Raw genomic sequence first — 57671 nt, 5'->3', positions numbered from 1 at the left:
AACGGGCTTTTATATAAAGGGCTGTTTTCATATCTGTCTTGTATCTTTGTTTGTTGTGGAATTTAACCTCAATGGCTATTTTTTCTGAACCGCTTGTTGCAAATACATCCACTTCGTGTGATGCGCAGCGACCAGAGATTACTTCCCCCACTTTAGTTTTGTAACCACGCATATTGAACAACTCAGCAACAAAACGCTCAAAAGGAAAACCTGTCGGACCAAAATGAAGCAGTGCTCTTTTTAATGAATATCTCATGGCATTTTTTTTGTTGTGTGTTTTAAGAAAAGAGAACACCCTGCGATATATCTCATCCGTTCTTATGCTACCCCTCAGATATTTTTCTATATGCTCTACTGCTTTGTTTGAGACATCCATCGTTGCGCCAGAACGGATGATTGATTCCTGTAATTTTTTCTTGTCAAATGTTTCAATTGAACCATCAACTTTGATTATATTGCCCTTGTCGTGCTTGTTCATATATTCTTATTATATCTCACACAAGTGCAAGTGGCACAGATATGGGTTGATTGTGTAGGTGGTTATTATTTTCTTCTGATTATCATCACTTAATTTCAATATGAGGATATTGCTCTTTGAGTTTATTAAATTCTTCATCACTCATATGTTGGCTAACAAATAGTCTTTCTAAATCATTAGGAGGTGGTGGAAATTCTTCTGCACTTGGGAGACCCTTGAGTTCAAGCCACACCACCCTCTCAGGCATATTCAACCCTTCTGGGTTTGTGAGACTGTTGAGATGAAGATGCTTCACACCCTCAGGTATCTTCAACCCTTCTGCAGTTGTGAGACCGTTGAGATAAAGATGCTTCACACCCTCAGGTATCTTCAACCCTTCTGCAGTTGTGAGACCGTTGAGATCAAGTACCCCCACGCCCTCAGGTATCTTCAACCCTTCTGCAGTTTTGAGACCGTCAAGAGAAAGACTCCTCACACCCTCAGGTATATTCAACCCTTCTGCAGTTTTGAGACCGTCAAGAGAAAGACTCCTCACACCCTCAGGTATATTCAACCCTTCTGGACTTGTGAGACTGTTGAGATGAAGTATGTTCACACCCTCAGGTAATGGTGGAATGTCTTTTATATTTGTGATTGAAAGATAGATTGCGTATCTACCCCCAACAATAATTGGAAATTTAGTTCCGCCGTTTCTTTTTAGTTTTGCTAAATCTCCAATTGTTAAATCCCCAAGGTGATGCGTGCATTTACCAGATAGGGCTTCTTCTCTCGAAGTGCTTATTTGATCCTTTGTAACACCAAAGATATATGCAACATCTTCTCTTTTATCCCTTCCTCTCAGTATTTCCTTTACCCTTGGGTCAGGATTTCCTCTAAAGTTGTGTATCTTGCCATCAATTTCATATAGAAAGCGTAGGTCTTCTTTTGATATTGATAGTGGGCTGTTGTGGATCTCTGTAATCCGTTTCATGTCCTCCGCTACCTTGTTGTATCTCTCCGCTTCTTGTGGGTATTCCTCAAGTTTCTCTTTGAGGACGGGGAATATGTATTCATCCAGTGTTTGCCCCTTTTCTATTCCAGATATTTCTTTTATTCTTTCTCCATCAAATGCTATCGTCAATCTTGGAACAGTAGGGTCTCCTCTTTTATCATTGGAATAATAGATAAGGGCATCTCCATCTCTTAGATATCTATGACGCTGTTCATTAGAATCTTCCAGACACCAGCCAGTGTGATGTCCTTGAAGTGAATCAAACATTTCTTGTTGTTGTTTTTTTGTAAATCTTCTCCACTTACCATCAATCACCTCAAGGTGCTCAGCACCTCTGTTTCTTTTCAATATCTCCATCCTTCTGATGTATGCCTTTACAAAGTTTTTGTTCTCTAAGTATGTTCTAAATTCCTCATCTTCTGTTTCTATGTCCTTACCTTCCACTATCTTATTGAAATGCTCATATATTCCCGCAAGGGCTTGTTTGTTTAATGTTAGGAATGGTTTTGCTGTGTATTTTGTTCTTTTGTAGAATTGCTTCTCATTTACTTTGTATTCACCCACACGCAACACATTCTTTAGGGCAAGGAACTTAAACCAAAGGGGATATGCGTCTGTCTCATGTGATGCAAAATACTCTATCCAATTGTAGAGACTATCCTCTTGGTCTCCTATCACCCTTTCTGCATATTCTTTCTTCAATCTTGGAATCTCACTCTCTGCTATATCTTCCCCCCTATCCCTTTTTCTATTTATGTGACTCCCAAATGCTCTGGATATATTCTCCTCCTTTATGATATTGTCCCTCTTCACCATCCTCCATATTGCTTCTATTCCTTTTTTCCTCTCTCGTTCACCCTTCCTCTGCAACACTTCTGCGTAGCGACTTAGAAATACCCCAATCACATCCTTTGGCTTTTCTATCTTTTCATCCTCTCCTATCCACCTCTTTGCCATCTTCTCCTCCCTCCTCGCAGGTCCTCCCATCGTTTTATGTATGTTTGGGTTGTTGCTTCTCAAAAAGTCTATGCCTTTATTCTCTTTCATATGTTCTTATTATATCTTATGTAAGATATAACATTGTTTTATATTTGTTATTGTGCCTATTAGTCTTGAGTGATATGGAGACTGGGATATTGCTTTTTGAGGATGTTGAGATGCTTATCACTCATATCCCTGCTAACTGAAAACTTCTTCAAATAACTAGGAAGTGGTGGAAGACCTTTGGTGGTTTTGATACCCAAATAAAGTTCTTCTAAACTTTCGGGAAATGGTGGAAGCCCCTCCAAAGTTGCAAGTTTGAGGAGAGAAAGTGTTTTTAATTTCTTAGGAAATTCTGGAAGCCCCTTTATTTCTAAGAGATTATCAAGATAAAGTGCTTCCAAATCCTCGGGAAACTCTTTAAGTTCTTCATTAAATTCTGTAAGTTGTCTAGCACTTATGAGTCCTCTAAGGTCAAGACCTCCTTTTATGACGGTTGGAAATTTGCCTATTCCTTTCTCTTTCATTTCTATAAAACCTTCCGCTAAAACTTCTAAATCTCCAATGTGATGTGTGTGTACACCAAAATGAAAGCCTTTTTCTGATAAACTTAATTGGTCTGGATTAATACCAAGTATTCGCGCAACACCTTCCCTTTCTTTACGGAGGAAATTAAGTTCTTCATGTTTTAGTGGTAACCGCGGACTGTCAAGTATTTCCCTAATACGTTTCTCATTGCCCTCAGATTCTTTTCCAAAGCCACCTATTTTTTCTCTATTTTCCATATATCTTTATTATATCTCACCAACCAGAGTTTTGTCAATTTCACCACCCCCTAAAACTACTTCTTTTTTATCATCATAAATAACCAAAGATTGACCTGCTGTGTAAAGCGTAGAAGCACTTTTGTCTACCGCCTGTGCTGTGGTTGCCGCTACTTCCTGCAAGACCGCGTTCACCAACAAGCCTCTATGTCTTGATCTTACAAATACATTTTTATTTTTTGGTAGGGTTTCAGATATCCAATTAACATTTCTCAAAAAAACTGTTGCTCCGTTTCTTACAAGCGCAAATTTATCATTTGAAACCACAATTTTATTATTAGAAAAATCTTTTTCCACTACAAAATAAGGTTCGGTCTTTGGTGATTTGTTTTTTATATCAAACCCATGCCTCTGACCCAAAGAGTAAAAGAAAGATCCACTATGACTTCCTATTGTATTCCCCTTCTCATCAACAACATCACCGCTCTTTTTTTCTATGTATTTTTCCAAAAACTCTCTCATTTGTATATCTCCCAGAAAACATATTCCTTGGCTGTCTTTTCTGTCTGCGTTGGGAAGACCTATTTTATTTGCTATTTTTCTTACCTCTTCTTTTCTGTATTTGCCTAATGGGAAAATTGTCTTTTCAAGTATTTTTTGATTAAGAGTCCATAAAAAATATGTCTGATCTTTTTTCTCATCAGTTGGGCGTGCCAACAAAACCGATTCCTTTGAGATTGTCCTTGCATAATGACCGGTTGCTATTTTGTCAGCGCCTTCTTTCAGAGCATGCTCAAGGAAAAAACCGAACTTTATGAATTTGTTACACAACACATCAGGGTTTGGCGTTTCCCCTCTTTTGTATTGTTCCAAAAAATTATCAACTACTTTTTTCTTATATTCCTCAGAACAATCCAAACTTACAAAAGGAATTTTTAGAAAGGCTGCTACTTTTAGCGCTTCACTTCTGTCCTCCTGCCACGGACACAAAAGACCATCTGGCTGCCAGCCACGGATAAAAACGCAAACAACATCATAGCCCTTTTCACAAAGCAGGTGCGCAGACACAGCAGAGTCAACACCACCTGAAAGACCGACAAATACAGTTTCTTTTGCTTTTGCTTCAGTCATTATTCTTTTTTGAACGCAAACTTTTTATTGACATGCTCCTCGTGGGTTCTGCTGTAGTGTGTCTTTCCGTTCCTATCTGCAATGAAATACAAGTACTCGCTTTTCTTTGGTGTGAGTGCCGCCCTTATGGACTCAATCCCTGGATTTCCAATCGGTGTTGGTGGTAGGCCGCGATTTGTGTATGTGTTGTATGGATGGTCTTTCCTTAAATCTTCAAGTGTGAGTGTGTAACTATTTTTTCCGTTTACATAAGAAAAGGCAACATCAACCTGAAGCGGTATGTTTAACTCAATTCTTTTCCATAGTATTCCTGAGATATAAAATCGTTCATCTCTATCAGCAGACTCAAGCTCTATAATTGATGCCATTTTTATTATGTCTTCCATTGATTTGCCAGATGACACAAACAACTGAGAAAGCGGTGCGACTTGGTTTTGGAATTCAGCGTTCATTATTTTTACTATTTCCCTCACAGTCAAGTTGAAAGGAAGTATGTATGTATCGGGATATAAATAACCTTCATAACCTCTTGCTTCCAATATAAATTCCTCTGGGGTTATGTGGGGAAATGTTTCTGACACAACATCTGCCATACTAAATATAGAAGATCCTTCTATGGTGCGCAGACGGACTGTTGGGGTGTTGTAAGAACCTCTTGTAAGACGCTTGAATGCTTCAAGGACAGAGATGGGTCCTGAAAAATGATATTCTCCGGCAAGGACCTCATCTGAGTTGCCTGTTGCGGTTAAAACTATTTTCAGAGCCTTGCTTGATCGGATAAGATTATTTTCTTTCAGATTGTGTGCTATGTCTTCTGTTGACATGCCTTCCTTAACAAAAACAACTGCTCCATCACCTTCTGGGTTGGTGAAAAGTGTATGCCACGCGAAAAAGGCGACAAGTATGAGTATTAGTACTGTAAGGGATTTTTTGATCATACGGGTAGATTGGAAGGGGCTTGTTTTTTCTTTGAAAGAACGCGAGGCATCGTTGGTGTGCTTATGTGCGAACCTATCGGATGTATGAGAGTTGCAAGGGATTCACTGCTCATCACACTTATGTATCGTTCTGGTATTGATAATATAGGGTAGAAATAAGTTCTATCACAATAAAGTCTATACAAGAGTTTTGACATATCTTGGGCAACTGTTCCCTTTGGATAAAGCCCAATAAGTTCTACAAAAGGTCCCCAAGAATAATTACCTATCGTGTGTCCGCCCATAGGGGAGAAAAAATTATATTTTGGTTGTTTGAAAGATTTTAGCAGAGATACCAACTCAACTATATTTGTAGCGTTGAAAGATTCCTCACCTTTTGTGAAATAAAGCGTTCTTATACCAACATCAAACTGCGGTTTGGAAGCGTTGCGTGTTATGTTATCAACCAACTCTCTTTCAAACTTGCCTATATCTTCTTTTGATTCTTCGGAACCCTTTTTCTTGCCTTTTACTCCATCCAACACTTCCTTTACTTCTTTTTTATGACTATAGTGACCGAAAAAACCTTTTTGTATACTATTTTTCTTGTGTGCTCTGATAAGAAACTGAACCCACATATGCTCATTTACACCCAAAGTTCCCATCGCCTCAATCATAGGAGCCATTGGATCAACAAGGTCGCCTGTTTCGGTTCCCAATCTCTGCGCACGGATGGAAATACTGGTCTTGCCTGAGTGTATGTTGTAGTCCAAATATGTTCTAAGAGGTAGCGCCCTTTTTTCTTTAAGTTTATGCATACACCCCCACATCCTATCTTTTTTATGATTAAATGTCATTTCTTCCACATAATCATTGACCTCTTCTATCTGGATTTCGGGATAATAGGAGTATATTGAGGTTCTGACATTATGACAGTGAAAGTTTGGAATTCTGATAAACATCCTTATCTGACCCTCTGCAGATATAATCTCAAAAGACCATGTCGGTCTTACCTTTCCAAGCCATATCGTGTGACTCCAGTTTGTTTCGTTCAGTGTGAGATTCAATCTGTTGAGTATTATATCCATCGCCTCTGGCGACCTCTCAATAGTTGCTGGCATCTTTAACTCAAGAAGTCTGTAGTCCTGTTTTGATATAAAAGCAGCTTGCAAATAATTCAACCTTATGCGATGCGCCTCTGCAATCAAAGCTATGAGCACACACGCCATCGTAAAATAAGGAAAAAGGAATACCCCTGAGACAGAAAGTATCTCAGCAATCTCTAGCGGAACATCAGAATATATCAAAACTGCCCACGAGATGAGGACAACAAAATAAAAAAGGACGATAAACTCAGTTGCTCTTGCGATCATTACAGTTATTATAACTTATCTGACACAAAAAAGTTATTTTTTTGCACTTGATCGGGCTACGGTATATAAACCCTTACTGTTCTTTGTGAAATTCTTTTTATTGTAGAGACTGTTTATCACCGTGGACTCCTTGACTTCCCTCTCTTCTGTGACATTTTTCACTATATCCTCTTTTGACATTGGACCTCTTTCTTTCAAAAGACGGGTTATCACCTCACGAACAACGCCAGGCTTGTAACCGTGCTCTTCCAGACCATACATACCACGCCCAATAAGGACAAACTTGTTGGACTTTATAAGTTCATTATGACAAGTACTATCCTCAATTGAACAATTAAGGACTTTTTTTATCCTTCCGGCAATCTGACGAAAATGCAAAGGCTGTTTCTCAAGACGGAGGACAAGATATGCCCTGTGTGCTGTATTAGCAAGGCGTATTTCATTTGCATCTGAAAGACCCCATTCATTGATAGGGTTGGAATCTAATTTTTTAGAAATCATAATCCAGTTACGAGCATAATTTTTATCTTTCTTAGAATAGGACAAAACCTTGTTGTCCATACACTCGTGAAATCTATTCAAAAAGGACCTTTCATCCAACACATCATTTCTCCCAAGTGAGTCATGAAGTGCATGTAATGACTCTTCTACGCAATCAACAAAATCTCCTTTTGTTGTCACATACCATCTATCTTCAAAATGATTGTTCGCACCTCTGAAACCAATGTCATCAGAAAACTGAAGTAAAAACATTATGCTGTTGTCTAATTGTTTGTTTCCTCCTATTTTATCAATAAGTGTATTGTTGCTGAGAACAACCCCGTTGCTCTCAATGAAAGTTCTTATCAAGTTTATAGGTCTGTGTATGTCTACATTGTTTTTTGCACGGCTTAGAGATTTAAGTGCCTGTGCTTCAATCTGTCTTATTCTTTCACGGGTAAGACCCTTGTTTGTTCCAAGGGATTGCAATGTTACTTTTTTACCACGACTGTTAAGACCGTAACGCATATCTACGATTTCTCTTTCGCGGTTACTAAGGACATCCAAAGCAAGTAAATCTCTGGTCGCCTTCAAAACAGCGTTTTCTATGTTTGCATATTTGCTCATTGTTTGTTTCCCGACCCTTTTAATATAATACCAAAAAACAAAAATAAAGTAAAGTCCCTATTTCGCCCCATATTATATGTCAATTGATGGTATTGACAATATCTATTAATTATATTAGTATGCTTTTAAGAGCACTTGCTTTTGCTCGAAAGTTCTTTCTTTTTGATCCCTACAAAATCAGGAGGTGATACTATGGGGAAAAACCAAAATCCCTTTGAAAAAAGGGTCAACGAACTCACGAAAGAAGTCCAGTGGATGAAGGAAGAAATCCGACAGGTTAATGAAACCTTGGCGAACTTTCGGGGTGAGTTGGACAAACTCGTCACGACCATGCGTGCTAATCGTGATGTTGGCGAGAATGCTTTCCACCGTAAGCTTGAGGAAGAAGCGAAGAAAAAAATAGTCGCTGCCCTTAAGCAAACCAAGTGGGATGTTGCAAAAACGGCAAAGTTGGTGGGTTTGTCTCGTCGTTCGTTGGAATGGCGCATGAGAAAACTCAAATTGGCGTAACATCTCTCATGAAGAAATTTACGGCAACTGGATAGTTGCCAATCTCATATAGGACGCACAGGAAGTGCGTCCTATTATTTTTATTTCTATAATTAGTCCTATAAAGGTAGAAAGATGATTGTTATTCTTTTGGCTACCATTTAGTAGCGTTTAATGGAAAGAGGATAAGGATATTGCTTTCTGAGTTTATTAACTTCTTCATCACTCATATGGTAGCTAACAGTTAGTGTTTCTAAATACTTAGGAAGTGGTGGAAGTCCTTCTGCACTTGCGAGATCTTTGAGAGAAAGCCAACAAACACTCTCAGGTATCTTCAACCCTTCTGCAGTTTTGAGACCGTCGAGAGAAAGAACCCTCACACCCTCAGGTATATTCAACCCTTCTGCAGTTTTGAGACCGTCGAGATAAAGCGTCCTCACACTCTCAGGTATATTCAACCCTTCTGCAGTTTTGAGACCGTTGAGAGAAAGCCAATAAACACTCTCAGGTATCTTCAACCCTTCTGGGTTTGTGAGACCGTTGAGAGAAAGAGTCTTCACGCCCTCAGGTATTTTCAACCCTTCTGCAGTTTTGAGACTCTTGAGTTGAAGATGCACCACACCCTCAGGTATATTCAACCCTTCTGCATTTGTGAGACCGTCGAGTTCAAGACGATCCACACCCTCAGGTAATGGCGGAATGCCTTTTATATCTGTGATTGAAAGATCAATTTCGTATTCACCCTCAACAACAATTGGAAATTTAGTTCCGCCGTTTCTTTTTAGTTCTGCTAATTCTTTATCTTCAATTAATAAATTCCCAAGGTGATACACGCATTTACCAGATAGGGCTTCTTCTTCCGAAGTGCTTATTTGATCCTTTGGAACACCAAAGATATATGCAACATCTTCTATTTTATCTCTTCCTCTCAGTATTTCTTCTATCATCTCTTCACCTCCTAAGAAGTTGTGTATCTTGCCATCAATTTCATATAGAAAGCGTAGGTCTTCTTTTGATATTGATAGTGGGCTGTTGTGGATCTCTGTAACCCGTTTCATGTCCTCCGCTGCCTTGTTGTATCTCTCCGCTTCTTGTGGGTATTCCTCAAGCTTTTCTTTGAGGACAGGGAATATGTATTCATCTAATGTTTGCCCCTCTTCTATCCCGCTTATCTCGCGTATACCTTTCCCTCTAAACGCTATCGTCAATCTTGGGATAGTGGGGTCTCCTCTTTTATCATTGGAATAGTAGATAAGGGCATCTCCATTGTCTAAGTACCCTTCGCAAGTATTGATAGAACCTTCTAAACACCAGCCAGTGTGATGTCCTTGAAGTGAATCAAACATTTCTTTTTCTTGTCCTTTTGTAAATCTTCTCCACTTACCATCAATCACCTCAAGATGCTCAGCACCTCTGTTTCTTTTCAATATCTCCATCCTTCTGATGTATGCCTTTACAAAGTTTTTGTTCTCTAAGTATGTTCTAAATTCCTCATCTTCTGTTTCTATGTCCTTACCTTCCACTATCTTATTGAAATGCTCATATATTCCCGCAAGGGCTTGTTTGTTTAATGTTAGGAATGGTTTTGCTGTGTATTTTGTTCTTTTGTAGAATTGCTTCTCATTTACTTTGTATTCACCCACACGCAACACATTCTTTAGGGCAAGGAACTTAAACCAAAGGGGATATGCGTCTGTCTCATGTGATGCAAAATACTCTATCCAATTGTAGAGACTATCCTCTTGGTCTCCTATCACCCTTTCTGCATATTCTTTCTTCAGTCTTGGAATCTCACTCTTTGTTATGTCCTCACCCCATGATATGTCCTTACCCCTATCTCTTTCTATTTTTAGATGATTATTAAATGCCTTAGATATATTCTCCTCTTTTATGATATGGTTTCTCTTCACCATCCTCCATATCGCCTCTACCCCTCTTTCCCTCTTTTGTTCGTCCTCCCTTTGCAACACTTGTGCATAACGATCCAGAAATACCTTAATAATTTCTTCTGGCTTGTCTATCTTTTCACCAGTCCTTACCTCCTCCCTTTTTGCAGGTCCTCTAATCTTTTTGAATAAATGTTGGTCGGCACCTCCCAAGAATTCTGCACCCATCTTGTTTTCTTTCATATATTCTTATTATACCTCACACAACTAATAATATTGCTCTCTATTTGGCATTGTGTGTATTACACTTGTATGATTTCAACATTAGGATATCGCTTTCTGATTTCACTACCAATCTCTAGAGACATATTACGCGGAAGAACAAGAGATTTCAAACTCTTAGGAAGTGATAGAGGTCCTTCTATATGTAACACTCTACGGAGATCAAGTTTTTTCAGACTATTAGGAAATTGTTGGAGTTGTGAAAAATCCAGTGAAGGTAAGCCAAGATAAAGCTCTTCCAAACCCTCAGGAAGCAATGGAAATCCTCCTTTTGTTTCTACAATACCGTTAAGTTTAAGTTTTTTCAGACTCTTGGGAAATGATTTAATTCCTTTTAGATTTCTGAGATAATTAAGATCAAGTTCTTTCAAACCCTTAGGAAGTGGCGGAAGTCCTTCTGCACTTGGGAGGTTGCCAAGATTAAGTATTTCCATATTCTCAGGAAATGGCAAAAGACCTTCTGTGGTTGTGATATTTTGAAAGTCAATATCTCCTTTTATAATTGTTGGAAATTCGGTCACTCCATTTTTTTGCAGTTTTTTTAAATCTTCATCAGAAAGTTTTATTACATTACCAAAGTGATATGTGCTTTTGCCAGAAACAAACTCGCTTTTGGTGAAACTTACTTGATCCTTTGGAACATCAAAGATGTATGCAATATCTTCCCTTTTGTCTCTATGCTTTAGAATTTCATACGCTCTTATGTCTTTTTTGCCTTTGAAATCGTATATTTTGTCACCAGTCTTATAAAGAAATAGCAAGTCTTCTTTTGATATTGAAAATTGGTTATCATAAATTCTTGCAAGGCGTTCTATGTTCTTTACTGTTTCGCCACGATTCATCTTTTTTAGTTCTATCATTCTATCGTATGCTTGAGCAAACTTATTTCTAGATATGTAAGTCTGGAGGTAAAAATCACCTATTCTTCTATTTTTATTACCCTGCTTCTGATTGTTGAAATGCTCATATACACTATCAAGGGCTTGTTTGTTTAGAGAAAGAAACGGTTCTGCTGTGTATTTTGTTCTTTTTTTGAATTCTTTCTTATCTATTTTATATTCACTAGTTTCACAGAACACATCTAAATCAAGATAATCTCTTTTCTTACGGTCTCTTCCTATGATTCTAGATACATTGTGCGTCTTCTGAGTTATTTTATGAGCACCAGTATTCAACACACCTCTTAGGGCAAAGCTCTTAAACCAAATGGGGTAAACATTTGACTCCTGTGATATAAAATACTTCATCCAAGCAGAAAGACTTTCCTCTTGCTCTTTTCTTTTTCTTTCTGCATACACTTTCTTCAATCCTGGAATATGGCTATGTTGTATATTCTCACCCCTGTCTATCCTTCTCTTCAGATGACTCTCAAATGCTTCGTATATGTTTTCTTCTTTTATGACAATATCCCTCTTCACCATCCTCCAGATTTTTCCCATTTCTTCTTTCCTTTGTTTTTCATCACTTATTTCTAATGTTTTATCATAACAATCCATAATTTTGTCTGTTTTCTCTGCCATCTCAATCACAAGTACATCGCCCATCTCCCATGGTTTATTTTTCTCTATATTCCTTATATTCCTTGCAGATTTTTTTCCAAAGCCACCTATTTCACTCATGTTTTCCATACATCTTTATTATATCTCACACAAGTGCAAGTAGCGCAGATATGGGTTGATTGTGTGTGGGATTGACGTATTTTTCAATACCAAAAACGCTTAATTTTAATATGAGGATATTACTCTTCGAGTTTATCAGATTCTTCATCACTCATACCTGCACCAAATGATAGGTCTTTCAAATCCCTAGGAAGTATAGGCGCTTCTGCACTTGTGAGACCTTTGAGTTCAAGATACACCACACTCTCAGGTATTTTCAACCCTACTATACTTGTGAGACCTTTGAGTTCAAGCCACTCCACGCCCTCAGGTATATTCAACCCTTCTGCGGTTGTGAGACCGTTGAGATAAAGTTTCCACACACCCTCAGGTATCTTAAGCCCTTCTGCAGTTTTGAGACCGTTGAGATAAAGATCCACCACACTCTCAGGTATCTTAAGCCCTTCTGCAGTTTTGAGACCGTTGAGATAAAGATCCACCACACTCTCAGGTATCACCAATCCTTCTGGGTTTGTAAGACCGTCGAGAGAAAGATACTTCACACCCTCAGGTATATTCAACCCTTCTGCATTTGTGAGACCGTTGAGTTCAAGATGATCCACACCCTCGGGTATCTTCAGCCCTTCTGCGGTTGTGAGACCGTTGAGAGAAAGACTCTTCACACCCCAAGGTAACGGCTGAATATCCTTTATATTTGTGATTGAAAGATTAATCTTTTTGTATATACCTCCAATAACAATTGGAAATTTGGTTACTCCATTTTTTTTCATTGTTTCCAAATCTTCATCTTTCATTTCTATATTGACAACCAACTTATATTTGTTAAATTTAGGTGTAAGGTAATGTGTGTATTTACCAGAAAAAAATTCTTCTTTTGGGATGCCCCCTTCATCGTTTAAGATACATATTTGATCCTTTGCACTACCAAATATGTATGCAATATCTTCTCTTGCATCTCTTCCTCTCAGTATTTCCTTTACCCTTGGGTCAGTTCCTCCTCTGAAGTTGTGTATCTTGCCATCAATTTCATATAGAAAGCGTAGGTCTTCTTTTGATATTGATAGTGGGCTGTTGTGGATCTCTGTAACCCGTTTCATGTCCTCCGCTGCCTTGTTGTATCTCTCCGCTTCTTGTGGGTATTCCTCAAGCTTTTCTTTGAGGACAGGGAATATGTATTCATCTAATGTTTGCCCCTCTTCTATCCCGCTTATCTCGCGTATACCTTTCCCTCTAAACGCTATCGTCAATCTTGGGATAGTGGGGTCTCCTCTTTTATCATTGGAATAGTAGATAAGGGCATCTCCATTGTCTAAGTACCCTTCGCAAGTATTGATAGAACCTTCTAAACACCAGCCAGTGTGATGTCCTTGAAGTGAATCAAACATTTCTTTTTCTTGTCCTTTTGTAAATCTTCTCCACTTACCATCAATCACCTCAAGATGCTCAGCACCTCTGTTTCTTTTCAATATCTCCATCCTTCTGATGTATGCCTTTACAAAGTTTTTGTTCTCTAAGTATGTTCTAAATTCCTCATCTTCTGTTTCTATGTCCTTACCTTCCACTATCTTATTGAAATGCTCATATATTCCCGCAAGGGCTTGTTTGTTTAATGTTAGGAATGGTTTTGCTGTGTATTTTGTTCTTTTGTAGAATTGCTTCTCATTTACTTTGTATTCACCCACACGCAACACATTCTTTAGGGCAAGGAACTTAAACCAAAGGGGATATGCGTCTGTCTCATGTGATGCAAAATACTCTATCCAATTGTAGAGACTATCCTCTTGGTCTTCTATTTTCATCTCTGCATATTCTTTCTTCAATCTTGGAATCTCACTCTCTGCTATATCTTCCCCCATATCCCTTTTTCTATTTAGATAATTATTAAATGCTCTGGATATATTCTCCTCCTTTATGATATTATCCCTCTTCACCATCCTCCATATTGCTTCTACTCCTTTTTTCCTCTCCTGTTCACCCTTCCTCTGCAACACTTGTGCATAACGATTTAGGAACACAGAAATCACCTCATCTGGCTTCTCTATTGTTTTTCCTGTCCTTACCTTCTCCCTCCTCGCAGGTCCTCCCATCGTTTTATGTATGTTTGGGTTGTTGCTTCTTAGGAATTCTGCACCCATCTTGTTTTCTTTCATATATTCTTATTATATCTCACACAAGTGCAAGTAGCGCAGATATGGGTTGATTGTGTGGGGGTTGACATTTTTTTGCTCCTGGTGTAATATTATTTTATGATGATCTTTAGACAACTGAGACAACTGGAGGTGAAGCGATGACGGATGGCAATCTTCAACCCATTGACGGCAGAGCTACGGCTGATGATTTCGCGAGACGCATTGATCGAACGAATGAAGCCTTGGCGAACCTTAAGCGGAAGGTCGTTGTACAGGTTGATGGTGGAGATGTGGGTGAGGCCGTGAGAAAGTTGGAGATGGAGCTGAACAGTCTCTCTATGGCTATATTCGTTACTTATAACGAATCGGATGGAGAAGCAAAGGGATCCACCAATCTTGATGAGATGGAAAGGAAAGCCATCGTGGATGCCCTTAAGAAAACTCGTGGGAATGTGTCACAGGCAGCACGCGAACTTGGAAAGCCCCGTATGGCTTTGAGGTATCGCATAGAAAAGCATGGCATTGACATAAACGAGTTCAGGCAGTCATCTGAGTAGCCCACCAATTTTATATAGGACGCACAGGAAGTGCGTCCTATTATTTTTTATTCAACGACCCTATTTCAAGACGAAATTTATCACCTTGTTTGGGACAAAAATCACATTAGTCGGCTCGCCTTTTTTGATATGCACTGCAACATTGGGAATTTTCTTCGCTTTTTTCTCAACTTCTGACTGAGATGTGTCAGGGGCAAAACTTTCGGTGGCTCTCATTTTGCCGTTTACCTGTATCACAATTGGGACATTTTTAACGACTATTTTTTTAGAATCATATTTCGGCCATTCCGCAAGGTGAATTGATTTTTTGTGACCCAAGTGTAGCCAAATTTCTTCTGTTAAATAAGGACAAAATGGCGCCAATAATTTCAAAAATGTTTCAAAAATAGATTTAGGAATCTTCTTTTCTTTATCCATCGCGTTGGCAAATATCATCATCTGGCTTACTGCTGTATTGAAATGGAATTTTTCTATATCTTCCTTTATCTTTCTTATTGCCTCGTGGAGCTGTGTCTCTAAATTTTCTGATGGTTTAGCAGAATCTGAAACAGAGTCCTTCATTTTCCACACGCGTTCCAAAAATCTTCTTGTCCCATTTATACCCTTTGAATTCCATAATGCAGTTTGGTTGAACGGTGCGATAAACATGACATACATTCTCAAAGCATCTGCTCCATAACTCTCTACAACTTCATCTGGCGTGGTTCCGTTGCTATATCTTTTACCCATCTTTTTGCCATCTTGTGCGTGGATAAGCCCAACCGGTCTTAGAGTATCAAATGGTTCTTCAGTACTTACCAAACCAAGATCATAAAGAACCTTGTGCCAAAATCGTGCGTATATAAGGTGTCTTGTCGCATGCTCCAATCCGCCCACATAAACAGAAACGGGCATCCAAGATTTCTCTTTTTTCTTTCCCACAAAAGATTTTTTGTTATTGGGATCTATGAAACGAAGATAATACCAAGATGAACCAGCCCAACCTGGCATCGTATCTGTTTCTCTTTTTGCTGGACGGCATGCACTCATTTTTTTCCCATCAATCTTGGGGCAAGTCGTGTTTACCCACTCGTCTATATTTGCAAGCGGAGATTCACCTGTCCCTGTGGGTTGATAATTTTTAACATTAGGAAGAAGAAGTGGTAAATCTTCTTCAGGGACTGGAACAACTTCATCATCGCAATAGACAATGGGTATCGGCTCACCCCAGTATCTTTGTCTTGAAAACACCCAGTCCTTTAATTTGTAAGTGCTTGTCTTCACTCCATTTATACGCTCAGCAATTATTGAAGATGCAACCTCTGAGGACAATCCGTTGAATTCTCCTGAATTAACCAACAAACCTTTTCCTGTGTAACATTCATTTTTGTTTTCATCTGCGTCTTCAGACGATATAACTTGAACTACAGGAATGTCATATCTCTTTGCAAAATTGTAATCTCTCTCATCATGTGCTGGAACTCCCATAATGGCACCAGTTCCATAATCTGACAAAATATAATCTGCGATAAAAATAGGTATGGGGTTGTTTGTCACGGGATGTGATGCACGCAGACCTTTTACCAAAACACCGGTTTTCTCTCTTTCTTTGTCTGTTCTTATCGCCTCATCCATCTGCCCTGCTTTTTTTATATACCACTCAACTTCTTCTTTGTTATTTACTTTTGGCAAGATTTTTCTGACAAGAGGATGTTCTGGTGAGAGCGCGAGATATGTAACACCCATAATGGTATCCGCCCTTGTTGTAAATACATTTATTCCGCCGTCTTCATTAAACAACGAAAAGCGAAATTCATATCCTTCACTTTTTCCTATCCAATTCCTCTGCAATTCCACCACATGAGAGGGCCAGTTTTTAAGTTTGTCCAAGTCGTTCAGCAACCTGTCGGCATATTGAGTTATTTTGAGAAACCACTGACACAAATCTTTTTTCAAAATTGGCGTCTTGCACCTCTCACATTTTTTATCTTCAAGATCTTCATTTGCAAGAACTGTCTGACAGGAAGGACACCAGTTGACAGGGGCATTAGCACGATAAGCGAGCCCTTTTTTATAAAATTGTAGAAAAATCCACTGAGTCCATTTGTAATAGTTTTCATCTGTCGTATCAATCTCACGCGACCAGTCATAACTGAGACCAATTTTTTTCAGTTGTGATTTATACATCGCTGTGTTTTTGTCTACTTCTTCTCTTGGATGTGTGTTCGTTTCAATCGCCCTGTTCTCTGCCGGCAGACCAAACGCATCCCACCCCATGGGGTGAAGAACAGCAAAATTATTCATCCTCAAAAAACGCGAATAAACATCACTTGCGATGTATCCTCTGGTGTGTCCCACATGCAGACCATCACCCGAAGGATATGGAAACATATCAAGGACATACCTTGTTTCTTTTTTATCATCCTGTGGGGTGGCATAAATATCACCTTCCTCCCACTTTTTATTAAATTTTTCCTCTATATCTTTATGTGAATACATATTTAATATGAGAGGGCAGATAATTATTTGAAGATCTCTTTGGTGAAGCAATTTCTACCCTCTGTATGATTCCATTGACCATAGGGCGTGCTGCCGCTTAGGTTAAACCTTGCACAGAGCTCTATCGTGTCTGCACTTTTTACATAATACTCAACACCATCTTCAACATCTGGATTCTGTGAAATATTATAATTTTCACTCCTTAACTTCTCAAAAGATGGGATTTCGTTATTAGTTCTATAGTGGGTCTGTACGAAGAAAAATATGTTCGAAAGTTGCTCAACTTTCAATTTGTCCTCTCTTTGTAACAATATGCCACCATTTGATATTCCGACTACGGTAATCACAATTAACACGATTGATACGACCCATACAAATATTTTATGTGCAGATGTATTGCTACTCCACTCATTTTTTAGATCCCTACGGTAATAAAACAACACCACAGCCGCTATCACAGCAACGGCAATCACTTTCAAAGAAAAGTTGAGTAACAAATCGCCACTAAACAAACTCCACAATAATACAATCAAATCAATGATAAGAATAACAAAAGCAAAAAAGATTATCAGCGAGATTGAGCCCACACGCCCTCTTACAGGTTCTGTCCCTGATATTTTTTTTCTTGCACGACCAGTCATCCAAAACAAAAGTGGGAGTAAAACTATGTAAACCGGCATTGCAAAATTCAGAGATTCTCTTGGGCTATAACTACCAAATGCTTCTGGTTTAGCGAAAAGAATATCAATCAAATCAAGGACAGCGATACCCAAAAAGAGGATACCAAAACAAGCAACAAAGAATAGCCCTATGTATAGCAAAAGTGTTCCTATAGATCTATTGTCGTTCTCCATAATATTCATTTTATCAAAGTCAGCGAAAGTGTCAATGTGACAGTGACATGAAATTAAATGTGCCCACATTGACAACACGCATTAATTGTATTATTATGCCTTTAAGAGCATTTACTTGCTCAAAGGTTCTTTTTGATGTCTGTAAAGACAGAGGAGGTGATGTCATGAATGAAGAAGAACAAAACCTGCTAGTCCTAAATAGGATAAGCAAGGAAAACATTGAGGATGCCCTTGATCGGTGTAGGGGAGATCCGTTACAAGCGGCATGCCTGTTGGGTTTACCCATTGATGCCATGAAACATCGTGCGGACCAACTCGGCTTGATTCTGTCTTGCGAGAGTAAGTATGCCTTGCCAGCCAAGCCAGATAGCTGCTGATCTTGAATAGGTACGCACGCCCGTGCGTACCTATCTTTTTTTATCTACTAAATGTGCCCACATTGACAACACGCATTAATTGTATTATTATGCCTTTAAGAGCATTTACTTGCTCAAAGGTTCTTTTTGATGTCTGTAAAGACAGAGGAGGTGATGTCATGAATGAAGACGAACAAAACCTAGTCCTAAAGAGGAGAGTGGAGAGACTTGAGGAAAAAGCCCAAGCCTTAGAAGGTAAGTTTCAAAAACTCATCAATGTGATGAGCAGCGATTTCAATGCCCATAAGAGTTGGAGGAGTTTTGACAGGATAAGCGAGGAAAACATCAATGATGCCCTTGATCTGTGTGGTGGAAATCCGCCACAAGCGGCATACCTGTTGGGTTTAACCTTTGATGCCATGAAACATCGTGCAGACCAACTCAACATGTTGCTCTATCCCCCAGGAAAAAGTTATGACTTAATTGAAAGCGAAGTCAGATAGCCGCTGATCTTGAATAGGTACGCACGCCCGTGCGTACCTATCTTTTTTTATCTATGGTTTCTGTCCAACCTTTCATTTAGTTCTCGTTCTGCTTTTGAAAGTGCATCTTTACCCTGCGTGTCTTTTACATAATCCTTGTATGATTTTGAACTTGTTTTGAACAAACTCAAGAGTGGCGCCGCGAAAAACAACGAAGAATATGTTCCAACAAACACACCTATCAAAAGGGTAAGCGCAAACCACTGAGTAACAGCGCCTCCCAAGAAATACAGCGTTCCCAAAGCAAATGCTGTCGTGAGAGATGTATTTATTGATCGTGAGAAACTTTTATTTACACTTGACTCAATTGTCTCTGAAAAAGAAACTTCCCTGCCTTGCTCTCTACTCATACGCAGACCTTCCCTTATGCGATCAAATATAACTATCGTGTCATTTATTGAATAACCTATTATCGCAAGCAGTGCCGTCACAAAGAGAACATCAATCTGGGCGTCTGATATGTATGAAAAGATGGAATAAATCCCTGTCGGTATTATCACATCATGCGCGAGGGCAATCATAGCCACAAGACCGTATTTCCAAGAAGAAACTGGGTAAGAAACCTTGCGAAAAGCAAAGGCGACATACAGGATTATTATAATTGTCGCGAGAAGTGCGGCAATTAGGGCTTTTCTTGTTATTTCTGAACTTATGGATGGACCAATTGACTGGTAGGCAGAGATGTTTGGAGCAGCGCCGCCTATGTTAAGAAGTGAAAGAAGTTCCAACCGACCATCTTCATCCAAGTCGCCAACTTGTAGCGAGTAGCCACCTCCCTTTTCTCTCAAAACATAAGTCTCAAATGAACCGCTTATTCTATTCTCTATTTCACTTTTCAATATGTTTTGATTATACGAAAACTCTACAGATGTTCCACCGCTAAATTCAATCCCCAACTTTGGCGGATTAAATATTATGAGCAAAAGTGAAGCCACAATCAATATAAATGATATTGAGAGGAACACTTTCTTTTTTTTCATTATTGAAACCATAATAATTATTTTTCTTTAACACCAAATATAATTGACCCTAATGTCTTTCTGGATACACTCCCAAAGACTCGCAAGAGGGTTCGAGAAAATACAATCGCCGTAAACATGCTGACGATTATTCCCATACCAAATGTGAATGCAAAACCTTTTATGAGAGAGGTTCCAAGCCAGAAAAGCAAAATCGCTATTATCAAACTTGTTAAGTTACCGTCACGGATTGAAAGCCATGCACGAGCGAATCCTTTGTTTATCGCCTCTCTCGCTTCAGACCCAGATCTTATCTCTTCTTTTATCCTTTCAAAGATAAGAACATTTGCATCCACCGCGATACCTATGGATATTATGAAACCAGCAAGTCCAGCGGCTGTGAGAGTGACTGGTATGAACTTAAAGAGAAGAAGCATTATCGCCACATAGGTAATGAGAGAGACTGTCGCCACAAAACCCGAAAGACGATACCAAGCAATGAGGAATAAAATTATAAGCAAAAATCCAACTATTGCAGCATTTACTCCGTCTTTTATTGTTTCTTCTCCCAATGTCGCCCCTATGGTCTGGACTCCCTCAATCTCAATAGGAACAGGAAGTGCACCGAAGTTTAAGTTTCGTGAGAGTTCCCTTGCTTCATCAGCTGTAAAGTTTCCGGTTATTGATGCGGTTCCACCTGGTATAGGTTCGTTTATTATTGGCTGGGAGATTACAGTGCCATCAAGAAAAATCGCCAGGTACTCGCCCACATTTTCTGATGTAATCTGTTCAAAAAGTTTTGCTCCCTCGCCATTAAAATTAACAAGTATGCCAATCTCTCCTGTCGGTGTGTTTGCGAGACCCTGTGGAAAATATAAATCAGAGCTTTCCACATACCGCCCTGTTATGCCTGTGTCCTCAAAACTAATGTTATTTCCATCTATACGAAGCAACCTAAACTCAAGCAAAGGAGTTTTACCTATCTGCTCTATCGCGGCATCAACATCTGTAACACCAGGAAGTTCAACTATAAGTCGTTCAATCTGTGAATCTGTTACAAAACTTGACGAACTTGTTCTTATAATAGGTTCAGCAACACCAAAAGCGTCCACCCTTCTTTCTATAACATCACGAAGTGCGTTCATCGCATCTGCCACTTCCTCTCTTGGAATTTTAGAAACATCAGCGTTGTAGACCAACTCTGCACCACCTTTCAAATCAAGACCAAGTTGAAAAGGCTTACTCTGAGAAACATATTCAGTGTAATAAACAAAATAAACCAGTAAGAAACTAATCGCTATAAATATATATGCTTTTATTCGTTTTCCAATCATAAACTTCTTTCAAAAAATCAAAATTATTATACCAAATATTGTACCACAAAATAATTATGGTCTAAGAGCCAATCCCATAGAATTCTTTTTTCGTCCCTTCTTCGTGGAGGGCTCTCGCATACTTAGACATAGCCATTATCATCCCCAAAAGTATATATTCAGATATTATATGCGACCCCCCATAACTCATAAATGGCATGGTCGTCCCCGTCACAGGCAACAAACCAACATTTACACCTATATGGACAAACAACTGAATCGCAAAAAATATGGCGGTGCCAAGCGCAAAGAATATTTCAAAGTTTGTCTCACCACGCAGAGCATATTTTAATATACGGAGAAAAATAATTCCAAAAAGTAAAAATAAAACGACAACGCCAACAAATCCCCATTCTTCAGAAAATGCGGCAAAGATAAAATCTGATTCATACTCTGGCAAGAATGCAAGTTTGGATTGTGTTCCCTGACCGACACCCTTGCCGAACCACTGTCCCGAGCCAACAGATATGGTTGCTTGATACGCGTTGTAACCTGTTCCCTGAATATCTGAAAAAGGTTTTACAAAAGAAATTATTCTGTCTTGTTGATATGTGGAGAGAAAGTTCCATCCAGATCCAAGAAGTAATATACCAAGTGCAAAAAATAAAAAGAAGTGTTTTTTTGACATACCGGAAACCAAAACCATGCCAAACCATATCCCCGCGATTATCATTGCAGAACCAAAGTCAGGTTGTATGAGAACAAGCCACACAGGAATCGCGACATAAACCAAAGATGATATTGGGTGGCGCAACAAACCTATATTTATATGTCTCCTTGAAAAATATTTCGCCAGAAAAATTATTATCATAATTTTTGTAAAATCAACTGGCTGAAACGCTATGGGACCAAAAATATACCAACTTTTTGCCCCATTGATTTCTGGGGCAAAAAACAAAAGCCCCACCAAACTCAGACAGACAATAAAGTATAAAAATAGGACAATTCTGCCATTTCTAAGGAAATAAAAGTCCATTTTAGAGATCAAAATAGCAAGAAACACGCCCATCACCACGAAGACCCCCTGCCTAATAAACAAAGTGGAATCATCAAGTATTGATGGATATATCGTTATGAAACCAAAGATTGATACAAGTATTGCGGGGGTTAACAACACAAAGTCGGTGTTTGAGAAAAAAGATTTTAAGAGCTTCATATTTTCTCTATGATTGGTATTACCTCTACTCTGATTGGTTGAGAGACACATCTCTCAGAAGTTGAGAATCTGTATGAAGATGACACATCATTTTTTGTTGTTCCAATTTTTCTATATCTGATTCCAAGTAGTTCTTCTTCTGTTGTTGTTGATGTGTCGGGCGTTATCAAATAAATTTCAGAATTTATATTTTCAAACAGCGTCTTTAATCTTTCCTGTTCACCTGAGATTGATGTCTGTAGAAAATCACTTTCTGAAATTACAAATATAAGTAACTTTTTATTTGGATCTCTTGTGCTAAGAGTGTCTCCAATTTCTTTGTAAACTTCACTGCCTGACACTTCTCTGAACAAAGAAGTTATTGAGTTTGCAGATACATCCGTTTCAAAATTATCTGTCTTTGTTATCCTATCCCCCAACCTTACAACACCTGCAAAACTATCTCGCGGTCGTATCTCTGCCAGTAAATTTTGAAACGCAGATGTTAAAGAAACATTACTTGACTCTAAATTAAGAAAAGCAAAAACTTGTGTGTCCAACCTACACAAAGACTCAACCCCGTCTATCCTTTCACGCCATTGAAAAATCAAATCCTTTCTTTCTCTTTGGGCTATACGCTTTATAAAATAACGGGATGCTGCTATTGCGTTTCCCTCTTCATCAAACACAGTCGCAAAAAAATCAATGTTCCTTATAGGATTGAGAGACAAATTTTCAACCTCACCTTCCACCCTTGGCGTTTCTTCATCAAGCACCAACCTTTCATTTATTATTCTTAACTTAGTTTCCTTCTCATCTACAGTTGACCTGCTCCACTCTATCCCATCTGTAAACTCAAGAAACGCCCTGTTTGGAATGTCATCTCCTTCTTCTATTCTCATTGATATGAAAACAGGAGTTATTGATGACGGCAGAAGTGTTACAGTTCCCGACAAAGGATTTATTTTTACATTGTTTCTATCAAAAAGTGCTATGTCATATTTTGCATCTCTTGCGGTTAAATCAGTATTGGTGTTTCTAATATATGAAACTATCTGATAAGTGTCATTTGAATGAAACACCCTCGTCCAAAGAACTGTCGGACTAACAGATTCAAAAGGACAAATTGATCCGCAGATACCACCACAGTCAACCCCCAACTCATCTTGATTCTGTAGACCATCCTGACAAGTTGGCGGTTCGTATCTCCACCACAAAACAAACAATACAAATATGATTACAAAGACAATGAAAATAATTGAATTTATTATAAGTTTTCTTCTGAAAGCCCAAGCGGATGACATTAATAGTTATTGTAGCAAAATAAAAATGGGTTTGGTAGTTCGCCCCACTTTACACATACAATATCAATGGATTTTGCCCAAATATTGAAAAATGGTGTAATAATAAACAATATATATGGGAAAAAACCGAAAAGCAAAAAAGTTTGAGGGTGGTGGTGGCAATAGAGGTAATAATGGTAGTGAACAAAATAATAATAAGAAGAAAGGAGGCGGACAAGCAAAAAAAGTGAATATTAGAAACACAACAGGTGTAATGCAAATAGGAGAAAGGATATTAACAGCTGATGAATATGAAAGATTAATTAGTGAAACTAATACAACATCAGTTACATCTGGGGTGGATAAAGAAGCGAGGAGGCTACAAATTGAAGAGAGGAAAAAAAAGGCCAGAGCGGAACAAATACAAAACCTATTGAAGAAAAATAGAGAGAAAAGAAGAAAATTAGAGAAACTTGAAAGAACCATGTGGCTTTTGTCAGATAGGAGGTTGCCAGTGAGGTGGGATAGAAGGAATGAGCAGGATAGGAAGCATTTAAGATTTACTGAGGATTCAGGTAGTCATTTTCAGGAGGCGCGCAATGTGTTAAAAAATAAAATACTTGAGGACCTATCAAAAAACCCAGCAAGTCATTCCAAATTAAGAAAGGTAGTTATAGAATACCCGCAACACTTTGATGAGGAACTTGTTGCGAAATTTACTATTTATGAGAACGAACTAAAAGAAAAATTAGCTAAGGCAGGAAAGGGAGTAGTGAGAGCACCAACACCAAAAGTAAATCAGACATTGGGAGACTCGGGTGCATCAGAAGCATTACAAAAAATGAAAGCAATATTAGGAGGTACCACTGTAGAAAAACTTCCACCAAAACCAAAACCCCAACAAAAACCAGTAAGCACTCCTAATAGAGTAGCCGTCACACCAAAAAAGAAAGTGGTTAAAAATAATATAGAGCCTCAACCACAAGTGGTAGAGAAAGACGGAAATAGGCTTGAAGAAAACAGAAACAACCTTGAGAAAAAAATTATGCCTGAAATTGAGGATATGAGAGGTAGTTTAACAAGAGAAGCAACCACCATATACAAATTTGCATTGGCAGAAGTGAGAGAGAAAATTGAAGAAAATTTTAATCATGCGGGAGAAAGAAGAAGAATCGTACAAGCATACCGTGTCGCAGAAAATATAAATACTATTCGGAAAAAGAGTGGTAGAGAATTTGAAAAAAGATTAAAAGATTTTTGTATTAAGGTATTGAAATGGAATCCAAGTGATGTATTGCTGGAAGAAACACGATTGAAAAGCATAAGTAAATTGGAAAGTGAAGAAAAAAGAATGAAAGACCTTATGCCATATATTAGGGCAATTTCCAATCCAGCCACAATAACTGGGGTAATCAACGAAATGAAGTATCAAGAAAAAGAAATGGCGAAAATAAAGGGTTCTCCTGGTTTACTACTAGAACTCAATGCTATGAAAAAGGTGATGCTCTCAAATCCTCTGTATGTCCCATCTGATAAGGAAGATGCTGAGGAATTTATGGAGCAATATGAATTAAAAATGGGGAGTATTAACAGCCTTGCCATAAAGAGCATTGAGGACAAGTTGGATGATAAAGACAGGAAAGAGATTGACAATCTTGGCAATGAAAAAAGGTTGTATGAGCACTTCATTGGCGCTCATAAAATATACTTAGAAAGACAAAAAGATATACAATCTAATAATAAATAATATGGCAAACCCACAATATCAAAGAGAGGATTTGAATCCACAAGATCCAACAAAACAAATAAAGGTGAGTGGAGAGTTTTCTGAAAGAATAGTAGAAGAAATAAGTCCTGAAAATCAAATTCTTAGAAACCATCTTGAAAGAGCAAGTGATGTAATGTATGACAAAGTAAGGCGAAAAGATTTTAGAAACAAAATAACAAATGAAAAAGGTAATATTGTAGGATGGGTTAAGTTTCCAAGAGAATTCATTAATGAGATGATTGATACATTAAATAAAGTTGATAATGAGCGCCATTTAATGAGACAGCTTGAGGGAGTAACTTATCACTCATTCGGTTTGGAAAGTGATCTAAACGAAGTGAGAGATATAGGTAACATGTTCGTGGGTAAAGAAAGAAAAAAAGAAATAGAAAATTATATACACAAACAGTTAAAGAAATCAGAAGGTGGTTTTGACACATTTAGCGGCATTGAGGCGAGGGAGAAATTGTTAAAAAAGAGAAAGGGTGATAAGAACAATGAACGGATGTTAAATGATTTGAACGGAAGAAAACTTGGGTTATTAAAACAGGGAAATAACTACAAGCCAATAAATTACAATGATGGTTATGCTTTTGTTCGTGCAAGATTTTATATATTTGAAAAAATTCAAGGTTTTGCTGAAAAGATTTATGTAGGCGAAAAAGCAGAGATAAAAAATGACCCAGCATACATTTTTGTAAAAGGAAGTCCATACCTAAGAGATGTGCTTGAAGAATTTCTAAATCAAGAAAAAGGTGGTAATGTGTCAGGTTAATCGGGGCAAGTGAAAAATGTAGACAAAAATAAAGAGGCAGAATTCTGCCTCTTTAAGTGCGAGAAACTTGACCTTTAGGTCTTCTTGGGAAGGACTTCTCTTGGGTAAACCTGACCAGCGCCAAGTTCAACAAAGTCTTTTTCCCTCTTTTCAATAATCTCAAGAGATTTCAACAAATCTTTCTCAAAAAATTCGCTGTGCTCTTTGACAAGTGCAATGGCTTTCTGAAATTTGCGATAAGCACATCTGTGATTTGAATACTTATCACTAAGAACTTTGCCTCGGGCATACAGATTCTCAACTTCTTCTTTTACCTCCTGCCCTGTTCTTTCACGACCAGATGGTTTTCCATTCACTTTTTTCCTCCTTTCTCTTTTTTCCATGAACAAATACCTTGTTCTTTGGACTATTTATTATATTAAAACATTTTTTCCTATTTTGCAAGTAAGCATAAATTAGACCCCTTTACTCTGGCGACAAGCTACTTTCCCCATGAGAGTATCATCGCCTCAAGAGGGCTTAACTTCCGTGTTCGGAATGAGAACGGGTGTGACCCCTCCGATTTCGTCACCAGAGTAAAAAGGTCTAAAAATAATTTAATGTATGCGAGTTTTGGAACTCCCAACAAAGATAAGAGGATAATTTGTCTATTAGTACTTCTCCGCTCAGCGCGTCACCGCGCTTACACGTAAAGCCTATTAACCTGATAGTCTTTCAGGGACATGATGTCTAATCTTAAAGTACGCTTCCCGCTTATATGCTTTCAGCGGTTATCGTTGCCCGACTTAGATACCCAGCGATGCCCTTGGCAGGACAGCTGGTACACCAGAGGTCAGTTCGCTCCGGTCCTCTCGTACTAGGAGCAAGTCTTTTCAAACATCAACGCCTGCGGAAGATAAAATCCAACCTGTCTCACGACGGTTTTAACCCAGCTCGCGAACCACTTTAATTGGCGAACAGCCAAACCCTTGGGACCTTCTCCAGCCCCAGGATGTGATGAGCCGACATCGAGGTGCCGAACTCCGCCGTCGATATGAACTCTTGGGCGGAACCAGCCTGTTATCCCCGGGGTAGCTTTTATCCGTTGATCTACGACTGCATCTAAGACACATCGTAGGTTCACTATGTTCTGCTTTCGCACCTGTTCGGGATGTCACCCTTACAGTCAAGCTCTCTTATGCCATTACACTATCAGCACGGTTTCCATTCGTGCCTAGAGAACCTTATAAACTCCTCCGTTACTTTTTGGGAGGATAGCGCCCCACTAAAACTACCTGCCACGCACTGTTCCCGGTCGTTTTTGCCGCACGGGTTAGAAAGCACCGATACAAAGAGTGGTATTTCACTGACGACTCCATATGCCCCTAAAGGCATACTTCAAAGTCTCCCACCTATTCTACGCATTGCATCAATACTCCCAATACGAAGCTATAGTAAAGCTCCACGGGGTCTTTTCGTCTTTCCGCAGGTAATCGGCATCTTTACCGATATTGCATTTTCGCCGAGCTGCCTCTCGAGACAGTTCCCCCCTCATTACGCCATTCGTGCACGTCTGAAGTTACCAGACAAGGAATTTCGCTACCTTAGGACCGTTAGAGTTACGGCCGACATTCACCGGGGCTTATATGATCCAGCATAGCAAAATAAATTTTACTACACCCCCCATATTTAACCTTCCGGCATTGGTCAGGCGTCACCCCCTATACATCCTCTTACGAGTTCGCAGGGAGCTGTGTTTTAAGTAAACAGTTGGGAGAGATTCTTTAGCTGCGACCAATCAATCAAGATTGGTAGGCCTTATTCCTAGGTTACGGCCGCTTTTTTGCCGAGTTCCTTGAGAAGCAATCACTCGTTCGCCTTGGTCTTCTCGACCTGAGCACCTGTGTTGGTTTTCGGTACGGTTTGTTATATGTTAAGTTTAGAAGTTTTTCTTGGAAGAGTGCTCCCCTTTATCTAAAAAGGCAAGCCGTTTCATTTTCACTTTACTCGGAATTGTGCTGTTCGGATTTACCTGAACAACTTCCTCATAAAGCAAACGCAAATCCAATAATGCGCAAAGAGTACAACTCTCCGTTACTCCGTCACACATACAACAAGTCACGGAATATTAACCGTGTGTCCATCGTATACGGCTTTCGCCATCTACTTAGGCTCGACTAACCCTCGGCTGATTGTCATTGCCGAGGAAACCTCGCTCTTTCGGCGTGCAGGGTTCTCACCTGCATTGCGGCTACTTGTGCCAGCATTCTCACTTCAGTGCGCTCCACTATGGGTCACCCCTTTAGCTTCAGTGCACACAGAACGCTCTCCTACCGCTTATTTTATAAAAAATAAGCTCTCGACTTCGGTATCATACTTAAGCCCCGCTAATTTACGGCGCAGAATCTCAGTAGGCAAGTGAGCTGTTACGCTTTCTTTAAAGGGTGGCTGCTTCTAAGCCAACCTCCTTGCTGTATATGAAATATCCACCTCCTTATTTTGCACTTAGTATGAATTTAGGGACCTTAGTCAGAGATCTGGGCTCTTTCCCTCTTGACCAATGGAGCTTAGCCCCCATGGTCTAACTGCCGTGTTGTAGTTTTCGGTATTCGGAGTTTGATAGGAATGACGAGGTTGCCCCCTATTCATTCCTTCCAGTGCTCTACCCCCGAAATAATCACACGACGCCAGCCCTAAAGCTGTTTCGGAGAGAACCAGATATTGCCGAGTTCGATTGGCTTTTCACCCCTTACCTCAGGTCATCCAAAGGCATTGCACTGCCAACTGGTTCGGTCCTCCTTGTGCCTTTCGACACAATTCAACCTGCCCAAGGCAAGCTCACTCGGTTTCGGGTCCGATGCCTGCTACTTACGCGCTATTAACACTTGGTTTCCCTATGGCTACACCCTTATCAGGCTTAACCTAAATTTGCAACAGACAATCGACTCACTGGCTCATTCCTCAATAGGCACGCCGTCACGGTCTAGGACCGCTCCGACTCTTTGTAAGCATATGGTTTCAGGTCTATTTCACCCTCCTTCCGGAGTACTTTTCACCTTTCCCTCACGGTACTGGTTCACTATCGGTGTTCGAGTAGTATTTAGCCTTGCCAGTTAGTCCTGGCTGATTCACCCAGGCCATTCGTTTCCCGGGCTACTCAGGAATAATCAGCTAAAAAGAAATGTCGTTTTCGAATACGGGACCATCACCCTCTTAGGTCAAGCTTTCCAGCCTGTTCTCCTAACAACATTTTTTGTAACTTTTCCTTACTGAAAAATCAGCAGCGCTGAAGTCCTACTACCCCCTCTTTACTCTTAAAACCACTTCTTGATAGAAATAGTTTCAAGAGAAAGCTGGTTTGGGCTTCTCCCTTTTCGCTCGCCGCTACTTAGGGAATTTTCTCATAGTTGAGTTTGTTTTCTTTTCCTTCGGGTACTAAGATGTTTCAATTCCCCGAGTTAACTCCTTTTGTCTTTACAACAATAAGGTACTCTGATAATAGAGTGGGTTTCCCCATTCGGAAATCTACGGTTCAAAGGCTACTTGTCGCCTCCCCGTAGCTTATCGCAGACAAGCCACGTCCTTCATCGTCTCTCGAACCCAAGGCATCCACCATATGCCCTTTGTATCCCCTTATATTTGTTAGGAGATCCAAAAGCCGCATACATTAAATTATATGCTTTTATATACCTGTGTATATTGATTTTGAGATATTCAAAATGTAAAAGAACAATTTAGCAAAACAACAAAACAAAAAGCGCGCAGGATGTAGTTTCCCGCAACGCTATTTGGTAAAAGCACAGGACCTACCCCATTAAGATTCTATGTCTCATTTGTTTGCATAATTGTATGGTATCACAACCCCCCAAATTTTGTCAATCCCCCAGGGCTCGCTCTGTGAGCCCTTCCTATTTATTATCGCTCGTGGCTCGCAAGCAGCTTAGATAATATATATATTATAATACGTATTGACAATGGGTTGGGGATGTGTAATCATTATATTAGCAATCAAGAAATTGGTTGATTCACCTTTGTTCTTAAGAAGGAGGATTTGTGATGAGTGAGAAAGCAATACCGGCTGATGTATCCCGAATCTTTGACGGGATTAACAGTATGGTGGCGGAAAAGAAAGATGGTGATGCAACCAGGGACGAGAACCAGCAAGACGAGCGGTAAGGTCCATCATCTTTCAAGCAAAGAGTAGGCAGGATGCCTACTCTTTTTAATTATCATCTCGCTTGATTTTGCTCGCTTCTATCTATATATAAAATTAATAAACGGATGCACATGTGTTGGGCTTTCAACTTCAAACGCCATGGCATCCGTTTTTTCCGATTAAACAGATAAGGTCCCGAGTTTTGCTCGCCACATAACATATTATATGTGTAGGTTTCTGGCGAGGGATTACTCGAACCCTAATATATATTGTAGCATATCTCCCAAGATATGTCAACCCCCCTATTTTACTAAAGAAAATGCCACCCCTTTCACCTCCTCACTGCAACAAAATTCCTCTGCTGTCTGGTTTCTTGATTTTTGTGATATTATTGGAAATAATGGACAAGTTTGAGAATACGGGTGGGATGACGCAGGCAGAGTTGAAAAAGACAGTTGGTCTTTTCTCCGAAAAATTAAGAGATGGAGAAGAGATTAAGTGGGTTGGTAAGTCATACAATCTTCTGTTGCGGATAAAATCGGTTTTTTCTCTCTTCGTCATGGTGGGTATATTTTTTTGGTTGGAAGGCAATACATATCTTGGGGTTATTTTGAATTTATCTACACCAGGTCTGTCTTGGTTTGTAGATACAAATAATCTTGAAGGAGCGGTTGAAATTAGTTTTCTTGGGGCATTTTTGATTGCTGCTATTCCTGTGGCTTTTTACAATCTTTTTCTATTTTTTAAAACAACCAGATACGCAATAACAAACAAGAGGTTTCTTATAAGATATACTCGTTATTTTCTATATTCTTATAACATATCAGACATACGGGAAATGAAGATAGACCAGGGTGCGTTTGGGCATCTGATAGGAAGTGGGACATTGTCTATTGACACGGGAAAATTTCTTCAGATGAGTGATGAGGATGGATATAAAAAAAATCAATATATTAAAAAATGGCAAAAACTCAAGGGCATAAAAAACCCGTATTTTGTGAGAGAACTGATGGAAAGACCAAGCACTTTGAATGAGCAAGCCGTTTTCCTTGAGAAAAAAATCACAAGGCTGGAGAAAGAGTTGGGGAAAAAACCAGATTATTCTCTGCTTATGAGGAACGCACAACACACAGACAACATGTCGCCAGGTGAAGCAAAAAAAGTAGTTGCTCTTTTCTCCGAAAAATTAAGGGATGGGGAAGAAGTTAAATGGGTTGGCAAACCCTATGGTCCTATAGCATTTATAAAGATGGTGGGGCGCACCATAGTTGGCGTGCCAATTTATCTTTTTATTGCAATTATAGTTGCTACTATTATTTATGGAGAGGGTATGTGGTCTTCCAGTTCTAGCGAGCCGCTTTCTGCCCTATTTATAATTGTTCTTATCATCATATTCAGCATAATTATTTTTGTTTTCTTTGTGTATCCCGTATATCTCTTTATTCACTTTAGCTTAATCCGTCTTATAGTAAGCAGATATGTAATAACGAACAAGAGACTTTTTATGAAAAATGGTTGGTTTGACTGCAATACACACAGGCTATCAAGGATACCAGAGGTAAAACTTTATACAGGTTATTTTAGTAGTAAACTTAAATGTGGGGATATTGATATTAATGTTGAGTGGATGAAAAAAGGTAGTAAGTTTTATTATAAAACGAGATCAAGAAAAATGTTCGGCATAAGAAACCCTGAATCTGTGAAAAACCTGCTTGAGCAATGTATAAAAGAAAGTAAAAGAAAGGTCACCCAAAGTGAGATTGATGCCCTACAAAGAAGAGCCACGGAGTTGGAGGTAGAATTGTCATCAAAAAGAAAATAAAAAGCGGACGAACCCAAAAAGGGTTGTCCGCTTCAATTCATGCCACGCCACGACATTTTTTTATCGCGAAACTCACAGGATTTCGCATATTTTTTGTGGCATGATGTCTTTTGGGGAATCTTCTCTCATTGTTCTTATCCTATTTTTTACATTTTCTATCTCCTCATCCGTAAGAAGATATCGGTTCCCATTCAAAAGATCCTCAATATCTGAGAGTGCACTTTCGGCACCTTGACGATTTTGCGATGCAGCCAGAAACACTTCTGCGGTAATAAAAAGATCGCCTATATCTGACGATAATTTCAACCGCTGTTCCTCTCTATCACCTTTCTCTCCACCATGTGACATATCACACCTCCTTTCCTTGCCACTATTTGTCAAAGATCATAGACTGCATAGAATTATAACATATTTCAGGAATTTAACAAGAGGGTGTGGATTGGGATTGCAAGGGCGGTTGTAAAAACAAAAAATCGCACCAACAAAGGCGCGATTTTCTGTTTTTAAATCTTCCAATTATTAGCGATCTGAATCACTGAAAAATTTCTGTAACCATTTTTCAGCCAAATCCTTTCCGCCAAATCCAAATGATAGACCAAGCGCAATCGCTAAAGCAAGGATTACCCCCTGGAATAGAGGTGTAATGAATGTAAGCGATACGCCCAACTGATCAAGTGCTATAAAGATTGAGAAAATCCAAATAGCCCATTTTGATATAGTTCCGGCAAACTGTGCGGCGCGTAGTCGGGTTGCTTTTGTAGCACCAACAACGACTCTTTCAACTATATCAGCAATAAACGCACCACCGACAAGTATCACTGCCGCGATTATTACACTTGGAATATAAGCAAGAATTTGTGTGAAGAATTGTGTTATAGCGTCTAAGTTAAGGACATCAAGTGCGACGACCAAAAATACGACTACTATAAACAATTGAACAAGAACACCAATAAACTTTCCTATGTCCAATCTCATACCTGCGCGTCTTAGCGCTTCACCAAAAATTGTTTCAGCGGCAGAAGAAACGCCGGGTATTGCATTTATACCGTGAGCAACATATTTTCTAACAAATATTGCTATCACCCATCCTATAAAGAAGATGATTATTGCGGCAATTATGCTTGGAACATAAGATAATACATAACCCCAGACATCTGAAAAAGATTCGCCAAAGGATTGTGCTATTTCCTGATAACTCATATAATTCTTATCTATCAGTTAACTTATAGTATTAACAGCTGTTTAATTACTATGCGCATTTGTATAGCGCATTAAATATAAGTATACACCAAATTGGTTGGGTCAAGTGGTGGATTTACCTGCTAAGAAGCCTCATTTTATCAAGCAAAATGCGGTGCTGATAGTCAAGGATATCGCGTATTAGCTTATCTTGGATGGATAGACGATATGCAAATTCATTGGGATTGAAGATGGCATATTTTATTTCCCTTCCAAGAGATTTTTCTATATCAAGAAGAACCTTTTTTAATTTATCTATATTTATATCTAAACCGATAATTAAAATGTCGGCAGGGGTTTTTACTCCGCCCACAAAGACACCAGAAAGAACAATCGCCTTTACCTCACCGACTGACTGTATGGCGCGTGAAACTTCGCGACCACGAATGGGAAATGTATTTAAAAAGAGCTTTGAGATTATGTCTATATGCGGATATGTGTCGTCAATGATATATCCTTGATGAATTTTTTTCTTTTTCTTTCCGCTTTTCAGAGTGATTGTTTCTGTTATCTTTTTGCCTTTTAATATATTTGCTTTCACAAGCGACATTATTTCTTTCTTCACGCCTGCTTTACTACCTCTTATCACTCCATATATTTCATCTATCGTATAAACAAGTTTGATATTTTGCAGAAACACTCGCAGGACTTTGGCACGCAAATTGTTGCCGAAAAGTCCTGCGAGTGGGTCCTGTTTTGAGGAAGCCATAACTTTTCTTTACTGGTTATTTGAAGGTGACTGTTCCACCGGCTTCTGTTATCTTTTTCTTCATTTCCTCTGCATCATCTTTCTTCACGCCTTCTTTGAGAGGTGTTGGTGCACCATCTATCAAATCTTTTGCTTCTTTAAGTCCTACTCCAAGAATTTCTTTTACCGCTTTGATGACGGCTATCTTTTGATCTCCTGCTGATGTAAGCTCAACAGATACAACTCCCCCATCATCATCTCCACCTGCATCTCCACCTGCTGGTTGTGCGACTGCCATTGCTGCAGCAGAAACACCAAATTTTTTCTCAAAAACTTTCACCAATTCGTTTAATTGCATCACCGACATTTTCTCAATGGCGTTGATTATTGCCTCAAACTCCTTAGGAACCACGACTTCTTCTTCTTTTGTAGGCGCAGGTTTTGCCTCGGGTTTTGCTTCTGGCTTTACCTCTGGTTTTGCCTCAGTTTTTGGCTCTTCTGCAGGTTTTTCTGCCGCTGCGCTTGCGTTTTCCTGTGCTTCGCCATCTGTTTTTATTGTGTCGTCTTGCTTTGTGTTTTCTTCACTCATAATTTTATTTTTTTTCAGCCAAAGCAGAAAGCGCCATAACCCATTTTGTAAGTCCAGACTTCATGACATAAGCAAGCCTTGAATGAAGAACTTCAATGGATGGTATGGATGCGATCTCTTTAGTCTCATCTGCGTTTATAAATTTGCCTTCAAAAATACCCCCTATAAATTCTACTGAATATTTATTTTTCTCCTTGAACTCACACACCTTTTGCAACGGTAACAGAGCATCTCCGTATGTTATGGCGACCTCTTCTTTGAAAACTGGTCGTGCACCGTCTATCTTTTCTTTATCAAGTGCGATATTAAGTAGTGTCTTTTTTATTACTTTGTAACCAACACCACTGTCGCGAAGTAATTGGCGTAACTCTGTGGAATCCGATCCAGACAAACCACGAAAAGACAAAAAGGAAACAGAAGCAGTATCTTTAAACAACTGCTCAAGTTCCTTAATTATCAATTCTTTTTTTGTCCGTGTTATCGCCATTGAAAGCAATCAGAACAATCAACACGCATATATCTGTAATACACTCGGTGGGAGATTTTTAATTGCCAAAGCGCAATCCCACTGTCTTTGATCTGATGAAATTGATGTTACACACCCGCGGAGAAAAAGTCAACTTTGTGACGGGGGTTGGAATTGCACCAACGACCTCTGGGTTATGAGCCCAGCGAGCTACTACTGCTCCACCCCGTCAATTATTAAATTATACTACTTTATTTGAAACATTCCACTTTTTCTTTTTTTTAGTCCAAAGTTCCTATTTCCCTCAGTATCGCCTTGTAGTCCCCTATTGTTTTTCCCACCTGTTCTCTGTTTAGCCTGATTTCTCCCCTATGTGCTATCAGATTCCTCACCCTATGCGCCTGTTTTGCGATTCTTATCGTGGCGAGATGCCTTGTTTCTGGTGAATTGAGCATGTCGCCCACGCTTTCACCTGCTATTCCGTTTTTTACGAAAGAGTCCTCAAGCAGTATATCGGCATCAATAATAGCCGCTTTCCAGTCATTTTCAGATTCGCTGGTTGCCAGTTTCTCTATACGGTTCCATCTCCTTACCATTCTGTTCTCCGCCTTCATTGAATTCTCTTCAACTCGTTTTAAGAATTCCTCTCTGTTCTTTTTGGTAAGTTTTTTATGTTTTGCGAAAAAATAATATCCGTAATATATGATCGCAAAAGACACAATCAAAAAAATACCAAACACCACCAACAAAGGTAAATAAACTTCTCCTGTCAAAGGGGTTTCCGCCACATCCGAGAAAAATTCAGAAATCTTTTCATAGTTATTGAAAAAAATAAAAAGTAAAAACGCAAGGACTATTACTACAAGCCCTTCTTTTGTTTCCCAGAACAATGGTGTGTTATCTTTTTGCATTGTAAGTATCAAATAAATCTCCCACTTCAAACAGTGTATCCTCGCCGTTGTGTGAAGCCATCAACTGCAAACCGATAGGCATTTCATCAACAACGCCTATGGGGACTGACAAAGCGGGATTGCCAGATAAATTTGCAGAAACCGTAAAGCAATCATTCACATAATTTTCAAGAGGGGTCTCTTTATTCTCTATTTTTGGAGCAATGTCCGTTGCAGACGGAGTCGCTATTATAGAGACCTCTTTGAAAATCTCTCCAAAAGATGAAATGAGTTTTTTTCTTGCGCGGTTTGCTGACTTGTAATATGCATCATAATATCCAGATGACAAGACAAATGTCCCTGCAAGTATCCTTCTTTTAGCCTCATCACCAAAACCTTGCTCGCGGGTCCTCAGAAATTGATCTGCGACTTGGTTTGCCTCAGAAGAAGCACCATAGCGAATGCCGTCATATCTGGCAAGGTTAGAAGACGCCTCTGCTGGTTGGATTATGTAATACATAGAAACAACACTATCAAACAGTGGCTCTTCTATATTAATAATTTTATATCCTTTTTGCTTTAAATTCTCTATTGATTGGAAAAAAGGCTCTGCAATATTTTTATTAATGTATTTATCTATGAATTTTCTTGGAACACCTATTGTTTTATTGTTTTCAGGAGTTTTTGCGTATTTGAATGTGCCAGATGTTGAGTCGTTTTCATCATATCCCTCAATAACCTTAAAAACCTCTTTAGTGTCAGCCATTGTTCGCCCGATAACACCAGCAACATCAAGGGATGAAGACAGGGCGACCAATCCATAGCGAGAAACACTTCCATATGTTGGCTTCAAACCAAAACACCCGCAATAAGCAGCGGGCTGTCTTACAGAACCACCCGTATCTGTTCCAAGCGACACAGGAACAGATCCAAATGCAACAGAAGCAGCAGAACCACCAGACGACCCACCAGACACCCTTTCTTTGTCATAAGGATTTTTAGTAACACCATAGCAAGATGTCTTTGTGCTTGACCCCATAGCAAATTCATCAAGGTTTGTATAACCTATGGGAATCATACCTGCTTCTTTCAATTTTGAAACAACAGTCGCGTCATACATTGCTTTATGACCTTTGAGTATTTTTGAGGAAGCCGTCATTTCTTCACCTTTCACAGCGATATTCTCTTTTATCGCGATGGGGATACCAAGCAGTGACCTCGTGTCGCCTGTCTTTCTTTTTTTGTCCGCCTCTTCTGCAAGTTTTTCAGCGCTTTCAAAAACACGAACAAAAGCATTGGTTGTAACATTTTCTTTCTCAATAATGGCTTTTGCCTCTTTTACCAAATCAACAGAACTTACCTCCCCCTTTTTAAGGGCATCTCTCATTTCTTTTATTGAACTTTCTTTATATAAAAACATAAGCAGGAGATTTCACCCATCCATTTTTTTGTTCTTTAGCTTGAGACAAAAGAGCATCTTTATACTCGCCTCTTTTTGTAGTTACGACATCAGTGCGAAAGACATTTTTGTGATGTTGTGAAAAAAAGAAACTTTCATCACTGCCTGCAATATTTTGAACCTCCGCGACATATCCAAGAACACCATCCAATTCTTTTGCAAAAACAGAATGCTTTTCCTTAGCAAGACCAACATTGGAAAGTGAGGTAAGTGAAGATATGAATTTTTCATCAATCATATAAATGATTTTATCATAAAATCGTGTGGGTAGTTGCGATAATAAATCAGTATCTGGTGTTGATCCTTGGTCTTTTTGATGCTCTGTCATTTTTCTCTCCTGTTGGAAAAGAACATTCGGCAACAAGTGCCTTCTATATGTTAATAATAGAACACAAGCAGATAGCAAGGTATGGTATAATAGAAAGTGGTGGTAAATGTTTTTTCAAAAGAAAGGGAGGTGAAGAAATGAAAGATGGTTCAAATGCCTATAGAGAAGCAAAAAAAGGCGGTGACATCGGCACGATGCTGAAAATCGCTGACCGATTTGCCCACACCAATGGAAGGAAAAGGGTGAGCGCTTTTCTTTTGAAGAGGATGAAAAAAAGCCTTGTATCAGGAAATACACGAAGATATGATCTTCTCCTCTTGGAAAGGAGTAGAGAGAGTAGAGAAAGAATTGGGGAGTTTGAAGATTCAACGCAAGATCCTTTTCAAGATTATGAAACGTTTAGTCAAGCGGTGGCATAACCCACTCCCCCGTGTTCTTTCTCAAGGGTTGGTGTGTATGAGAGTATGCACCACCCTTTTTATTTTTCCAAGCAAACTTCCCTACACCTGTTTAACCTCAAGATTGGGGTATTGTCTTTCAAGTTCGGCAATCTCTTCTTTGTCAACTGACTTATTAACGGCAATTAATCCCAAATTCTCAGGAAGCAGTGGTATGAGCAGGAATAGATTGGAGGGCTTGAGTCCGACCGCAACGAGCCTGCGAGATAAGGAAAGTAATGGATTGCTGAGGTATAAGTCCGACCGCAACGAGCCTGCGAGTTGCGTCAAGCGAGTGGCGGAGCCACGAGCGATAATAAATCAGAATCTTGTATATGGCAGAAGCGCCATAAATCTCGCTCTCTTTATTGCTCTTTGGAGTTTCCTTTGGTTGTGAGCTGAGACACCGGTAATCTTTCTAGACATTATCTGACCGTTCTGATTCAGAAACCTGTTTAATATATCAACATCTCTATAGTCAATATGTTCTATACTATGTTTTTTGAAAAAGCATTCACGCATAATTAAAAAGGAATATCATTAGGGTTAATCTCATTGTTTGGATAATTTATAGCATTCTTGCCAGAAGGTGATGAAGCCCCCTCGCCAGATGATGTATCACCTGGTTGTCCAGAGCGCCTTGGTCCCAACTGCATATTTTCAACTATAATCTCTGTTCTGTATTTTTTTACTCCATCTGCCTCCCAATTTCTCGTCTGCAACCTTCCTTCCACAAAAATTCCCGATCCTTTCTTTAGATATTGCGCTATGATTTCGGCTACTCTACCAAACGCGACTATGTTGTGGTATTCTACGCTTTCCTGCTTTTGCCCTTCCTGATTTTTCCATACGCGATTTGTGGCAACAGAAGTGTTTAAGACATTGTTTCCGTTTGGCAATGTTTTTAACTCTGGATCTTGAGTCAAATTTCCGTAAATTATTGCTTTGTTTATATACATGATTGATTAAAATTAATTTTTTTCTAAAACTTTATTGTTGTTTGTTCGTTTTGGTTTATCCAGCCCATTAAGAATTTCAGCATCCACCCTTGTATTTTCAATTACTGTTCTAAATATCAAAAAACGAAGAACATTTTCATCTTCTTTCATAAACTCTTCCAGTTTTGAAATGGACTCTGGCTTCAGCTTAAATTTGATATCACCAAAATAAGCTTCTGTGAAATATGTGTATGGGCTACTCTTACCGTGTTTAATCTTGTATTCCAAATTGATAAGAGATGGCTCTTGTTTATCAACTATCTCACCGCCTTCTTTTGTTATAAAAGAAGATATTTTTTCTGCACGCTTTTTCACATCCCTTTCTTTGAGATTGGGAATAAAGTGAAAACCGATTTCATATATGGCTAATACTTCCATAATAGGTTAAATAATATCAAAACATCCATCATTTCGCAACTCTAAAAATTAGCCCCTTGAAAAAAGACCCTTTCGGCATTTTTATTGATTGTAGATATAACGCTATCTTTTGAAATACCCTTTATCTCGCTTATTTTATCTACAATATGAAGGACATTCAGCGGATTATTTCGCCTTCCCCGTTTTGGGTGTGGTGATGCGTAGGGAGAGTCTGTCTCAGACATTATGTACTCAAGAGGTATTAATTTTACGGTCTCGGTATATTCAGGAACAAAAGTTATCACGCCAGAGAAAGAGAAGGTTGTTTCTAAATCAAGATATTTTCGGACATAAGACGATTCTGTGAAAAAATGTATATGTGCATGTAAATCATTGCCATGTTTCTTTTTCGCTTCTGTAAGCATCGCGATAACATCAATGTGTGCGTCACGGGAAGTCCCCCTGTCTTCTGGTTTTGTTCGCGAGTGAATCATAAGTGGCAGTTTATATTCTGCTGCTTTTTCAATATGCTCCTGAAAGCGTGTCTGTTGTTCCCTTTTTGTTTTTTCTAAATCGTCTGTCCTCGTGTAGTCAAGACCACACTCCCCGACAGCGACACACTTTTTCTTTGTAAAAAACTTCTCAACCAAAGACACAGATCCTTTTTCTTCAAGCGGGTGTATCCCTGCGGTTGAAAAAATAAATTCATGTTTTGTGGCAAGTTCATCTGCTTTCTCTGAAGTGTTCTCATCAATACCTACAACTATCGCCCTCATGGGAAGCAGACCCATCTCTTTTACAAGGTCATCACGATCTTCGTCAAAAGAAGGGAGCTGTATGTGTGAATGGACATCAACCAACATATATATCTTTTCTCTCAAACAAGGGCTTCTGTGGAAATTTGTTTTCCTTTATCAGATCTTTTACTTTTTTAGAGGTGTCGGGTAAAATCGGCTCAAAAGCATCAATTATAAAGTAAAGTTGTCGGACAAGGGCTTTTATTTCTTCCACGCCTTTTTCTTTGTCTTTTGTGATGGTCTCAAAGGGTCTTTTTTTCTGTATCATCTCATCCAATCCACGCATATTGTCTGTATACCAAGTAACCGCCTCATTAAAATCATATTTTTTACAACTCTTCACCACTTCCTCTGGAAATTCTTTTGAAGGGATGTCTATTTTCTCTGCGATATGCTCAGACGATAAGCGCATTATTCTTGAAACCAGGTTGCCTATGCCGTTGGAGAAGTCGGCAGTATATACATTATGCAATCTTGTCCAATCAACATCACTGTCTTCGTATGGGTTTATATGGGCCAAAAGAAAATATCTCAAAAAGTCTGCGCCATAGTGAGAAATAATTTCATAAGGGGATATGACATTACCAAGCGACTTACTCATTTTTTTTCCATCTTTTGTTATGAATCCGTGTATATAAATTTGTTTTGATGGTTGCATTGAAACAGAGAGCAACATTGCCTGCCACATTGCGGATTGTTGTCTGAGATTGTCTTTACCTGCAATCTGAACAACAGGCCACCATTTTTTGTGCGAGTCATCAGGCCATCCTATCGTGGTGAGATAATTCACAAGTGCGTCAAACCAAACATACATAACCTGTGTTTCATCATTTGGAGTTGGAACACCCCACGGCAATCTATTTTTATCTCGCGAAATACTGAAATCTTTGAGACCTCTTTCCAAGAACTTTTCTATTTCTTTTTGTCTTTGGGTTGGAAAGACAAAATCCTTATTTTCCTTGTAAAGTTTAGCAAGTTGTTCGCTAAACTTAGAAAAGGCGAAAAAATAATTCTCTTCTGAAAGGGATTCAATCGGGGTTGTTGGATGTAGTGGGCAAACGCCACCAACAATCTCATCATCTTGTTTGAATAACTCACAACCCACGCAATATTTTCCCTCGTATGATTTTTTATATATATATCCGTTTTTATCACACCTTCTCCAGAACTCTTGTGCTGCCTCTATGTGATCCTTATCCGTTGTTCTTATGAACCTTGTTGGAACAACAGACAGCGTCTCTGCAAGGTCTTTGAAAAGGTTTGAGGTATTGCGGACATAATCTTTAACATCTTCTCCCACATCTTGAGCTTTTTTGTATACTTTTGTTCCGTGTTCGTCTGTTCCTATATTAAAAAACACATCATAGCCGAGAGAAGAGTGCACGCGGGCAAGCATGTCGGCTTGAACAAATTCAAGAGCATGACCCAAATGTGGTTCTGAGTTTACATATGGTAGTGTTGTGGTTATGTAATAGTTACCTCTCATTTTTGTTTAGAGAAAATCAACTTTTACTACCTTCAGCTACAAACTTATCTATCTTTCCACTCTTCAGATCGTTGATAAACTCTTGCAAAATCGCAGAAAGTGGAACAGCCAAAACAACGCCAAGGAAACCTGCAAGTATCCAACCGCTTATAATCGCAATGATAACCAAAATGGAAGGTATCCCGACAACCTTTGTTACAACCAAAGGATATATCAAGTTGTTTTCAAGCTGTTGTATTATGACAAACAAACCAATTACCAACAGTGCGAGAACCCAACCACCGTCAACAAAACCAACGAGGACTGGCAGTATAGCTGAAAGTATCGGACCGAAAATAGGTATCAGCTCAAACAAGCCGGCAATAATTGCGAAAAGGAGTGCGTATTTAACGCCAAGTATCAAAAGACCAAGATAAACCAAAACAGCGATTATAAAACCAAGTATTATCTGACCCTTCATCCACTGACCTATCTTTTCACGAGACCTTCCCCACAAGTCCAATACATAAGATTTGTAACGACGAGGAGATATGACATCTAAGAAGTTATATATATTCCGCTCTTGAACGGCAAAGTAAAAAGTAAGCACGGCTATCAGAACACCTGTCAACAGGCTATTGAAGAATGTGTTTGTAAATGAGATAAGCCCATCAAGAGAAACATTCAAAGCACTTTCAATTCTTTCAGACCAACTCGGCTCTACATTAGTAACAAAATCAGAAGATATGAGGTTGTCTATAAATGTTCCTTTAATGGATTCTTGAAAAGATGACACGATGGTCGGCAATGAAGTGGTAAACTGTCGCGCCTCTGTTACAAATGCAGGTATGAGAGAAAATGTAACCGATACGATTATGATAAGCAAAAGAAAGTAAACTATTAAAACAGAGAAGGCACGAGGAATCTTGTATAAGATAAGTTTTCTCACCATTGGCTCAATGGCAGAAGCAAGAACAACGGATGTGAGAAGGATGACAAAGATGTTTATGAGTTTAACAAACACCCACACAAGCCCTACGAAAACTATTATTTTTACTATTGTTCCCGTGTTTATACTTATGCTTTTGCTATTCTCCATAGTTTTTCAATATTATATCACAAATCACCATCTGATGTCACATTTCCTATTCCCCTCCTATATATAAGATCGCCCCTTATCTCAGTCGTTATGGGTGGAAAATCAAGTCTTATGGGCTTTCCTGTGAATATATCAAATGAATCAAACCTTTGATTGTTTAACAAAACTGGTGGCTCACCCAACTGGGATATCGTTGGTGTTATTGAAACTTGGAATGAAATTTCTCTGGAGTTGTCAAAAGTATTTGCCCCAAGCTCTTGTATGTTCCATCTTATAGTTCTTGTATCCTCATCGTATGTGGCATCCTCGTTCTCTGGAAGAATACCCTTCTCAAAATTAACATAAAACGGAAGAGTAGATGTTAAAACTGTGTTCCTCATAGTGTTTGACGAGTTTCTCGCTATCAATGAAATTGTGTATGTTGTTTTTTCACCTACTTTAGGAGGTATAGGACCTTCATTTTGAAAAGGTCCGTCAGAATAAACGGAGCGTGAGAAGAGAGACACCTCTGAAGTCAATTTTAGATTTCTCTTTATTGAACCTTCTATTTTTTTCGCTTGGTTTGTTCCGTCATCTCTTATGCCACTAACATCTATTGATAAATCTACAGAACGGTTTGTGAGTTTTCTGATTGGATCATCTTCAACAACAGAAAATGAGAACTCCACATTTCCCCTGCCGTTAGATGCGATTGTTCTTAACTCTGGGTGTGTATCTCTTGACCAAAGAATTGTGTCTTCTTTTTCATCATAGAAACCATCAGGAACTCTGACAGAAGTTTTGTTCAAACCGTTTCCTGCAAGTGAAAGGATTATTTCTACATCTCTTATGGTATTTTGTGTATTATTTACCCACCACAGAACCCCTTTCACTTCTGTGCCTTCGTCTATGATGTGTGTGTCATCTGCGTTTTGGTTCAATGTGAGTTGTAACTCTATGAAAGGACGATCAATAACGATGGAGTGTGTTTCTTCTGCTATCAGAGAGCCTATCCTCTTTTTGTCTACTGGGTCTGCGACACCTAAACGAAATCTAAATGTTCTCTCTTCGTTATTATTTCCAGTTAATGCCCCAGATATATTGATAACCCTATTTTGACCCTCATTCAGACGACCTATTTCCCATAAAGTATTCTGAAATCTTGAACTTCTGTTTGACCTAAGGAATTTGTAACCAAACGGATATTCAAGGACCAACACCAAGTCGTCTATTGTATTTTGTGAGTTTGATTTAATCTCCACTTCTAAAGGAAAATTCTCATCAGATATGACTCTCTTTGTTCCGCGAACAATGAGCGCGATTGGTGAGGACTGTATTGAAACATTGTATGGCTTTTCAATTGCGAATTGGGCGTTTGAACCACTTAGACGATAGTCAAGACCGATAACAATTTCCTGTGATGAGCCTGCAGAACCATAGATTATTGGATTAATTACTGCTGTCTTTGTTTCTTCTGGTTCTATTGATCCAAGTCCCTTCCTTTCTCTTGTAAGGAGTGTTGTATTGTCTTTGCTTGACTTGGTGCCAGACGGATAATTGATAACAAGGTCAGCAAATTCTATGGGTATGGAGTTGTCATTGGTGATTGATATATTGATGGGTGTCTCTCCACCTGAAGTGACAAAAACAGGACCGCGAATTTCTATTTCTATATTTTCACTTGAGATATTTTGTCTTCCGCTAAAAAGAAAATAGAAAACCAAAGCGGCAAGGAAAAACCCAAATGTGAGCATAAAAAGCATGGGAAGAAACCTGCCATACCTATTGATTAACGAACCTTTTTTGTTCTCAGTCTCCCATTTTCTTTTCATCGTTTTTCTTTTGGGATGATAAAGGTCTATTCTCTGATCTCGCGCACGAGCAGAGAAATCAAAATTAAGTTTCTTCTTTATTTTCTTTATTTTGCGTGGCATATTCTAAAATTAAAGTATATCATATTTATATAAAAATTATGAGTGCAATTCATACATAATTTCGTTTATTTCGCTGATTACCTTTCGGCGTGTATTCACATCCCTCAATCTCTGCTTGACAACTTCTATGCTGTTTTCAAAGATAAGCGGCGATTTATCGCGGGGAAAGTACCCAAGCCGCTCAAGCATCCTCGCAACACAAACGCACTCAAGCGACTCAACATCCTCAAACTCGGCAGAGACAAGAAGGTTGTGCGAATCTGACAATATATAAAAAAGTTTCTCGTCTTTGAGTGAATTGTAGACCAGTTTTGAGAACAAGTTAAGTATCCTCGCAAATGCGGCTCTATTTTCAGAAGATAAAAATTCCGACATAGAATGAGTACCAGAAGCGCCCACTATTCTGTAGCCACTCCGCACAGGCAACAACTCAGCCACAAACAACCCTGTTGAGTTTAGGAAAGAACGAAGTTTTGAGCTCTCCTTTCTTATCCCCTTTGCATCAACATATACAAGTCCAAGAAGCTCGGTATACAAAACAAACATTTTATCTGCTTCACCTCTTTCATGTGAATTTATGACAAATGCTTTGGTGGTTTGTATCTGGTGTGACATTATTTAATATCTATGATAACCGACCCTTCTCCCACTTTTATTTTTTCAACTCCTTTGTTGTGTGTGAAATCAATACTGCTTAACCCAGCCGTCTCAACAAGATATTTTTTATGCTCCTCTATAGCCAGTTTGATGTCGTCTGATGCATCTATACACAACACAACTTTATCAGAAGGTTTTTTGCCCTGCTTTTTTCTCATGGACTGGACTGCCCTTGCAATTTCACGAACCGCGCCTTCGCGAAGAAGTAAGTCATTCAATTCTGTGTTCAACACTACCTCATCGCCCTTTTTATGAGACACAACCTCTTTTACATTTACCTCATCTTTTATAATTTCTGCTAATTTGTCAGAAACCATCAAGTCCTCCCTCACCGAGAGCGACTGAAGTGGCTGACGAACTTTTATTTTGGATTCATCTCTCAACAAAAGCGCCTTGCTTACTATTTCTCTTGCTTTTTTCATTTCAAGAAGCAGTTTTGCATCAAATTTAGAAAACGAAGGCCATTGCTTCAGATGAACGCTCTCTGCGTCATCACTTTCTTTAAGTGATCTATACAAATATTCCGAATAGAAAGGTATTATCGGCGCTGACAAAAGAGAAATGTTATAAAGCGCTCTTTTGAGAACACCCCTTGCGACTGCCGCTTCTGTTTCCCCTTCTTTTCCCTTCAAACGACCCCTTGAGCGCCGTAAAAACCATATAGAAAGGTCTTCAATCAAATCGCCTATAGCCCTTGTCGCCTTGTCAATCTCGTAGTTTTCAAAAGAATTTGTCATTTTATTAACACACTCTGCAAGGGATGCATCAATCCACAAATCAAGTGGGTGGTTTGATTTAGCGCCCATATCATCACCTTCTTTGCGATACAAGTTATAAAAAGAAAGACAGTTGTTTAACCTGTTTATTATTTTTCTCTCTATTTCGGCAACGCCATCATCAGAGAAAGCCATATTCTCACCGCGAACAACAGCAGATGAGAGCATGTAATAACGCATTGCATCCACTCCATATTTATTTATTATGTCCTTTGGATCAGTATAATTTTTCAAACTTTTACTCATCTTCTTACCATCAGCACCATCCACAAGACCGGTTATAATAACATTTTTGAATGGCGCACAGTTAAACAAAGCCGTGCTCAAAACCATAAGATAGTAAAACCATCCCCTCGTCTGATCCAACCCTTCTGCTATAAAGTCAGCTGGAAATCCTATTTTTTTATTTGGATCAAAATCGCTTCTGGTATCAAATGGGTAATGGACGGATGCGTATGGACCAGAGCCTGATTCAAACCAACAATCAAAAACATCAGGAATTTTTTTGTATTCCTTACCGTTTTTGTCATAAAGTTTTAGCTTATCAATATATGGTCTGTGCAGATCAATCTCATACAACTTATTGTGTGGCAATGGCTTAAAATCAATCTTATTTATACTTGCGTTTGTTATGTCATAACAATGCTCTCCTTTTTGTGGGTGTATTTTCCTGTAAAAAGATTCTATGTTTCTTGAAAGGATGCCCGATGAAATACTATAAGCACAAGCGATGGGGATATGATGAGAAACAAAGACAATCCTTTTATTTTTATATTTTTCCTCAAGGGAATAAAGTTGCAATGCGATACGGTGATAAATTGACCTCGCAGATTCCATTTTTTCTTCATCACCAAAATGATGGTGGCATAGATGACTAAAATATTCTTCATCAGGTCTGCCTTCACAAACCCGCCAATCAACTTCAGCAAGTTCTTTTTTAATAATTATATTTTCCTTTGGTATATTGTTTTCTTTTGCTATAATTTCTGCCGACTGTAGTGCTCTGTCAAGCGGAGATGAAAACAAGAAGTCAATTTTTTTATCTTTAAGTTCCTTCGCTGTTTTGGCTATCTGACTTCTTCCTTTCTCTGTCAGATCATTGTTTGTGTTGTTTGTTGAAGACAAAACACCTTTTGTGTTATTTACTGCCTGACCATGTCTTACAAAGATGTATTCATTATTTGAACTCTTTATGTATTTCTTTAATGTCGCTAGAGAATCAATGACGAGAACATCCCCATCTTCCGATTTCCATACAGGTATTGGAGCACCCCAATATCTCTGCCTTGAAACACACCACGGCTTTGCATCTTTAAGCCAATTTCCAAACCTATTCATACCAACAGAAGAAGGAACCCAATGCACCTTTTTGTTATTGTTTACCATTTTTTCTCTTATAGAAGGAACATCAACCAACCAAGAAGATATCGCATAATAAATCAAAGGAGATTTACACCTCCAACAGTGTGGATATGAGTGCTCTATTTTTTCTTCGCGAAAAAGAAAATCTTTTTCGCTCAAAAAAGCAACAATTTTCTCATCCGTCTTAGACCCCTCCTCTTTTTGCTTTGCCTTACAACCTTTAAGAAAACCAAGTTCTTCATTAAACAGACCGTTTGTTGAGATGTGCAACAAAAGAGGTATGTTCTTTTCTTTAGACAGATTGAAGTCGTCTTCACCACAAGCAGGAGCGATATGAACAAGACCCGTTCCATCTTCATCTGACACAAAATCTGCGTGATGAACAAAAAATGCGTTCTTATCATCTTTTAATACCTTTCTTGCAAATGTCTCAAAAGGAGGTTTGTATTCCAAGCCCACCAATTTACTACCCATAATAGTTGAGACCACATTTACTTCTTCACCAAATATTTTTTTAGCAAGTTTTTTAAGGACTATATATTTATGACCCTCGTGCAAAACTTCCACATATTCAAAATTGCGATTAACCGCAACGGCAGTGTTTCCAGGCAGTGTGAAAGGCGTTGTTGTCCATATCAAAAGAGAGGTGTCCTTCCTATCAACTATAGGAAATCTGAGATAAACAGATGTATCAACCACATCAATATACCCCTGCGCCACTTCAGCATGTGAAAGCGTTGTCTCACATCTCGGACAGAGCGGTTCTACACGAAAATCTTCATCTACAAGTTTTTTATTATACAAATTGGAAAACACATTCCAGACCGACTCTATGTATTTGGTATCAAGCGTTCTGTAATCATTTTTCATATCCACAAACCTACCAAATCTGTTAATTGTCTTTTCCCACTCCTGTGAATATTTCATTATGCCACTGCGTGCTGTCTGGTTAAATTTTTCAATCCCAATTTTTTCTTCAATTTCCTTTTTTGAATTTACATTTAATTCCTGCTCAACTTCATACTCAACAGGCAAACCATGACAATCCCAGCCCCACTGTCTTGGAACAGAAAACCCACGCATCGTCTTGTATCGCGGTATAGCGTCTTTTATAAAACTCTGCAATATGTGACCGTGATGGGGCAGACCATTTGCAAATGGAGGACCATCAAGAAACACAAATTTTTTAGGTTTGTTGCTAAGAAAACCAAAAAAACCCTTCTTGGTCTTTATGCCTTCTTCCGATTTTTTGAAAATATTGTTATCTTCCCAAAAAGATAATATCTCTTCTTCTCTTTTTGCTGATTCTCCCTTATTATCTAAATTCATATTCAATAACCATAATAACAAATTACATCTCTTTGGGCAATTTTATGCCGAGCAGATAACAACCGTTTTTCATCGTGGAGTAAAAAGCACGGACAAGAGCCAGACAGTCCCCCGCTCTGTCATTTTTAAGAATTGGCTCTCTTTCATACCAAGAATTAAAAGAGTGGGCGAGATCCGCGAGATATCTGAGAGTAGTGTGAGGGGATTGTTTCACTATGCTCTCTTTCACGACCTCTTCAAATCTTATTATCTCCCTTGCTAAAGTGGGGTTGATTATGGAAAAATCGTTTTCAATTTTTATATCGCTTTCTTTTGCCTTCTCAAGCAAAACCCTTGCGCGCACAGATGCGTATTGCAGATAAGGACCGGTTTCTCCGTTTATACTCAACGCCTTATCATAAACAAACTCGCGATCAAGGTGAGAAGATGTTGAGAGTATGCTGTATTTCGCAGCCCCAAGAGTAATTTCGTTCACATCCTCATCACTAAGATTTCTATCGCTTTTACCCTTAACTTTTTCCCTCAAAGAATCTATAAATTGTCTTGCAGAAAAAGTGGTTCCCTTTCTTGATGACATCTTTCCCTCTGGCAATTTTAATATTCCGTGAAATATTATCTTTGTTTTTTCTGCCTCCTCTTTATTTATTTTTGAAAGAGCGCTTAAGACCGTTTTGAAATGCGCCCTTGTTTCATTTGCTGTTACAATAAACGACTTATTGTGTTGCCAATAATCATCTTTGAGTTTTGGTAGCGCCAATTCTTTTCCCCCGTATGTTGGAAACCCTCTGGAGTTCAAAAAAACCACCGTATGCATGCCCTCACCAACACCGCGATAGACCACAGCACCCTCACTTTTCTCAAGGATACCATCACCTAACGCCTTTTTTATTATTTTATCAGCAGACACAACCGTGTCCGACTCAAAAAAATACTTGTCAAACCTTGTTCCAAACATTTCAAACAAGCCTTCAAACTCATCCATAGATGTTTTGTGTCCTTTTTTGTAAATCGCTGTAATTTCTGCATCCTTGTTCTCATATATCAAAACATTTATATCGTCTATTTCACTTCGCGCACCCTCATCCTCCTCATACTCTTTTGACCCTTTCTTATACGCATCTGCCAAACTCTCTGAAGTAAGTTCTTCTACAGACAAACCCGCTTTTTTAATTCCCCATATAGATTTAGCTATATGAAGACCTATGTCTGCCATATAAGAAACTTTTTTTACATCTGCACCACCAAACTCAAAAAAGCGAGATAACGACTCTCCTATTGTGTTGCTCATAAAATGACCTATATGCAATTCTTTGAAAAGGTTTGGATCTGTGAATTCAACAATTATTCTATTCTCGTCATATACAGAAGACCGCCCCCACTCGTCTGGATTTGCGATTATATCTTTCACCACCCCTGCTATTTCTTTTTCAGATAAAGTAAAGTTTATAAAACCCGGCTTCATCGCAACCACATCTGAAAATGGTTCTTCAACCTTTATCTTTGATACAATCTTCTCAGCGATTTGAAGCGGGTTCCCTCCCCTTTTTGCAAGACGCATTGCAATAGGGCTTGCAAAATCCCCCTGCATCCCCTTTGGTATCTCAAGAAATACTTCCTCAGAAAAGCCTGCCTCTTTTAACGCAGAAGACAGCACCGACTCTGCCTTCATCAACGCTGATTGTATTCTTGATAAATTATTTTTATTACTCATTCCTTGTATTTTAACACAACCCTAAAGAGAGCCCTTTGATAGAAAATCTCTCAAGCGGTCTTCCTCAACGATGGGTATATTATATTTTTTTGCAAGGTCGGCATTACTGCCTGCATCCCTGCCGACAACCACATAGTCAACCGCCTTTGAAACCTTGCTTACAACCTTTGCCCCATTTTCATAAAGCATAGATTTTATTTCATCCCTTGTGTAATCATTTAATGTCCCAGTCACAACAATTTTCGCCCCATTAAAAAGATTGGTTTTGGTGGTAGTGTTTGAAATATTTATATGCGACAAAAGTTGCTCAACCTCCTTTTTGTTGAGAGGATCTCTGAACCAAGAGTATATGGCGTGCGCTCTCTCAGTCCCTATACCGCCAACCCCTGCGATTGTTTCCACATCAGCAGAAGCAATATCATCAATTGTCGCAAACCTCTCTGCCAAAATCCGCCCGCTTTCCTCACCCACATCATTTATTGAAAGAGCAAAAAGAAGTCGTGCAAGTGTTATATCTTTTGACTTCTCTATACTCTCCAAAAGATTGTTTATAGATTTTTCTTTGAAACTCGGAAGCCCTTCAAGGTCGCCCTTTCTCAATGTAAATATATCTGCAAAAGAATTTACAAGACCTTTTTCTATAAAAAGCTCAAGCCGTTTTTCAGCAAACCCATCTATATTAAATGCCTTCTTTGAAACAAAATGCTGAAGCCGTCTCACCCTGCCTATAAAAGAATCTGTTGAAACACATCGCCATGCCGCCTCGCCCTCCACTCTTACGATGGAACCATCACCCCCACAATCCAAAATCTTTTTAGGAAACTTAAAGGGCTTTGTGTTCTTTGGTCTAAGCTCTTTAACAATACTTACAATCTCAGGGATTATATCGCCCGCCTTTCTTATAAGCACCGTGTCGCCCACACGCAAATCCAAATCTTTTATAAAATCCTCATTATGAAGAGTTGCCCTTGACACAGTCGTTCCGTCTATCACAACCGCAGTAACCTCTGCAACAGGTGTTATGACCCCCGTCCTTCCCACCTGAAACACTATATCCTCAAGCACAGTTGCTGCCTCGCGAGATGGAAACTTGAACGCAATAGCAAATCTTGGCGCTTTCCCCGTGTAGCCCAACTTCTCCTGTAGCGAACGACTATTTACCTTCACAACAACTCCATCAACCCAGTAATCTTCCTTTTCTCTCCTTTCAGTAAGTTTTTTCCAAAAATCTACCACACAATCCGTGTTATGACACAGCTTTGACACTGAATTTATTGGAAAGCCGAGAGATTTTAACCTTTCATATTCCATCTCTTGAGTTTCTATCTTTTCGCTGATTTCTGCAATGTCGTAAAAAAACACGCTTAAATTTCTTGACGCGACAATCTTAGAGTCAAGCTGTCTTAAAGAACCTGCCGCTAAATTTCGTGGGTTTGCAAATACCTCTCTTCCTTCCTTCTTTTGTTTCTCGTTTATCCTTTCAAACTCTTTTTTTGACATATACACCTCACCCTCCACAATCACATCCAAAGGCTCATTAAGATTGCGAGGGACGGACTTAATCGCAACTACATTTTCTGTTATGTCCTCGCCAACACGACCATCGCCCCTTGTTGCCGCCCTAAACAACTTACCCTTTTTATATTCCACGATTATCTTCACTCCGTCTATTTTGTATTCACAAAAATAATCAATCTCACCAACCACCTTCCTCACGCGAGTATCAAAAGCCAAAAACTCATCTGATGTAAAAACATCATTAAAAGACCATTGTGCTATCTTGTGTTCAACCTTTTGAAAACCCCTTTTTACACCACCAGCAACAACCTGCGTTGGAGAATCCGAAGTTACCAATGAAGGATACCTCGCCTCAAGTTCAGCAAGTTCATGTTTCATTGAATCAAGCGCTTCATCCGTCAGCTCCTGCTTATCTTCTCTGTGATACAGGTCGCGATGTTTTTTTATAATCTCTCGCAATTTTAACACCCGCTCCTTTGTTTTCTTTGGTATATCCATTAATATAATTATAATTGAAGAGCCGATTTAATTGAAGTTTTGAAATTAATACTCCGCTATATGCCTTATCTTTATCTGACCTTGGGTTAAACCACCGCCACAAGGATTTAGCCCAACAGTCTCTACGGTTGTTTCCAGTTTTCTTTTGAGGTTTGTTTGGCTACTTGCATCTTCCCTTTTCTCCTCTTTAGTCACCACAACCCTTGCGCAATATTTCTCCCTCTCACCATCATGGACATAAAACTTATATTTCACCTTATTATCCGTATAACTCAAAGGTATTTGTGCATTAAATATATCTCCTTCTTCGTCTGGGTTTTGCCTTGCGATTTTGTTGTTACATGTGATATGCCCCGTTGTAAGTCGCTGTCTGCCCAAATTATCAAACCTATCAAAAGATCCATATATAAAATCATGCAAAAGTGCACACTCAAAAGCCGTGTCGGCTATGTGAAAAGTATGGTATGACCTCTCCGAAGAAACAAAAGAAAGAATCTCCTTAAACAAAATAGAAGATATACCAAACGCGATACTCAACATAGAACCAGCAACAAGCGTTGCTATCACCAATGCCGAACCTCTATTTTCATATTTATTCTTCATAATTAATTTCCATTATTGAGTTCTTACCCACCTATATAAATTTTCAGATGCCGTGAGACAATCATTTGTAGAATCACGAACCTCACACTGCTTATCATCAGTTGGAAAAGCATCAGACCACCACACAAAAACCGTAACCCTTACATCCCTGTCCGATATTCTTTCTATCTGAAATGCTTTCTTGTATTCTATGTTGCCTCTGTCATAACTACTATTATCCGCTGGGCACGTACCAGCTTTATTACAAGGAACATACGCGTTCTTGTATTGATTATTATCAGCAGTATATTGATACAAATTGACACACATATCACCTGTTCCTTCTGTTAATTTCTTTACTGCAAGTCCGCCATAAGTAGTATTTATGTCTGAATTGCAACCATTATTAGGAATTGAAGTGGAATTAAAAAAAGTAGTGGTGCAGTATTTATTTTTTCCCACACAATCCGTCAAATTATCAAGCCAGTCTTTCTCTATATCACCACCCTGTGCTATAAAATTACTGTCGCGTATTTTTCTTATATTTTCAATAGTCTCCTGCGCTATGAACTGCGCCACCACTCTCTCGTGGGTTATAGTATTTTCAGTTACCTCTCTTGTTATGAGTGTTATCGGTGCACCAACAGCGATGGTTATAATCGCAAGCGCAATGATAACCTCGCTTATAGAAAAACCTTTATTATAATTGTTTTTACTTATATTAAACATAATCAAAATCCAAAGTTTATCTTAACAATTTTATAAAAATTAACTGCAGAGCCAACTCTTTGACGCTGAACGAAAACCCTCTCTCTTATGGTAGATGATGTAGAGGTAACTACCTTAGAGCCCCAAACATACAAACTGCCATCCACATCTACCGCAAAGGGCAATGATCCTTCTGAGTTCAAAGCAACTTTTTTAAACCTAATCTCCCCCTCCCTCTGCCCTGGAAAAGGACCTATGAGCGCACCTTCGGGGACGCCACTACTCTGCGAAGGGAATTCTACTTTTGTTGCCGCGGTATTGGTATTAAAGGCATCACCCTTTGCTTCATAAACATTATCACTGCTTATTCCCAAAAACAAAATTCTTGTGTAGGAAGTGGGATTAGAGAAGACAGCATCACCAATTCCACTTAGTGATAATTTATTTCCAGCATTATTACAATTCCTTTCTTCCACACCACACCTTGTATAGCCATCATTTAAACGATTATAAACATAATTTCCAATAACATATCTTTCGTCTTCAAAAGAAAAACTGTTATGATAGGAGAATGTAGAAGAGCTGATAAATCCTAATCCTACACTTGTTACTCTAGAGAGCTCAATAATACGGTATTGTTGTCCTGTACGACCTAAAGATAAAGCGTAATGTTTGCCAGACATAACCGATATGGTATCTGTCTTTTCTGGTGATGTTCCCCATTTTCTTTTAACAAAAATTTTGCTTTCATCACATGAACCATTCGCTTTTTTCTTTTTATACGACCTCACATAATTGTCATCTTTACCCCCCTTCGCAATAGGCGGTTCATCGTCACATATGTCTGGCAACTTTATCTCATCATACTTACCAACTGTTTTCCTGTCTAAATGAAACAATCTCCACTTACTCTCGTTTTGTGGCAAAACTGTAAAATATTTTTCCTCTGGGTGTGCGATAAAATTATCAATCTTCTCTATGTTTTCATCAGAAAATTTTATAAGTTCTGCATTAAAGACCCCTCCCGTTGGCGGTATGCGCCAAGAATCACTCTTTGGCACAGTCATCTTATACAACCTTCCGTTTGCATGAAGCAACAGCAACGAACCATCTGCCATCTCTATATCCTTTATCGCCACATTCTGACATAATATTTTTTCTACCTTTTCGCCATCCTCGTCTATGCAGGAAGTTCCATCAAACCCATAAAAAGCTGTTGCATCCCTACCAAAATTACTTACTGCAAAAGAAGATGTAGGGTCCCGCTTAATATCAAGTCGGCGCTGTGTAACACTTGTCCTTATAGAAATTTTTTCACCCTCTTGATTTCCTGCATCGTATGTTCCGCTTAGGGAGATATCTACACTCGGCTGTGTCGTGTCGGTGTCTGCTGCCCCTGTAACTCTAAACCGAACGCTCTCTAATGTCACACCTTCGCCCACAAACTCTTTGAAATCGGTTGCATTTACATTACATTTTTCAACAGGAGGGTCTCCTTCAGGATCACATTTTACCTTTGCGCTTTCCAGTTTGTCGTCATGAAAAAAGTATACCGTTCTGTCATCATCTGAACCCTGTTTTTTGAAAGAGATAAAATTTCCACTTTCGCAGTCTGAAGTGCCTGTTTTTTTTGCTTCTTCAACTACATTTGTGATATTACTGCCACATCTATAACTATGCCCCAAACGAAGTTCTCTGCTCATCGTTTCAAGGGTAGCATCAACCGTGTAAAGAGTGTCCTTGCCCTTTTGTGACTTTATGTTTGCGTTCAAAAAAAGAGTCAGTGCACCAAGCGCAACGCCAACAACAGACACAAAAAGCGTGGAAGCAATGATAAGCTCAATGAGTGTAAAGCCGTATTCTTTTTTATTAATTAATTTCTTCATTCTGATCTTCTTACAAAAACTTGACCCGAACTGATGATACTGACTGATGTCTGCCAGTCATTGAAGTGATCACCTATGCAGAAATAGCCGTCAGTTATTGTTTCTTTTTGACCATTGTCTTTATTGAATAAAATGAATGTTGGATCAATATTCGGTGGTGAGAAAATAACGAGAACATCTTTTTTATTCATACCTAAACCACCTTCCACTGGGTCCATTGCTCCTTTAGGACATCTGGATTCCGCTATGCTACCGCTGCCAACCTTCCATATACATTTTGTTGTGCCATCTTTTTTGCCACAAAAGTTTAATATTGAGTTTCTTCTATCTTTTGCGACACTGAAAGTGTTTAATGAGACCGCCTTGGCTTCAAAATTGAAACTCGCTTCTTCAGAACTGGGGATAGAATCTTCCAGTATCATATTGCTGGTATCACCTGTTCCCGTTTTTTCGTGATATATCTTGTATTCTGTAACACCGTCTTCTGCATCATTCACACTTGAAGGAAACTCAACAAGCAAGGCGACATCAGCGGGGTTGTTAAGATTTGTAGAGAGCTCATCTGATTGCGAGTAGGATTGTGCAAGACGGATTGCAAAAGCAAGGCTCTGCCCTGTTCTTATCCTTGAAGTATTTCCAGCAAAATCACGGTCAGCAAAGACAATAATACCCGACATTATCCCTATGATAGCGATAGTTACTATAAGTTCTATGAGAGTGAAACCCTTGTGAAAAGACCTCATAAGGATATTATAACACCGATACAACGCTTAACACTTTTTCAAAAGAAATATTCCAGTATTCAACTATGAAATAGGCGATTATAAGAAACGGTGCAAACGGCACTTGGCTTTTCATAGAAAAGATTTTTTCTTTTCTTATCACACTCAACACCAAAATTAAGAAAATTGAAACAATAGCGCCTATCCAAAAAGACAATAGGAAAACAAAAAATGCGCCCTGCACACCCGCAAGCCACCCAAGTGGTATCGCAAGTTTCACATCCCCAAAACCCATCCACCTGCCTTTTGAGATAAGCCAGAGTATGAAGAAAAACAGCGCAAGGATAGGACCAACAGCAAGAAGTTCAAAACTCACAGATTCGTTCTCCACAAAAAGCAAAATGAAGGATAGGACTATAAGCGGCATAGAGAAGACATCCGGTATCAACATATGAAGGACATCATAAGTAAAAATTGCAATGAGAAGTGAGAAAATAACACCAAGCAAAATTAAGTGTGTGAGAGTATCTCCCAGCGTGTAAGCAAAAAGCCACACAAGACCAGATGCGACCTCTACCAATGGATACTGAACGCTTATCTTAGATTCACAGTTAGAACATTTCCCTCTCAGAAAAACATAAGAGATTAACGGTATCAACTCAAAAAAAGTTAACACCTTTCTACAACACGGACACTTTGACCTGCCCAAAAGCGTCTCCCCTTTTGGAAGGCGATATATAACAGCATTTAAGAAACTGCCTATCACCGTTCCAAAAACAAACCAAAATAAAATCAATAAATTCATTTAAATAATTTTATCACGGATAAAGCGACAAACCCCTCTTTTCTCACATTTACTTGATTGATAGATTGGGGGGTGTGAGATGTGAGGTCGCACACATAATAAAATATATTTTATTATGTGATGGGAAAAGGATAGGTGGAAATGGAAGAGATGGGTTGGAGGGTAGGACCAAGCGAATGAAATAGTTTGGAATATGTGAGTCCGACCG

The 57671-nt window shown here is 39.0% G+C and carries 49 protein-coding genes, 1 tRNA gene and 2 rRNA genes (1 of these 52 running past the window's edge); 8 read left to right on the top strand and 44 right to left on the bottom strand.

The features are described from left to right. The 7 genes from OXU73_03000 to OXU73_02970 all read right to left on the bottom strand — a co-directional run. Positions 1–478, bottom strand: the 5' portion of a protein-coding gene (locus OXU73_03000) for a restriction endonuclease (GenBank protein MDD9868270.1). 365 nt of this gene lie to the left of the window's left edge; only the first 478 of its 843 coding nucleotides appear in the window; it begins with the start codon at positions 476–478; its stop codon lies beyond the left edge, outside the window. 85 nt (positions 479–563) lie between these two features. After that, complete coding sequence (locus tag OXU73_02995) at positions 564–2516, bottom strand: hypothetical protein (protein ID MDD9868269.1); 1953 nt, start codon at positions 2514–2516, stop codon at positions 564–566. A gap of 59 nt (positions 2517–2575) precedes the next feature. Further along, entirely contained in the window at positions 2576–3235 is a 660-nt protein-coding gene (locus tag OXU73_02990) for a hypothetical protein (protein ID MDD9868268.1), read from the bottom strand. A gap of 9 nt (positions 3236–3244) precedes the next feature. Then, on the bottom strand, positions 3245–4345 hold the full coding sequence (gene mnmA, locus OXU73_02985; protein MDD9868267.1) for a tRNA 2-thiouridine(34) synthase MnmA: 1101 nt from the start codon (positions 4343–4345) through the stop codon (positions 3245–3247). Then, the gene (gene mltG, locus OXU73_02980; GenBank protein MDD9868266.1) at positions 4345–5283 is read right to left on the bottom strand and encodes an endolytic transglycosylase MltG; all 939 of its coding nucleotides are present in this window, start codon (positions 5281–5283) and stop codon (positions 4345–4347) included. The genes mnmA and mltG overlap by 1 nt, the downstream gene beginning before the upstream one ends. Beyond that, complete coding sequence (locus tag OXU73_02975) at positions 5280–6635, bottom strand: hypothetical protein (GenBank protein ID MDD9868265.1); 1356 nt, start codon at positions 6633–6635, stop codon at positions 5280–5282. The genes mltG and OXU73_02975 overlap by 4 nt, the downstream gene beginning before the upstream one ends. 33 nt (positions 6636–6668) lie before the next feature. Further along, on the bottom strand, positions 6669–7742 hold the full coding sequence (locus OXU73_02970; protein MDD9868264.1) for a hypothetical protein: 1074 nt from the start codon (positions 7740–7742) through the stop codon (positions 6669–6671). Between the two features lie 192 nt (positions 7743–7934). Here OXU73_02970 and OXU73_02965 point away from each other — a divergent pair, with 192 nt between their 5' ends. Beyond that, positions 7935–8252: a hypothetical protein gene (locus OXU73_02965; GenBank protein ID MDD9868263.1), complete on the top strand. Its 318-nt coding sequence runs from the start codon at positions 7935–7937 to the stop codon at positions 8250–8252. Between the two features lie 140 nt (positions 8253–8392). On the opposite strand, the gene OXU73_02960 is transcribed toward OXU73_02965, so the two are convergent. From OXU73_02960 to OXU73_02950, 3 genes are all read right to left on the bottom strand, one after another. Then, positions 8393–10360 carry a hypothetical protein gene (locus tag OXU73_02960; GenBank protein ID MDD9868262.1) on the bottom strand — a complete coding sequence of 656 codons (1968 nt, stop codon included), beginning with the start codon at positions 10358–10360 and terminating at the stop codon, positions 8393–8395. 59 nt (positions 10361–10419) lie between these two features. Further along, on the bottom strand, positions 10420–12027 hold the full coding sequence (locus OXU73_02955; protein MDD9868261.1) for a hypothetical protein: 1608 nt from the start codon (positions 12025–12027) through the stop codon (positions 10420–10422). A gap of 110 nt (positions 12028–12137) precedes the next feature. Then, positions 12138–14168, bottom strand: a complete 2031-nt coding sequence (locus OXU73_02950; GenBank protein ID MDD9868260.1) for a hypothetical protein — start codon at positions 14166–14168, stop codon at positions 12138–12140. A 296-nt stretch (positions 14169–14464) separates the two neighbouring features. On the opposite strand from OXU73_02950, the gene OXU73_02945 reads away from it, so the two are divergent. Then, a complete protein-coding gene (locus tag OXU73_02945) occupies positions 14465–14704 on the top strand; it encodes a hypothetical protein (protein ID MDD9868259.1) in 240 nt (79 codons plus the stop codon). 60 nt (positions 14705–14764) lie between these two features. Here OXU73_02945 and leuS read toward each other — a convergent pair whose 3' ends face one another. Next, the gene (gene leuS, locus OXU73_02940; protein MDD9868258.1) at positions 14765–17182 is read right to left on the bottom strand and encodes a leucine--tRNA ligase; all 2418 of its coding nucleotides are present in this window, start codon (positions 17180–17182) and stop codon (positions 14765–14767) included. A gap of 23 nt (positions 17183–17205) precedes the next feature. Continuing rightward, positions 17206–18036, bottom strand: coding sequence for a hypothetical protein (locus OXU73_02935; protein MDD9868257.1), 831 nt, complete (start codon positions 18034–18036; stop codon positions 17206–17208). Between the two features lie 95 nt (positions 18037–18131). Between OXU73_02935 and OXU73_02930 the strand changes: the two genes are divergently transcribed. Beyond that, the gene (locus OXU73_02930; protein MDD9868256.1) at positions 18132–18413 is read left to right on the top strand and encodes a hypothetical protein; all 282 of its coding nucleotides are present in this window, start codon (positions 18132–18134) and stop codon (positions 18411–18413) included. Between the two features lie 89 nt (positions 18414–18502). Next, entirely contained in the window at positions 18503–18895 is a 393-nt protein-coding gene (locus OXU73_02925) for a hypothetical protein (GenBank protein MDD9868255.1), read from the top strand. Positions 18896–18942: 47 nt separating this feature from the next. Here OXU73_02925 and secF read toward each other — a convergent pair whose 3' ends face one another. The 4 genes from secF to OXU73_02905 form a co-directional block, all read right to left on the bottom strand. Then, entirely contained in the window at positions 18943–19914 is a 972-nt protein-coding gene (gene secF, locus OXU73_02920; GenBank protein ID MDD9868254.1) for a protein translocase subunit SecF, read from the bottom strand. 17 nt (positions 19915–19931) lie between these two features. Next, positions 19932–21227: a protein translocase subunit SecD gene (secD, locus tag OXU73_02915; GenBank protein ID MDD9868253.1), complete on the bottom strand. Its 1296-nt coding sequence runs from the start codon at positions 21225–21227 to the stop codon at positions 19932–19934. 61 nt (positions 21228–21288) lie between these two features. Next, entirely contained in the window at positions 21289–22422 is a 1134-nt protein-coding gene (locus tag OXU73_02910) for an FtsW/RodA/SpoVE family cell cycle protein (protein MDD9868252.1), read from the bottom strand. After that, on the bottom strand, positions 22419–23705 hold the full coding sequence (locus tag OXU73_02905; protein ID MDD9868251.1) for a hypothetical protein: 1287 nt from the start codon (positions 23703–23705) through the stop codon (positions 22419–22421). Before OXU73_02905 ends, OXU73_02910 begins: the two co-directional genes overlap by 4 nt. A gap of 115 nt (positions 23706–23820) precedes the next feature. Here OXU73_02905 and OXU73_02900 point away from each other — a divergent pair, with 115 nt between their 5' ends. After that, a complete protein-coding gene (locus OXU73_02900; GenBank protein ID MDD9868250.1) occupies positions 23821–25431 on the top strand; it encodes a hypothetical protein in 1611 nt (536 codons plus the stop codon). Between the two features lies 1 nt (position 25432). Next, complete coding sequence (locus OXU73_02895) at positions 25433–26227, top strand: hypothetical protein (GenBank protein MDD9868249.1); 795 nt, start codon at positions 25433–25435, stop codon at positions 26225–26227. A 74-nt stretch (positions 26228–26301) separates the two neighbouring features. Here OXU73_02895 and OXU73_02890 read toward each other — a convergent pair whose 3' ends face one another. From OXU73_02890 to OXU73_02880, 3 genes are all read right to left on the bottom strand, one after another. Then, positions 26302–26610, bottom strand: a complete 309-nt coding sequence (locus OXU73_02890) for a hypothetical protein (GenBank protein MDD9868248.1) — start codon at positions 26608–26610, stop codon at positions 26302–26304. 85 nt (positions 26611–26695) lie between these two features. Continuing rightward, positions 26696–26802: ribosomal RNA gene (gene rrf / locus OXU73_02885) — 5S ribosomal RNA — on the bottom strand. Positions 26803–26856: 54 nt separating this feature from the next. Continuing rightward, positions 26857–29842 (bottom strand): 23S ribosomal RNA (locus OXU73_02880). A gap of 920 nt (positions 29843–30762) precedes the next feature. On the opposite strand from OXU73_02880, the gene OXU73_02875 reads away from it, so the two are divergent. Continuing rightward, complete coding sequence (locus tag OXU73_02875; protein ID MDD9868247.1) at positions 30763–32184, top strand: PH domain-containing protein; 1422 nt, start codon at positions 30763–30765, stop codon at positions 32182–32184. A gap of 72 nt (positions 32185–32256) precedes the next feature. Here OXU73_02875 and OXU73_02870 read toward each other — a convergent pair whose 3' ends face one another. The 9 genes from OXU73_02870 to OXU73_02830 all read right to left on the bottom strand — a co-directional run bounded on the left by OXU73_02870 (position 32257) and on the right by OXU73_02830 (position 37876). Continuing rightward, positions 32257–32532 carry a hypothetical protein gene (locus OXU73_02870; GenBank protein ID MDD9868246.1) on the bottom strand — a complete coding sequence of 92 codons (276 nt, stop codon included), beginning with the start codon at positions 32530–32532 and terminating at the stop codon, positions 32257–32259. A gap of 171 nt (positions 32533–32703) precedes the next feature. Beyond that, positions 32704–33384, bottom strand: a complete 681-nt coding sequence (locus OXU73_02865; protein ID MDD9868245.1) for a hypothetical protein — start codon at positions 33382–33384, stop codon at positions 32704–32706. A 115-nt stretch (positions 33385–33499) separates the two neighbouring features. Then, complete coding sequence (locus tag OXU73_02860; GenBank protein MDD9868244.1) at positions 33500–34132, bottom strand: hypothetical protein; 633 nt, start codon at positions 34130–34132, stop codon at positions 33500–33502. Positions 34133–34148: 16 nt separating this feature from the next. Continuing rightward, positions 34149–34523 (bottom strand): 50S ribosomal protein L7/L12, encoded by a 375-nt coding sequence (rplL, locus tag OXU73_02855; GenBank protein MDD9868243.1) that lies wholly within the window; start codon positions 34521–34523, stop codon positions 34149–34151. A gap of 181 nt (positions 34524–34704) precedes the next feature. After that, positions 34705–35187 (bottom strand): 50S ribosomal protein L10, encoded by a 483-nt coding sequence (rplJ, locus tag OXU73_02850; protein ID MDD9868242.1) that lies wholly within the window; start codon positions 35185–35187, stop codon positions 34705–34707. Between the two features lie 138 nt (positions 35188–35325). Continuing rightward, positions 35326–35397: transfer RNA gene (locus OXU73_02845), tRNA-Met, on the bottom strand. A 50-nt stretch (positions 35398–35447) separates the two neighbouring features. Next, a complete protein-coding gene (locus tag OXU73_02840; GenBank protein MDD9868241.1) occupies positions 35448–36077 on the bottom strand; it encodes a hypothetical protein in 630 nt (209 codons plus the stop codon). Then, positions 36064–37476: an Asp-tRNA(Asn)/Glu-tRNA(Gln) amidotransferase subunit GatA gene (gene gatA / locus OXU73_02835; protein MDD9868240.1), complete on the bottom strand. Its 1413-nt coding sequence runs from the start codon at positions 37474–37476 to the stop codon at positions 36064–36066. The genes OXU73_02840 and gatA overlap by 14 nt, the downstream gene beginning before the upstream one ends. Beyond that, positions 37463–37876 carry an aspartyl/glutamyl-tRNA amidotransferase subunit C gene (locus tag OXU73_02830; protein MDD9868239.1) on the bottom strand — a complete coding sequence of 138 codons (414 nt, stop codon included), beginning with the start codon at positions 37874–37876 and terminating at the stop codon, positions 37463–37465. The genes gatA and OXU73_02830 overlap by 14 nt, the downstream gene beginning before the upstream one ends. 14 nt (positions 37877–37890) lie before the next feature. Here OXU73_02830 and OXU73_02825 point away from each other — a divergent pair, with 14 nt between their 5' ends. Next, positions 37891–38262 carry a hypothetical protein gene (locus OXU73_02825; GenBank protein ID MDD9868238.1) on the top strand — a complete coding sequence of 124 codons (372 nt, stop codon included), beginning with the start codon at positions 37891–37893 and terminating at the stop codon, positions 38260–38262. Between the two features lie 339 nt (positions 38263–38601). Here OXU73_02825 and rpsR read toward each other — a convergent pair whose 3' ends face one another. From rpsR to OXU73_02745, 16 genes are read right to left on the bottom strand one after another with little or no spacing between them, the layout of a single operon-like run. After that, the gene (gene rpsR / locus OXU73_02820) at positions 38602–38802 is read right to left on the bottom strand and encodes a 30S ribosomal protein S18 (protein ID MDD9868237.1); all 201 of its coding nucleotides are present in this window, start codon (positions 38800–38802) and stop codon (positions 38602–38604) included. 2 nt (positions 38803–38804) lie between these two features. Next, complete coding sequence (ssb, locus tag OXU73_02815) at positions 38805–39239, bottom strand: single-stranded DNA-binding protein (protein ID MDD9868236.1); 435 nt, start codon at positions 39237–39239, stop codon at positions 38805–38807. 12 nt (positions 39240–39251) lie between these two features. Continuing rightward, complete coding sequence (locus OXU73_02810) at positions 39252–39656, bottom strand: 30S ribosomal protein S6 (protein MDD9868235.1); 405 nt, start codon at positions 39654–39656, stop codon at positions 39252–39254. Between the two features lie 41 nt (positions 39657–39697). Next, positions 39698–40498, bottom strand: a complete 801-nt coding sequence (locus OXU73_02805; protein ID MDD9868234.1) for a TatD family hydrolase — start codon at positions 40496–40498, stop codon at positions 39698–39700. Further along, on the bottom strand, positions 40488–41918 hold the full coding sequence (gene metG, locus OXU73_02800; GenBank protein MDD9868233.1) for a methionine--tRNA ligase: 1431 nt from the start codon (positions 41916–41918) through the stop codon (positions 40488–40490). The genes OXU73_02805 and metG overlap by 11 nt, the downstream gene beginning before the upstream one ends. Before the next feature lie 16 nt (positions 41919–41934). Continuing rightward, positions 41935–42996, bottom strand: coding sequence for an AI-2E family transporter (locus tag OXU73_02795; GenBank protein MDD9868232.1), 1062 nt, complete (start codon positions 42994–42996; stop codon positions 41935–41937). A 17-nt stretch (positions 42997–43013) separates the two neighbouring features. Continuing rightward, positions 43014–44909: a hypothetical protein gene (locus OXU73_02790; GenBank protein MDD9868231.1), complete on the bottom strand. Its 1896-nt coding sequence runs from the start codon at positions 44907–44909 to the stop codon at positions 43014–43016. A gap of 36 nt (positions 44910–44945) precedes the next feature. Beyond that, on the bottom strand, positions 44946–45524 hold the full coding sequence (locus OXU73_02785; GenBank protein MDD9868230.1) for a recombination protein O N-terminal domain-containing protein: 579 nt from the start codon (positions 45522–45524) through the stop codon (positions 44946–44948). Then, positions 45524–49033, bottom strand: coding sequence for a class I tRNA ligase family protein (locus tag OXU73_02780; protein ID MDD9868229.1), 3510 nt, complete (start codon positions 49031–49033; stop codon positions 45524–45526). Before OXU73_02780 ends, OXU73_02785 begins: the two co-directional genes overlap by 1 nt. 22 nt (positions 49034–49055) lie before the next feature. Beyond that, complete coding sequence (argS, locus tag OXU73_02775; GenBank protein ID MDD9868228.1) at positions 49056–50744, bottom strand: arginine--tRNA ligase; 1689 nt, start codon at positions 50742–50744, stop codon at positions 49056–49058. Between the two features lie 21 nt (positions 50745–50765). After that, the gene (gene ligA / locus OXU73_02770; protein ID MDD9868227.1) at positions 50766–52760 is read right to left on the bottom strand and encodes an NAD-dependent DNA ligase LigA; all 1995 of its coding nucleotides are present in this window, start codon (positions 52758–52760) and stop codon (positions 50766–50768) included. A 45-nt stretch (positions 52761–52805) separates the two neighbouring features. Next, positions 52806–53363, bottom strand: a complete 558-nt coding sequence (locus tag OXU73_02765; GenBank protein ID MDD9868226.1) for a hypothetical protein — start codon at positions 53361–53363, stop codon at positions 52806–52808. Between the two features lie 12 nt (positions 53364–53375). Then, entirely contained in the window at positions 53376–54071 is a 696-nt protein-coding gene (locus OXU73_02760; protein ID MDD9868225.1) for a prepilin-type N-terminal cleavage/methylation domain-containing protein, read from the bottom strand. Positions 54072–54073: 2 nt separating this feature from the next. After that, the gene (locus OXU73_02755; protein MDD9868224.1) at positions 54074–55936 is read right to left on the bottom strand and encodes a prepilin-type N-terminal cleavage/methylation domain-containing protein; all 1863 of its coding nucleotides are present in this window, start codon (positions 55934–55936) and stop codon (positions 54074–54076) included. Then, positions 55933–56679, bottom strand: coding sequence for a type II secretion system protein (locus OXU73_02750; protein MDD9868223.1), 747 nt, complete (start codon positions 56677–56679; stop codon positions 55933–55935). The genes OXU73_02755 and OXU73_02750 overlap by 4 nt, the downstream gene beginning before the upstream one ends. 7 nt (positions 56680–56686) lie before the next feature. Beyond that, a complete protein-coding gene (locus OXU73_02745) occupies positions 56687–57463 on the bottom strand; it encodes a prepilin peptidase (protein MDD9868222.1) in 777 nt (258 codons plus the stop codon). Between the last annotated feature and the right edge of the window lie 208 nt (positions 57464–57671).

The organism is Candidatus Campbellbacteria bacterium, from assembly GCA_028817035.1.
GTDB lineage: Bacteria > Patescibacteriota > Minisyncoccia > Phycocordibacterales > JABAAK01 > JAPPQH01.
This window is presented reverse-complemented; position numbering and strand designations above follow the sequence as displayed.

Bases quoted from the DNA above. Each gene is read 5' to 3' on its own strand.
- OXU73_02995 (MDD9868269.1), bottom strand. From the start codon at position 2,516: ATGAAAGAGAATAAAGGCATAGACTTTTTGAGAAGCAACAACCCAAAC.
- OXU73_02990 (MDD9868268.1), bottom strand. From the start codon at position 3,235: ATGGAAAATAGAGAAAAAATAGGTGGCTTTGGAAAAGAATCTGAGGGC.
- mnmA (MDD9868267.1), bottom strand. From the start codon at position 4,345: ATGACTGAAGCAAAAGCAAAAGAAACTGTATTTGTCGGTCTTTCAGGT.
- mltG (MDD9868266.1), bottom strand. From the start codon at position 5,283: ATGATCAAAAAATCCCTTACAGTACTAATACTCATACTTGTCGCCTTT.
- OXU73_02975 (MDD9868265.1), bottom strand. From the start codon at position 6,635: ATGATCGCAAGAGCAACTGAGTTTATCGTCCTTTTTTATTTTGTTGTC.
- OXU73_02970 (MDD9868264.1), bottom strand. From the start codon at position 7,742: ATGAGCAAATATGCAAACATAGAAAACGCTGTTTTGAAGGCGACCAGA.
- OXU73_02965 (MDD9868263.1), top strand. From the start codon at position 7,935: ATGGGGAAAAACCAAAATCCCTTTGAAAAAAGGGTCAACGAACTCACG.
- OXU73_02960 (MDD9868262.1), bottom strand. From the start codon at position 10,360: ATGAAAGAAAACAAGATGGGTGCAGAATTCTTGGGAGGTGCCGACCAA.
- OXU73_02955 (MDD9868261.1), bottom strand. From the start codon at position 12,027: ATGGAAAACATGAGTGAAATAGGTGGCTTTGGAAAAAAATCTGCAAGG.
- OXU73_02950 (MDD9868260.1), bottom strand. From the start codon at position 14,168: ATGAAAGAAAACAAGATGGGTGCAGAATTCCTAAGAAGCAACAACCCA.
- OXU73_02945 (MDD9868259.1), top strand. From the start codon at position 14,465: ATGGAGCTGAACAGTCTCTCTATGGCTATATTCGTTACTTATAACGAA.
- leuS (MDD9868258.1), bottom strand. From the start codon at position 17,182: ATGTATTCACATAAAGATATAGAGGAAAAATTTAATAAAAAGTGGGAG.
- OXU73_02935 (MDD9868257.1), bottom strand. From the start codon at position 18,036: ATGGAGAACGACAATAGATCTATAGGAACACTTTTGCTATACATAGGG.
- OXU73_02930 (MDD9868256.1), top strand. From the start codon at position 18,132: ATGCCTTTAAGAGCATTTACTTGCTCAAAGGTTCTTTTTGATGTCTGT.
- OXU73_02925 (MDD9868255.1), top strand. From the start codon at position 18,503: ATGCCTTTAAGAGCATTTACTTGCTCAAAGGTTCTTTTTGATGTCTGT.
- secF (MDD9868254.1), bottom strand. From the start codon at position 19,914: ATGAAAAAAAAGAAAGTGTTCCTCTCAATATCATTTATATTGATTGTG.
- secD (MDD9868253.1), bottom strand. From the start codon at position 21,227: ATGATTGGAAAACGAATAAAAGCATATATATTTATAGCGATTAGTTTC.
- OXU73_02910 (MDD9868252.1), bottom strand. From the start codon at position 22,422: ATGAAGCTCTTAAAATCTTTTTTCTCAAACACCGACTTTGTGTTGTTA.
- OXU73_02905 (MDD9868251.1), bottom strand. From the start codon at position 23,705: ATGTCATCCGCTTGGGCTTTCAGAAGAAAACTTATAATAAATTCAATT.
- OXU73_02900 (MDD9868250.1), top strand. From the start codon at position 23,821: ATGGGAAAAAACCGAAAAGCAAAAAAGTTTGAGGGTGGTGGTGGCAAT.
- OXU73_02895 (MDD9868249.1), top strand. From the start codon at position 25,433: ATGGCAAACCCACAATATCAAAGAGAGGATTTGAATCCACAAGATCCA.
- OXU73_02890 (MDD9868248.1), bottom strand. From the start codon at position 26,610: ATGGAAAAAAGAGAAAGGAGGAAAAAAGTGAATGGAAAACCATCTGGT.
- OXU73_02875 (MDD9868247.1), top strand. From the start codon at position 30,763: ATGGACAAGTTTGAGAATACGGGTGGGATGACGCAGGCAGAGTTGAAA.
- OXU73_02870 (MDD9868246.1), bottom strand. From the start codon at position 32,532: ATGTCACATGGTGGAGAGAAAGGTGATAGAGAGGAACAGCGGTTGAAA.
- OXU73_02865 (MDD9868245.1), bottom strand. From the start codon at position 33,384: ATGAGTTATCAGGAAATAGCACAATCCTTTGGCGAATCTTTTTCAGAT.
- OXU73_02860 (MDD9868244.1), bottom strand. From the start codon at position 34,132: ATGGCTTCCTCAAAACAGGACCCACTCGCAGGACTTTTCGGCAACAAT.
- rplJ (MDD9868242.1), bottom strand. From the start codon at position 35,187: ATGGCGATAACACGGACAAAAAAAGAATTGATAATTAAGGAACTTGAG.
- OXU73_02840 (MDD9868241.1), bottom strand. From the start codon at position 36,077: ATGCAAAAAGATAACACACCATTGTTCTGGGAAACAAAAGAAGGGCTT.
- gatA (MDD9868240.1), bottom strand. From the start codon at position 37,476: ATGTTTTTATATAAAGAAAGTTCAATAAAAGAAATGAGAGATGCCCTT.
- OXU73_02825 (MDD9868238.1), top strand. From the start codon at position 37,891: ATGTTAATAATAGAACACAAGCAGATAGCAAGGTATGGTATAATAGAA.
- rpsR (MDD9868237.1), bottom strand. From the start codon at position 38,802: ATGCGTGAATGCTTTTTCAAAAAACATAGTATAGAACATATTGACTAT.
- ssb (MDD9868236.1), bottom strand. From the start codon at position 39,239: ATGTATATAAACAAAGCAATAATTTACGGAAATTTGACTCAAGATCCA.
- OXU73_02810 (MDD9868235.1), bottom strand. From the start codon at position 39,656: ATGGAAGTATTAGCCATATATGAAATCGGTTTTCACTTTATTCCCAAT.
- OXU73_02805 (MDD9868234.1), bottom strand. From the start codon at position 40,498: ATGTTGGTTGATGTCCATTCACACATACAGCTCCCTTCTTTTGACGAA.
- metG (MDD9868233.1), bottom strand. From the start codon at position 41,918: ATGAGAGGTAACTATTACATAACCACAACACTACCATATGTAAACTCA.
- OXU73_02795 (MDD9868232.1), bottom strand. From the start codon at position 42,996: ATGGAGAATAGCAAAAGCATAAGTATAAACACGGGAACAATAGTAAAA.
- OXU73_02790 (MDD9868231.1), bottom strand. From the start codon at position 44,909: ATGCCACGCAAAATAAAGAAAATAAAGAAGAAACTTAATTTTGATTTC.
- OXU73_02785 (MDD9868230.1), bottom strand. From the start codon at position 45,524: ATGTCACACCAGATACAAACCACCAAAGCATTTGTCATAAATTCACAT.
- OXU73_02780 (MDD9868229.1), bottom strand. From the start codon at position 49,033: ATGAATTTAGATAATAAGGGAGAATCAGCAAAAAGAGAAGAAGAGATA.
- argS (MDD9868228.1), bottom strand. From the start codon at position 50,744: ATGAGTAATAAAAATAATTTATCAAGAATACAATCAGCGTTGATGAAG.
- ligA (MDD9868227.1), bottom strand. From the start codon at position 52,760: ATGGATATACCAAAGAAAACAAAGGAGCGGGTGTTAAAATTGCGAGAG.
- OXU73_02765 (MDD9868226.1), bottom strand. From the start codon at position 53,363: ATGAAGAATAAATATGAAAATAGAGGTTCGGCATTGGTGATAGCAACG.
- OXU73_02760 (MDD9868225.1), bottom strand. From the start codon at position 54,071: ATGTTTAATATAAGTAAAAACAATTATAATAAAGGTTTTTCTATAAGC.
- OXU73_02755 (MDD9868224.1), bottom strand. From the start codon at position 55,936: ATGAAGAAATTAATTAATAAAAAAGAATACGGCTTTACACTCATTGAG.
- OXU73_02750 (MDD9868223.1), bottom strand. From the start codon at position 56,679: ATGAGGTCTTTTCACAAGGGTTTCACTCTCATAGAACTTATAGTAACT.
- OXU73_02745 (MDD9868222.1), bottom strand. From the start codon at position 57,463: ATGAATTTATTGATTTTATTTTGGTTTGTTTTTGGAACGGTGATAGGC.